We start from the raw sequence: 57671 nt of genomic DNA, 5'->3' as shown, positions 1-57671 counted from the left end.
CAGAAAACCGCGCATGACACCCACGACGCCAGCCCCATCGAGCAAAACGACCTCAACGTTTTGGTGCAAAGCGGGCTGATCGAACGCACCCGCGAGCCCACTCAATTTCAGTTCAGTCACGCCTTGGTCCGCGAAGCGGTCTACAGCCTGTTGCCGTTCAAACACCGTCGCACGCTGCATGCAGCCCTTGGGGCGTGGTACGAGCAGCATGCCAACAATGACGCCGTGATGCTGGCGCGGATCGCCAATCACTGGGCCCAAGCCCATGATCCCGTGCGCGCGCTGCATGCCTTGGAGCAAGCCGGCAACCATGCGCTGCGCTGCGGTGCCTACCGCGAAGCCCAAGAACTCTTTCATCGCCTGATCATGTTGACCCGGCAAGGGTTCGGGGAAGGTTCTGATCACCCCATCGCTGCTGAACCGCAGAGCCTGAGTCGTTGGCACATGCATGTGGGGATGTCCAGCTACAACTTGGGTGAGCTCCAAACAGCCCGCGATGAGCTGGAAACCACCGCTCACCTCTTGGGCTACACCTTGCCCAGCTCGCGGCGCATCGGCATCGTGCTCGGTCTTGAAATGGCGCGAACCTTGTTGCGCTCGTGGTATCCCCACCGTCGGCGACAGGCTCCTAGCGAAGAACTCCAACAAGCACTCCACGCTTCGGCGGTCTTGGGGACCCTCGGACGCATCTACCACCTCATACAAGAGCCGTTCTACACGATGTACACCATCGTGCGTCGCCTCAACGTGCTTGAGTCCTATGCCAACGACACCTCCGAACGGTTGGAGGCTTTGGGCGGGATGATGTACCTCAGCACCGTGATTGGTCACCACAGCTTGGCGGAGCGCTATGCCAACCGCTGTCTAAGTGCTGACGATATTCGCCGGCAACATCCCTTAGCGCATGCCGAGGCGATGGTCCCCCTGTCTTTGGCCTACCTCGTGCAAGCACGCTGGGAACTGTGCGAACGCACCGGCAACGAAGCCGCGCAGACGTTCCAGCAACTCGGTGAGCGCCAATCCCGCATGGTGATGATCTCGATCTTGGCCAACGCCGCCGAGTTGCAGGGCGATTTCGAATGCTCGGCGCAGCTCTATACCCTGGTACGACGCTTGGCCGAGGAAGTGGGTGATCAGCTCGGCCAGTGCTGGAGTGCGGGTGGCTTGGCCATGCTGGCCATCCGCCAAGGCCGCTATGAGGAAGGCATCGAATGGGCCCGTCGAGGCGTGACGCTGGCCCAAGCCAGCGGTGAGGCGGTGTCCTATCTCGCCGATACCGGCCTGCTGGCCATGAGTCTTTTTGAAGCCGGCCAAGTACCCGCCGCTCGCGCCTTGGTCGATGAGGGCATCTCGCTGCTGGCCGCACTGCCGCACACCCCCACGGCCCACCACGTCATGAATGGGCTCGATACCTTTTCCGAACTGATCCTGCGCTTTTGGGAACTTGATGCACCATCACGCGGTAGTCCCTCGTGGCGCCGCTGGGCTCGCCACGCCGCCATGGCCACCACACGCATGAGCGGCTTTGCCAAAGTCTTCACCATCGGCTCACCCATGGCCGTCCAACGCCAAGCCATGCAGCACTGGCTGCACGGCCGCCACGCCAAGGCCATCAAGGCGTGGAAGCACGCCATCACCGAAGGTGAACGCATGCGCATCCCTTTCGAAACCGCCAAAGCGCATTTCGAACTCGCGCGCCATCTCCCCCCCAGCGACCCCGAGCACCACCACCACACCCTCCAAGCTCTCACCCTTTTTCAAAGCATCGGGGCCTACGGCTTGGCAGAACGCGCCCGATCATTGGCCTCGGCATGAACCCTTGCCCTTGATCCAAAGTGCTTGCCCAGCAGCCGAGGTGCGAGACAATCGACGCCGTGAACCAGATCGACATCTTCCCTTGGGACGACCACTTCAACACTGGTTTTTCCGATATCGACCAGCAGCACCGCAAGCTGGTGGATCTGCTCAATCAGCTGGCGAGTCAAATCGCCAACGGGGCCCACGCTGAGACGCTTGAGTCCGTCTTTGACGAACTGGCGGCCTACACGGTGTACCACTTCGATACCGAAGAAGCGCTCTGGCATGCCCATCTGGCCGGCGACCCAGCCGAACTGGCGCATCGCGCCACCCACGAGGCCTTCCGCCGGGATGTGGCGCGACTCAGGGCGGCGCTGAGTCAAACCTCCTCGCATCAAGTGGCCGAAGAAACCTTGGGCTTTTTGGCGCACTGGCTCGCGGCACACATCTTGGAAGCTGATCGCAGCATGGCTTGCATGGTGCGCGGCGTCCAGCAAGGGTTGTCGCTGCCAGCCGCTCGATCGCGCGCGCGCGAAGAAATGGGCGGCACGACCCGCGCGCTGATCGATCTGATCCTGTCGATTTACGGCACGCTCTCGACCAACACCCTGCGACTCATGCGTGAATTGTCGGAGCACCGACAAGCCACCTTGGAGCTGAACCACACCCGCAAGGCCCTGCAACAGCGAGATCGCTACCAGCGCGCCTTGCTCGACAACTTCCCATTCTTGGTCTGGCTCAAGGATGAAAACAGCCGCATCTTGGCCGTCAATCGACCCTTTGCCGAAGCCTGCGGACACAGCGATCCGGATGCGCTGAACGGCCTGAACGATCTGGACATCTGGCCCGCCGATCTGGCCGAACATTACCGCGCCGACGATCTTGAAATCCTGCGCACCGGCCAGCCCAGATCGGTGGAGGAATGGATCGAAATCGACGGCAAACGCCGCTGGTCCGAAACCTACAAATCACCGATCAAACTCGACGGCCAAGTGATCGGAACGGTGGGCTTTGCCCGCGATATCACCAGCCGCAAAGAAACGGAAGCGGCACTGCACCAGCAACTGCAATTCGCCCGGGCCCTCAACCGCATCGCCGACACGCTGGTCGAGCAAGATGACCCCGCCCGAATTCTGGAGGACACCGCCCATGTCATCGGTGAAACGCTTGGCGCCGACCGCACCCTGATCTACGACGTCTGCTTCGACCGCCAAACGGCCGAAGTCCTGTGCGAATGGCTGAGCCCCGATTGCTCGATCAATCCCGCCACGACGAACTACCCGATTGCAGCGTTCCAGCAAGCCGCAGATCACATCCGGCAAACCCATCAGGGGTTCATGAGCCACATGGATGCCGTCCATCCCCTCCTTCAGGCCGACGTCGCTGGTGCGCTGCTGCACCAGCGCCTCATGATTCGCAGCCTGTTGTGGCACCCGTTCTCGTTCAGCGACAACGGCTTTTACCTGTTGGCGCTTAATCAACTCCAGCACCGCCGCGACTGGTCCGCCCAAGACATTGAATTTCTCGAATCCATCAGTCATGAAGTCAGTGTCGCCCTCGAAAAAGTTCATCTGCTGACCGAACGCGACAAGGCTGAAGCCGATCTGCGCATCGCCGCCACAGCCTTTGAAGCGCAAGAAGGCATCGTCATCACCGATGCGCAACAACGCATTGTTCGGGTCAACAGCGCCTACACCCGCATCACCGGCTACACCCAAGAGGAAGTGGTCGGTCGGCGGCCCAGTTTGGTCTCATCGGGTCGCCATGATCGGGCTTTCTTTGAGGCCATGTGGCGCAGCATTCAAGAAAAAAACGCTTGGGAGGGTGAGATCTGGAACCGCCGCAAGGACGGCACCCTCTACCCGGAATTCATGGTCATCACGGCGGTGCATGACCGCCAAGGCCAAGTCACGAACTATGTCGGCACCTTCACCGACATCACCGAGCGCAAGACGCATCAAAAGCAGCTCGAATTCTTGGCGCACTACGACCCGCTGACCGGCCTGCCCAACCGGGTTTTGCTCGATGACCGACTGCGCCAAGCCATGGCCAGCAGTCGCCGCCGCCAACAACTGCTGGCGTTGGCGTTCATCGATCTGGACGACTTCAAAACCATCAACGATCGCCATGGACACGAGGCCGGCGACCACTTGCTGACCCTCTTGGCCGAACGGATGCAGCACTGTCTGCGTGAAAGCGACACCCTGTCGCGCTTGGGCGGGGACGAGTTCGTCGCCGTCTTGGGCGATCTGCCCGATCCGCAGGCCTGTGTGCCGTGGGTGCAGCGCCTGCTCGACGCCGCCGCGCAGCCGGTGGCTTTTCACGACACCACCCTGCAAGTGTCTTGCAGCATCGGCATCGCTTTTCATGCCCCCGCCGACGCCCGCGACGCCGATCAGCTCCTGCGCGAAGCAGACCATGCGATGTACCAAGCCAAACAGGCCGGGCGCAATCGCTATCACGTCTTCGACGCCGATCAAGACCGGGCGGTGCGCAGCCATCACGAAAGCATCGAGCGCATCCGTCAGGCCCTGAGCAACGAGGAGTTGGTGCTGCACTATCAGCCGCAAGTGCATATGCGCAGCGGCAAGGTCTTGGGGGTGGAAGCGCTGATCCGCTGGCAGCATCCACAGCGCGGTCTGCTGCTGCCGGGCCAGTTTCTGCCCGAGATCGAACACGACGCCATCAGCATCACGCTGGGTGAATGGGTGATCGACTCGGCCCTGCGTCAGCAAGCGCAGTGGCACGCAGCCGGGCTCAACCTGTCGGTCAGCGTCAACGTGGCCGCCAACCACCTCCAACAAGAGGACTTTGTCGAACGGCTCAAGGTGCTGCTGGCGCGTTACCCCAGCACCCCGAGCGCCATGCTCAAGCTGGAAGTGCTGGAAACCAGCGCCCTGGAAGACATCGATCACGTCTCGACCGTGATCGCCGACTGCGCCGCCTTGGGCGTGCACTTTGCGCTGGACGATTTCGGCACCGGCTATTCTTCGCTGACCTATCTGAAGCGCCTGCCCGCCAGCGTGCTCAAGATTGACCGCAGTTTTGTGCGCGACATGTTGGTCGATCCCGACGACTTGGCCATCCTCGAAGGCGTGCTCGGCATGGCCACCGCCTTTCGGCGCCGGGCCATCGCGGAAGGGGTCGAGAACGACGACTTGGGCGACATGCTCTTGGCGCTGGGTTGCGAGTGGGGCCAAGGTTTTGGCATCGCCAAACCCATGCCAGCCCACGACATGCCTGCTTGGGTGGCCAGCTGGCGCCCCCCTGTGCGTTGGCGCGAGCGCCTGAGCGTGATACGCGAAGACTTGCCCTTGCTGTACGCCATGGTCGAACTGCGCGCTTGGATCGCCGACCTCGAAGCGCACCTCCAAACCGGCAGCGCCACCCCCTCGCTCGATCCCCACGACTGCCGCTTCGGCCTCTGGCTCGACACCTTGGGCCCGACCCGCTACGGCCAACACATGCACTTCCCACAGCTCCAAGCCCTGCACACCGCCGTCCACGAAACAGGCCGCCTCTTGGTCGAGATGAAAACCCACGGCGCCTCCGACACCGAGCGCCAACCCGTACAAGCCCAGCTGCACGATCTGCGGGACCAGCTGATCAAACTGCTGGACAGTTTGTTGGGGTAAGACCGCTCATCACCCCGATATGATCCGCCTGCCGCATCGCAGCGGTGAAGGGGATGCGCAGATGGCACGCGGGAAGACGGTGGGGGTGATCGGGATGATCGTCCTGTTGCTGGTGGGGCTTTTGGGGCTGTTCGGGTGGTCGCGCTTGGGATGGGCACGGTTTGAAGGGTCGATCAACACGCTGGGGGTGAATGTGCGCGAGCCGCAGGGCTTGATCGTCACGCCGTCGCTGGTCGGGCTGTCGCGCGATCTGGTCAAAGCGCCGGTGCTGCGTGAGCTGCTGAACGAAGAGTTCGTTTTCTATTACGAAGAGCACGACGACCGCATCAGCTTGGTGGGGGCCCTCAAGCGCTTGGCCTTTGAACATGAGTTGCGCCTGGCCGATAACTTGGTCGAGCTGGCCCTTGGCGGCCGCGCCGAGGTGGCGTTTTGGCCCGACGACCGGGGCGCGGCGCGTCACTGGGCGATGGCCATGAGCCGCAGCAGCGTGGCGACTGCGCTGCAAAGCTTGGCCCCCTTGGCCGCCCATGATCGGCAACTGAGTTTGATGGCTGAGGTGCCGCTGGAGGATGGCGGCACCTCAGACACGGTGCGCACGGCGCGCACCGTGCCGGTGCTGGCCCTGCAACTCTCGGCCCGGCGCACCTTGGCCATCGCCAGCGTGGGCGAGCGCGTGGTGGTGTTCTCCGACCCCGGTTTGCTGTTCAAAAGCGACCGCACGGTCGATGGCAACGCCGCCGGGGTGCTGAGCGCCTTGCTCTCTGGCGATGAACGCCGCCAAGGCGTGTGGCGCGAGCCGCTTGGGCTCATGCCATCCAACACGGCGCACCAAGGGGTGCTGCGCGGGCCGATGCTGAGCTTCAACTACCAAGCCTTCTTCCCGGCGCTGCAAGCGCTCAAGGTCGAGGTGACGGCGGGCGGGGCGGCGCTGAACAGTTGGATCAAGCAAAGCCCCACCGCTGCACCCGCCAACACGGCTAACCCGGCCAACGCGGCCATCACTGCTGCCAGCGTGCCGTGGTCCGCCCTGCCCGCCGACCCGGCCGCCTGCGCGGCGTTGCCGGTGGACTGGGCGCGCACCCGCAGCGTGCTGACCGACCCGCGCCGCACCGGCAACGCCGCGCCCAGCTTGGCACGGGTGGTCGGCAGCTTGGACGGCACGGCCGCGATCTGCTGGTACGCGCTTTCACACCTGCACACGCCCTTGCTGATCGCCCACGCCGAAGGACCTGCGCCCGACGCCGCCACGCTCCAAAGCCTGATGCAGTGGTGGTTGCCCAAAGGGGCCGATTGGGATGAGCAAGAAGGCAGCGGCCGCATCCACGCCCCCTATGGGCCGCTGCGCGTCAGCGCCGACCCTGCGCATTACCGCGTCAGCCTGCGCCGCGTGGGCGACTGGTGGCTCTTTTCGCCCGACGCCAGCTTGGTGGCCCGCGCGGCCGACACCTTAGCTCGGCGCTACCCCAGCGTGGCCGACACCCTCAACCGCGACCCGGCCAGCCAGCGCGCCACGCTGGCGGTGGTCACGCCGGTCAACGTGGCGGAGCTGCTGCACCTTGAGGCGCTGAAGGTGATGACGCCGCGCCAAAGCGGTTTCCAGCAAGCGGCCGAGACCCAGCTCTTCCCGCGCTTGAACGCCTTTGGCCGCTTGCCGCCCGTCCAAGCCGTGCTGCACGGTGCCCCTGACGCCCAAGGCTGGACCGCGCTCGACTGGCAGGCCTTGCCCCCGGCCGAGGTGGGGCGATGAAGCGCCGCATCGTGCTGGGATGGCTGGCCGCGCTGCGAACAGCCTCCGCCCAAAACACGGCGCCAAGCACCGCCCCCAACCCACGCCTAGACAGCACCCAAAGCCGGATCGTGCGCGACTGGATCAGCGTGCTGGTGCATGCCCAGCTGGAGCAAGGCCCGAGCCCGCGCTGGACGCACCGCGATTGCGCTGGCTTGGTGCGTTTTGCGGTGGCCGAGAGCCTGCGCGAGCACGACGTGGCGTGGCGCAAGTCGATGGGGCTGCTCAGCCGACCCCTGCCGCCGGAGCCCGATGCGGCCCAAGCCAAGGCCCTGCGTCAACGCTGGCAGCGAGCGGACGGCACGCGCGGCGCTTTTGTCAGCGCGCTGGAGCTGGTGCAGGCCAACACGCGCTTTGTGAGCCGCACCTTCCATCAAGCGCAGGTGGCCGATTTGCTGTTTTTTGATCTGGGCGACGAGCAACACCTGATGCTCTGGCTGGGGCCCTATGTGGCGTATCACAACGGCAGCTCGGACCACAGCGGTCACGGTGATCACGGCGATAACGGTTTGAGGGCGGTACGCGTGGCGCAACTGCGCCAATGGAGCGACACCCGCTGGCGGCCCGAAGACAGTAACCCGAATTTTGTCGGCCTTTTCAGGCTGGCCTTCATGGCGTGATCACGACGATGACTTCCTCCTCGACACCCCACGGCCTCCACGCCCACGTGATGCACCGACGCATGGTCCGACGACTGCTGGCCTTTCTGCGACTGGCTCTTGTGCGGCTCATGCTGCTCAGCGTGCTGGCCCTCATCCCCACCGTTCACGCCAAAGAAGCGCCGCCGCTGGCGCAAAACGACCACCAGGTGCTGGTGGGCGAGCCGTTCTTTTTGCTTTCGGACGCCACCTACGGCAGCGACGAAAGCCCGCGTGTGCGCTTGGAGCTGAACGCGCCGTGGATGCTCGACAACGTGGGCGGGGTCGATATGCGGGTCTACCGCATCCAAGAGCCGCTCGACTTCTTGGGCAAGCAACGCAATTTGCACCGCGTGCAGGTGCCGGCCCGCCCCAGCGTCGAAGGCCTGCCCAACACCCTGACGCATCTGTGGGACAGCTGGGTGGTGAAGTCGCGCATGGCTTGGCGCGGCCTTTTCTCCAGCAACGCCCGCCACACGGTGACGCAGGAAGTGCCGCAGCTCAAAACACCCCCGGCACTCGATCACCCCTCCACCTTTGAAGAGCCCATTGCCTTTCGGCCGATCCCGGGCCTGCCGCTGGTGGAGCGCTTTCGCTACCCCGTGCAATACGCCCAACCGATCGCGCCACCCAAGGGCGTGAAGCTCGAAGGCAGCAGCAGCGACTTCATCCGCCCGAACGAAGGCAACGTCCACATCCCGCTCAAGCGCCTCGACCCCGGCCTTTATCTGGTCGAAGCCAGCACCGGACGGCATCGCGCCACCACCTTGCTGTTCATCAGCGACACGGTGGCGGTGAACAAGATCTCCAGCGCGCAAATGCTGGTCTGGAGCGTGCAGCGCCAAGGCGGCGCAGCCGTGGCCGGCACGCAGGTGGTGTGGAGCGACGGCGTGGGCACCTTGGCCAGCGGACGCACCGACGCCCGGGGCCTGCTGCGCTTGGATCACCGCGCGCCCGAGCAAAGCTACGTCTTCGGCCTCGACCCCAAGGGCGGGGTGTTCATCTCGGAGAACTTCTACGAAGACAGCGAGATCCACGCCACCAAGCTCTACACCGTCACCGACCGGCCGCTCTATCGGCCCGGCGACGAGGTAAAGATCAAGGTGAGTGGGCGCGAATTCAAAAACGCGCGCGACTCGGTGGCGCTGGCCGACGGCGAGATCGCCCTGCAAGCGCTCGACCCGGCGGGCCAAGTGGTGGCGACACGCAAGCTGGCGTTTTTTGGCGGTCCCAACGGCTCAGGGGCTGACGGGGCGTTCCGGCTGCCCGACAACGCCGTGGCGGGCGGCTACGAGCTGCGCCTGACCTTGCGCGACGCGGTCTACGCCGCTGCCTTTCGCGTGGCCGAGTATCAAAAACCGCATTTCGAGATCAGTTGGTTGCCCGACCAAGCCGACCTCGCCACCGGCCAAGCGGTCACCGGCCGCCTGCGGCTCACCTATCCCGACGGCAAGCCAGTGAGCGGCGCGCGCCTCAGCTTGAGTGCCCGCGCTCAAGGCTTGAGCATGATCGAAGGCGAGTTGGGCGACAGCGGCGCGTTCCCGCTCAAGGTGGCCCAAGACGAGCTGCTCACCGACAAGCAAGGCTTTGCACCCTACAGCCTGCCCGCCGCCGAGCAGCCCAGCCGCTACATCCTCTCGGTGCTGGCCACCGACGGCGCGGCCTACCGGGTACGCGGCACGCGCGAGATCTTGATCGAGCGCGGGGCCAACGCTTGGCACCTCGGGGCCGAGCGGCAGTTCTCGAATCCGCGTGAGCGCGTGACGTTCACGTGGCAGCCGAGTCGTCAAGGCGTCGCCCCCGCCAACCCACCCGCGCGCTGGTCATGGGTGCGCCTAGAAGACCGCAACCATGCCGAAGGCAGCCTCGATGACCCCGCCCAACAGGCGCAGCAGCTCGGTTTGCGTTTCGAACAACCCGGCTCGTACAGCGTGACGCTGCGCGATGAGCGCGGCCGCATCGTGGCGGCGGCTTCGCATTGGGTCAGCGGTGACGGGCTCAAAGCGCCCGCAGGTGGGATCTCGATCGTCTTTGATCGCCCGAGCTACCGCGCCGGAGACACCGCTGAGGCGCTGGTGAGCTTTCCAGAGCCCGTCGAGCACGCCTTGCTGAGCCTGGAGCGCGACAAGGTCGAAGCCGCTGCGCTGCTGGCCCAAGGCGGCGAAGGCTTGCGCGCTGAGCAGCTGGGCCCGGCGCAATGGAAGGTGCGCATCAAGGTCAGTGAGGCGATGCAGCCCAACATCACTTTCTCGGTGGCCTATGTGCACCACGGCGAGATGGTGTTCGAGAACCAAGGCCTGCGGGTGCAGCAACCGCACATCGCCATCGACTTCAAGCCCGAACGCCCGCGCTACGCCCCGGGCGAGCTGGTCAACATCGACGTCAGCACCACGCTGGGCGGCCAGCCGGTCTCGGCCGATGTGGCGGTGAGCGTGGTCGATGAAATGATCTACGTCCTCCAGCCCGAGATCGCCCCGAACATCGAGGACTTTTTCAATCACCTGCGGCGCAACAACGTGCGCACCCAAGCCTCGCTGTCCTTCATCGGCTACGACTTGGCCACCCGGGCGCTGGGCCAAGTGCCCAAACGCCGCGCCGTGCAAGAACGCGCCTTGAAAGTGCTGGAGCGCCCGCGCCGCGACGAGGTGGACACCGCCGCTTGGGTGCCACGCCTGCACACCGACGCCAACGGCCGCGCCCGCCTGAGCTTTCGCATGCCCGACGCCCTGACCCGCTGGCGCATCACCGGCCGGGCGATGGCGCCCGGGGGCGACGTCGGCCAGCAAACCGCGTGGGTCCAAAGCCACAAGGACTTCTTCGTCACATGGACCAGCCCCGACTGGCAGCGCGTGGGGGACACGACCCAAGCGAGCGTGGCCCTGTTCAACCAGTTGCCCCAAGAGGCGGAGGTGACGTGGAGCGTCAGTGGTACCAGTGGCATCAGTGGTGTCGAAGGCTTGAGCCGCAGCGCAACGCTCAAGCTCCAGCCCGGCCCAAACTTCGTCACCCTGCCCTTGAGCGCCGACCAAGTCGGCACCCAGCTCCTCACGCTCAGCCTGAAGCGCAACGGCGTGCTGGTGGACAGCCTGCAAAGCAAGCTGCGCCGCCTGCCCGTGGCGCGCATGGCCGCGCGTGAACGCGTCCTTGACCTCAGCAACGGCGGCCCCGGCACGCTCTCGCTGGCCGCCGATCCGCAACGCATCCGCGTCACGCTGGCCAGCGATCCGGCCGCCGCCGCCTTCAACCGCTGGGTCGATGAGCTGGTGGAATTTCCGTATGGCTGCGTCGAACAAACCGCCAGCCGCATGCTGCCGCTCGCGCTGGCGCTCAGCTCACTCAGTCCGGCGCAGATGAACTTGGCACCGATGCTCACCCAGCGGCTCACCACCGCCCGGCTCGCCTTGGCGCAGATGGCCGGGCCTGAGGCGCGTTTTGGCTGGTGGGGCCGGGGCATGCCGGAGGACGCTTTCCTCACCACCTACGCCTACTACGCCGACTGGCGCGCCAGCCAAGCCCTGCACTTGCACCTGCCCGCTGAGCACTGGCAACGCCTGTTGACGGTCTACGCCAAGGGCGGAGCGAGCGCGCCGCCGCTGCAACGCGCGTTGATGCTGCACTGGATGCGGGCCATGGGCTTGCCGGTGAGCTCGCTCTCGGCCGCGCTGCTTGAGGACTTGGCCAAGCGACAAACAGGACAAGCGGCCCAAACAGCCCACGCCAAAGGCGGAGCCACGCCGGCGCCGCTTGGCATCCACAGCTTGGTGTTCAGCGACGAGAGCCCGTCCTCGACCCAAGCCCTTGACATGGCGTGGGTGCTGGCGGTGATGGATACGAGCCAGCGCCCCGGCCAAACACCGGACGCGGCCCTGCGTGCCCAAACCAACGCGGCCATGGCACGCCTCAACGACGTGCCCTCACCGCTGGTCCAAAGCCTGCTGGTGTTGGCCCGCCAAGGCGGCAGCGCCCAAGCCAACGCCCTGCTGGCCAAAGTGCGCGGCGATCAACCCAGCTTTGACCGCGCCCAAGCCCTGATGTGGCTGCACCAAGCCTTGGGCGGCGGCGCAGCCCCCGAGCTGCGTGTAGCACCCAGCGCCTTGAGTGCCCCGTGGGTGCCCACCCAAGGCAGCGTGGGCCAGACGCAGTGGACCTTGCCAGCCGGCACCCCCTTGCCGCTCACCTTGCAACCCAGCCCAAACAGCGGCGCCAAGGTGGCCTACATCAGCTACGAAAGCGCCGAAAGCCCGAGTGCGGCCACGCTGCCGGTGCAGATCGAGCGCCGGCTCTACAAAGTGATCAGCCTGCCCTCGGCCCAGAAAGATCCCCAAGCCCAGCCTGAAAGCCAAGGCCAAGGACGGATGAGCGTGCGCCTTGAGGCCGTGCCCAACGGCGCAGCGCTCGACACCAACACGCTTTATTTGGATGAGTTGCGCGTGCGGCCTGAACGACGCATGCGCTGGGCCTTGTTGGAAGCGGCTCTGCCGCCGGGCGCAGCGGTCGAAGCCAGCACGTGGGGCCTGGATCTGCTCGGCAGCGATGGCAAAACCAGCGCTTTGGAGCGCGCCGTGCATCAAAACACCGCCCAAGGCTACGCCGTGCCGATCGAGCGCCTCCAAGTCGGCAAGCCCTTGGTCTTCAGGCACTTGCTGCGCTTTGCCCAACGCGGCAGCTACGTCCTGCCCCCGGCGCAGCTCTACCGCATGTACGAACCCGAAGCGCGGGCGGTGGAGGGCAGCTATGGCAACGGCACGCGCTGGACACGGGTTGAAGTGCGGTGAAACGCATCCGTACCGGGTTCTTCCTGGCCCCGCTGATGAGCCTGCTGCTGAGCCTCTCGCTCGCCGCCGGGGCGGAACCTGTGCCCACGGCCTTGACCACACCCTTCAGCGCCAGCCAAGGTCCACGGCTGCTCGGGCAAAGTCTGCCCGAAGAAGACGATGCCAAGTTATCCACACCCTTGGGCAGCCTGTGGAAACTTTTTGTCTACAGCTGGCTTCAGACCCGCGACGCAGCCGCTGGGCATGAACCTGTGCATGAGCCGCCCTACCGCTGCGAACCCGGTGCTAGGCAAGCGGACGACGAATACTGCTGCGAACCCGGCGAGAGCGTCGAGCGTGATCAAGCGCTCCAGCGTTCTTGCGGACCGTACTTCGACCCACAGCGCTTGGGCTTGACCGCCCAAGACTGGGCGCGCTTTGGGGCCTCGTTTTGGCCGGACAACGGCGCGGGTCAAAGCGTGCCGTCTTGGCTGAGTCAGCTCGACGCCTTGCGCCCCGAAACCCTTGTGCCCGTCGCCAGCTTGCTTGACGCCTTGCAGCATGTGCCCGACAGCGCCCGCCAAGCCGCGCGCCAAGCCTTGCTGCCCAACACCCTGCGCGACCCCGGCCTGCTGGCCGCCTTGGGCAGCTCGCCGCGCTTCAAAACCTGGTCATGGTTCGATGCCAAGGGCGAGCGCATCGGCGGCGCGGCCGGGTGGTTGGCCGACGGCAGCGCCTTCTGGTTTGGCGCGCCCGGCACCAGCCAGCACGCTTTGCAGCAACACGCCGGCTGGCTGGCACAAGCGTGGCGCCCTTCGGGACGCCTCTATGCCGCAGCCGATGAAGCCAGCCAACACGTTCAGCCCTGCGTGCAGGTGCAGCTCTTTGCCCGCTACCCGCTGCAAGCGATCCAGCCCACGCCGCCCGACGGTCTGCTGCCCACCAGTGCCGCACCTTACACCCTGCACTTCGTCAACGGCCAGCAGTTGAGCGTGCCCGGCGGGGCGGATAACCCGCTGCGGCTCAGTCACCGCCAAGGCCGTCCAGAACTCTCGGCGCAATGGCCGTTGGAGGACTACATCGCCCGGGTGATCGACCGCGAAGGCGATGCGCGCGAAACCGCTGCGGCCCACGCCTTGGCGGTGGTCGCCCGCACATGGCTGCGGCAAAACGCCGAGCAAGACCTCAGCGGTTGCCTGCGGGTGGAAGACAGCAGCCAAGCGCAGCGCGTCAGTCCCCGCCCCCCCAGCGCCGCCGCGCGCCAAGTGGCGGCCTTCACCGCAGAGCTGGTCCTTGAAGGCCACGCCCCTGTGCGCTATCACCGTGATCAAGGCGCACCGGGTGTGCTGAGCTGGTCGGAGGCGGTGGCCGCGCACCGCTCGGGTGAGGGCATGGCGGAGATCCTGCACACAAGTTATCCACAGCTTGTCCTCAGGGGCTGGCACCAAGCAGCATCGTGTCAAGAACTCCCGGAAGCGATGCAGTGGCTGCTGGAGCGTCAAGCCCGCTGGCGCAGCCGTTTGCGCCAAGTCAGCGGTTTTGAAGCGCTGCAAGCGCCGATCAAGGTCTGCCAACTGGAGCGCGGTGTGCCCTTTGCCGAGCCGGATCGGCTGCGCATCCACCTGCGTGAATGGTGGAGCCGCGAAGGGCGGGTCACCCTGATCCACGAATACCTGCATCTGGCGTTCAGGCACCACCCCAACGGCCAAGACGAAGCGCTGATCGAGCGCTTGGCCCAACAACTGGTTGATTCATGAGGTCTCGATGATGTTTGCCGTTTTGATGCTCTTGGGCCTATGCCTTCAAGCCACGGCTCAAGCCGCGCCCCAAACCACTAAAACCACTGAACCTGTCGTGGAGATCACCGCCCCCGTCGGCGGCTGGCGTGACACCCAAGCGACGCCCGGCGAATTCCTCCAGGAGGTGACCTACCCCGCCGCCAGCGTCAACGCTAACCGGGTGGGTGCCAACCCCAGTGCGTTGATCGCCGGGCGCATCACCCACATGGCCAGCATGGCCAAAGCGCCCTCGGTCAAGTCACCCACCCGCCGCGATCCAGCCCGTTTGGTGGTCAACGGCGTCGCCTTGCCGCTGGAGGTGCATGCCGACGGCCAGTTCGCCAGGCCGTGGTCCTTCGGTGCCGGCTCGCAAGGGGTGAGCGTGAGCACGGCCACAGGCGAAGGTCGGCAAGAACAGCGGCAGGTGCAGTTTTTTGAAGCCAATGGCGCGCGCGCGCGCATCCGCTTGCGCGTGGTGCTGAGCTGGGACAGCGACATGACGGATCTGGACTTGCACGTGGTCTCACCCGACGGCCAACATGTGTTCTACGGCAACCGGGTGGCGCCCAACGGCGGGGCTTTGGATGTCGATGTCACCACCGGCTTCGGGCCGGAGATCTTTGCCCACCCCGCCCCGCCCCCCGGGCTGTGGCAGGTCTACGTCAACTACTACGGCGCAGGCGACGGCCGCGACGATCTGACCGTGGCGCAAATCGCCATCATCGACAACGAAGGCACCCTGCGCGAGAAGCAACAGGTGCGGCGTGTACCGATGCGCAAGCCGGGTGAGCTGACGTTGGTGCATACGTTCCAAGTCAACCCTTGATCATTGCTTGATCACTTCAGCACGGTTCAGCCCGTTTTGGGGGGCTTGAATCGGGCACACTGGCAGCGCGAAAAAACGCCTTACGTTGCGCAAACTTCAGGAGATTTCGATGACTCTGCTCTCTCGTCTTCGCACCTTGGGTCTTCCCCTTTTGGCCTCGTTGGCGCTGGTGCAAGGGGCTGCGGCCCAAAACAGCACCGAACTCATCACCGCAGCGGATCCTGAAAAGATCCTCGAAGTCGCCAAAGGCTTTGGCTCCGCCACGCTGGAAACCGACGCCCAAGGCGATCCCAAAATCGTCGGCCGGGTCGAAGGGACCAAATACGGTCTGTATTTCTACGGCTGCAAGGGTGGCAAGCAATGCACCGATATCCAGTTCAATGCGGCGTGGAGTGAGGTGAAGGTGTCTCTCGATCAACTCAATGGTTGGAACAGCACCCGTCGCTACGGCAAGGCTTTTCTCGATCGAGACGGCGACCCGGTGTTGCAAATGTCGGTCAACCTCGATCACGGCGTGAGTCGCAAAAACCTCGAAGACACCTTTGACTGGTGGGCCAAGATCGTGCCGGAATTCCGCCACAAGGTCCTCGAGTAACCCTCTGGATGATCCCAACGATGCGCCGCCCTTGCCGGAGCGCATCGTGGCGTATCAGGCACACTTGCGATCAAAAATCGTCCCAATCCGCGACTCTTAGGAGATTTTGATGGCTCTGCTCTCCCGTCTTGGCACCGTGAGCGTGCCCTTCTTGGCTTGCCTTGCCTTGAGCCAAGGAGTGGCCGCTCAAAGCGACACCGCGCTCATCAGTGCAGCCGACCCCGAAAAGATCTTTGAGATCGCCAAGACCTTCGGCAACGCCTCGCTCGACAAAGATGATTTCGGCAATCCCATGATCATTGGGCGCATGAACGAGACCAAATATGGCCTGTACTTTTATGGTTGCCGGGGAGGACAGAACTGCACCTCCATCGAGTTCAATGCGGCATGGAGCGGTAGCCGCAGAGCCACGCTGGATCGCATCAACGCATGGCACCGCATCAGCCGCTATGGCAAGGCCTTTCTCAACGGCGACACGCCCGTGCTGCAAATGTCGGTCAATCTCGATCGCGGTGTGACGCGCAAAAACCTCGAAGACACCTTTGACTGGTGGGGACACATCATTCCCGAGTTCCGCCGCAACGTGGTCGAGTAATGCTTTTTCAATCCAAGGAAACCACTCCGATGGCTACGCTCTCTCGTTTTGGCACCTTCGGTGTGCCCCTGATCGCCCTTGTGTTGACCCAAAGTGCCGCCGCCGCTCAAGGCAGCCCGTCAGACGTCATCAGTGCCGCCCATCCAGCCCAAATCTTGGCCGTCGCTGCAAGCTTGGGCCGTGCCGCACTCGGCACCAACAGCACGACCGGCGATCCAGAAATCACCGGGCAGATCGGATCCAAGGCATACAGCCTGTATTTCTACGGCTGCAAAAACAACAAAAACTGCACCGATATCCAGTTCAACGCAGCTTGGACCCACACCCAAGCCACCGCAGCCTCGCTCAATCAGTGGCACAAAGACAGCCACCACGGACGGGCCTTCTTGGTGAACAAAGACGGTGATCTGGTGTTGCAGATGCCCGTCAATCTGGCCTATGGCGTGACCCAAGCCAATCTCATCACCACCTTCAACGACTGGATCTTGGCGGTGCAAGACTTTGAAACCAAAGTCGCCCAACAAGCCAAATAAAAGACTCTTGTCGATGCAGGGCGCCTCAACCCCGCCCAACAAACGGCATTTTTGTGGCCATCACGGTCATGAACAGCACGTTCGCTTCCGGGGGAAGGTTCGCCATGTGCAGCACCGCGTTGGCGGCGTGCTGCACGTCCATCACGGGCTCAGATTGGAGGGTTCCGTCCGCTTGACGGATACCCGCACTCATCGCCGTGGTGATTTCAGAAGCCGCGTTGCCGATATCGATTTGCCCCACAGCGATGTTCCAAGCTCGACCATCGAGCGCAGCGGTCTTGGTCAGACCCGTCATGGCGTGCTTGGTGGCGGTGTAAGCCACGGAGCCGGGGCGCGGCGTCTGGGCTGAAATCGAACCGTTGTTGATGATGCGGCCCCCTTGCGGCTGCTGAGTCTTCATCTGGCGAAAGGCCGCCCGGGTGCAAAGGAAAGCCCCGGTGAGATTGGTATCCACCGCCGCCTGCCACGCTGCCAAAGACAGATCCTCCAGCGACACGCCTTGGGTAAAAACGCCGGCGTTGTTGAACAGCAGATCCAGCCGGCCACAGCGCGCCTGAACAAACGCAAACAACGCTTCGACCGAGGTTTCATCCGTCACATCGACTTCGCAGGCCAGCATGCGCTTGGCGACTTCTGGCGCAGCCAGATCCAAGGTAGCCTGCAAGCGTTCCATCCGGCGACCGGCACACACCACCTGCCAGCCAGCCGCCGCCAAAGCCAACGCACAAGCGCGGCCAATGCCGCTGCCCGCGCCGGTGATCAACCCTACACGGTGGTTCACGTCGTCGTCCTCCCCATCCCTCAATAACGCTGCGTCACACCCAGACGCCAGCCGTTGACCGTTTGGGTCGTGGACACACTGGGCACCCACACCCCACCCTCGGAGGTGGTCTTGCTGACCAGCGACCACTCCAAGGTCACACCAAACATCGATTGACCCGGATACCAGTTCATCCCGGCCATCACCCCAGCTTGACCGGCGGTATCGAACAAGGCCGTCGCCCCGCCACCTTCCACCCCGATGTAGGGATGAAGATCGCGCGAGCCAAAGTCGAGTCGTCGCGCCAACCGCAGGGCCGCTGACACGGCGCCCTGGCGGCTGCCATTACGCAGCCCCAGTTCGTGCAAACCAAAGCTCACACCCAAGATGAGTTCGTTGCCAATCGATCGCTGCAAGACGCAATCCCACGCCGTGAGCCGGTCCGATGTCATCGATGCCGGAGCCACCTGCAACTGCAACTCCATGTCCGCAGGCGTGGCCTGTGCCTCCATGACACCCCCCACCAGCCCCAACATCACCCCCATCATCCGCAAGCACGTCAAGATCTTCATCACTTCACCCGAAAACTGATTCGGGGGGCAGCATAACGCGTGGTGCGGCGTCAAAGTGCTGTCTTAATCCCGCGCGTAGATGTCGATGTCCTTGGTTTCACGCAAGAACAAGGTGCCGATCACAAAGGTGACACCCGCAATCACCACGGGGTACCACAGACCGTTGTACATGTTGCCGGTCTGGGCCACGATGGCAAAGGAGGTGGTGGGCAGCAAACCGCCGAACCAGCCGTTGCCGATGTGGTACGGCAAGCTCAGGGATGAGTAGCGGATACGGGTTGGAAACAGCTCGACCAGCATGGCCGCAATCGGACCGTAGACCATGGTGACGTAGAGCACCAAAAGCGTCAGGATGCCGATCATCAGCGGCTTGTTCATTTTGGTGGGATCTGCTTTGGCCGGATAGCCCGCCGCACGCAACGCATCATTCACCGATTTTTTGAAGGCTTGATCGGTGGCGCGAACCTGATCCAAGGTCAGCCCTTGGGTGGCGTAGCTCTGGATCACCACATCGCCAATCGCAATCCAGGCCATTTGCCCCGCCGGGGCGGCAACGTTGTCATAACTCACGGACTGCGCTGCCAACACTTGCTTGGCGATATCGCAGGAGCTGGTGAACTTCACTGTGCCTGTCGGATTGAACTGGAACGAACATTCGGCCGGATTTGCGTTCACCACCACCTTGTTCGTGGCTTGGGCTTGGGCCAGATCAGGGTTGGCCGCTTGGGTCAGCATCTTGAACAGCGGGAAGTAAGTCAACGCCGCCAGCAAACAGCCGATCATGATGATCGGCTTGCGCCCGATGCGGTCGGACCATGTGCCGAACACCACGAAAAAGGGCGTGCCAATCAGCAGAGCCACCGCCAGCAAAATATTGGCCGTGGTGATGTCCACCTTCAACGCTTGGGTGAGGAAGAACAGGGCATAGAACTGCCCGGTGTACCAAACCACCGCTTGACCCGCCGTCAGGCCCAGCAACGCCAAGATGACCACCTTGAGGTTCTTCCAGCGCCCGAAGGATTCAGACAGCGGCGCGCGCGACGTGCGTCCGTGCTCCTTCATGCGCTTGAACGCGGGGGACTCGTTCATCGACAGCCGAATGTAGACCGAGACCGCCAACAAGATGATCGACAGCAGGAACGGGATGCGCCAACCCCAATCGGCAAAGGCCGCTTCACCGACCAAAGTGCGCACCCCCAAGATGATCGAGAGCGACAGAAACAGGCCCATCGTGGCCGTGGTTTGGATCCACGAGGTGTACAGACCACGCTTACCGTGCGGCGCATGCTCAGCCACATAGGTGGCCGCTCCGCCGTACTCACCGCCCAGCGCCAGCCCTTGCATGAGCCGCAGCCCGATCAGGATCACGGGCGCCGCCACACCAATCGATTCATAGCCGGGCAGCACCCCGACAATGAAGGTGGACAAACCCATGATCAGGACTGTCACCAAAAACGTGTACTTGCGACCAATCATGTCGCCCAGCCGGCCAAAGACCAAGGCACCGAAGGGCCGGACGATGAAGCCTGCGGCAAACGCGAGCAAGGCAAAGATAAAAGCCGAGGTGCTGTCCAACCCCGTAAAGAACTGCTTGGCGATGATGGTCGCCAAAGAACCATAGAGGTAGAAGTCGTACCACTCGAACACGGTGCCGAGGGATGAGGCGAGAATCACCTTTCTCTCTTCTGCCGACATCGATTTGTGGGCGCTATTGCGAACGCGGCCAGCGGCACGGACCATGTGTTGTTCTCCTGAACGGTATGAAGAGCGGGGACCCCACGCACTTTTGAATGGGGGTCTGACCAAATCCTGACAGAACCACAAAGCAAGGGAAAGGCCTCAGCGCATATCTCTTCAGATGAAATCTGACTGAACTTCCCCTCAGAATTCTTAGTCGCGACGTCGCTGTAAACCCACTGAGGGCGCCGGATCATCCCAAGGCAACGCCAACGCAGCAGCGTCGCCACGCAGACACGCCGCAAGCAGCGGCAAGCTGTCTTGGCCCCAAAACTGCCGCCCGGCCAGCGGCCCATGACCCAGCACCTCGATCATCGGCACACCAAACAGACCGCGTTCGATCGCAGCTTCGGTTTCACGACGCAGTTGTTGCCGCACCGGATCACCCGCCGGATCGCGGCGCAGCTGCGCCTGCACTTGCTCACGCCAGCGCTGCAAGACGGCCGGATCGTCCGCCGCTTCGCCGCTGGTCCAGATCTGACGCAGGACCGTTTCACAGGCCCAGCGGCTGGGTGTTTCAGCCTCGTCGGCACAGGCCCACAACAAACGGGCCGCACCGAGCGGGTTGAACGGATGCCTGGCCGGGGGCCGAAAAGCCAACCCTTGGCCTTGCGCCAACCAGCGCACTTGGCGCCACAACCAAAGGCGCTTCGGCTCAATCTCGGCCGGTCCAAGCTGGCCCCAGTGGGCCAGCAGCGGCGCCAACAGGATCGGCCGGTACTCCACGCTGTGACTCAACCCGGCCAAGGCTTCCGGCAAGGCTTCGAAAGCCAGCCATGCGTAGGGTGAGAGCGGATCGAAGCAAAAGCGCAGCGGTGTCATGGGGTGGTGGGCGAATGATGTTGGCGCCAGATCACTCGGCGCGCCGGCAAGGTGCGGCAGATCTGCCGCCGGGCAGGTTCATCCAAACTTGACCAAGCAGCGATTTCATCCAAGGTGCGCAGACAACCCTCACACCAGCCCGTGACACCGTCCATGCGGCAAACGTTGACACAGGGACTGGTGATGCGGGCCTTGGCGGCGGGGGCTGAAGCCATGCTCATGCCTCGGCGGCCTTCTTGACCCCTTTTTTGGCAGCAGTCTTGCCCGGGACCTTGGCCGCACGCGGCTCGAACTCGAACACCACCTTGCCCTCTTTCTTGTCGTAAACCAAGAAAGCCTTGAAGGCCCGGCGGGTCTTGTTGGAGACAAAACCTTCCAGCAAATCGGTCTTGCCACTCGTCAGCAACTTGTGGATCTGCTCAGCCGTGATGGGTTGTTGCAGGATCACCGCACCGCTCTTGAAGTCGCAGGTGACGTGCGCGCCCACGGCGTGCTCGCAGACATAGTTGGTGCCGTGGGCGTAGACGTGGCCCTTGCACTTCGGGCAGGCCCCAAGACTTTGCTGGCCGGAGAAATCAATCGCTTCGCCCTCTTCTTCGGCCTTCTTCTCATCTTCTCCGAAGTCGAATTCAAGCTTCCAGTTGGCGATCTCGTCGTCACGCACCAGCTTCAACTCGGCCGTGAACGGCCAGCCGGCTTTGGAGCGAAAGCCTTCCAGCGGCCCGATGCGGTGATCGCGCAAAAAGGCGTCGGCCTCGCTCAGCTCAAAGCTGCGCCCAGCCGGGATCTTGGTGATCGAGAAGCCACAGCCCTCAGCCGCCCCCTCAGCGCCATCAACGCCCGAACAGGCAAAGCGGCGGTAGTTCTCCTTGACCACACCCCCGCAATTCGGGCACGGTGTGGCCAAAGTGGCGTAGTCCCCAGGAATCGTGTCGCGGTCGTACTCCTTGGCCTTGCGCACCACGCGCTCGGCCATCTCGGCAATGCCACGCATGAACTCAACACGACTAAGCTGGCCGCGCTCCATCTGTGCGAGCTGGTTTTCCCACTGGCCGGTCAACTCCGGCTTGGTCAGATCCTGCACATCCAAACCGCGCAGCAGCGTCATGAGCTGGAAAGCCTTGGCGGTGGCCATCAGGTCGCGACCTTCACGCAGCAGGTACTTCTCAGCGATCAAGCCTTCGATGATCGACGCGCGCGTGGCCGGGGTGCCCAAGCCCTTTTCGTGCATCGCCGCTTTGAGTTCTTCGTCGTCGATGAGCTTGCCCGCGCCTTCCATGGCAGAAAGCAGCGTGGCTTCGTTGTACCGTGCTGGGGGCTTGGTGCGCAGCGCCAAGGCTTGGATGTCGTCGTTGATCACCGTTTCACCAGGGCGCACTGCGACCAAGTTGGCGTCATCGCCTTGGGCTTCCTTACCGTAGACCGCCAGCCAGCCGGGCGTGACCAGCACCTTGCCGTTGGTCTGGAAATGCTGCTCTTTGCCAAAACCGGCCACCGCCACCGGCACCTTGGTGATACGGGTCGTGACCATGAATTCGGCCGACGGGTAAAAGACGGCCAAAAAGCGCTTGACCACCAAGTCATAAAGCTTGGCCTCGGGCTCGCTCAGGCTGCCGGGTGCTTGCAAGGTCGGGATGATGGCGAAGTGGTCCGAGATCTTGCTGTTATCAAACACGCGCTTGGTCGGCTTGACATAGCCCGCACTCAAGGCTTTGCGGGCATGCGGTGCCAACTCTTTAAGCAGCCCAGCAGAGCCTTCAGAAGCAATCATCTCGAAGGTCTGCTTGACCACATCGACGTAGTCCTCGGGCAGCGCGCGGGCATCGGTCCGGGGGTACGTCAGCACCTTGTGCTTTTCATACAGGGCCTGCGCCAACCCCAGGGTGTTTTTGGCCGAAAAGCCAAAGCGTGAGTTGGCCTCGCGCTGCAAGGTGGTCAGGTCGTAGAGCAGCGGGCTGGCCTGCGTGCTGGGCTTGGCCTCTTCGCTGACCATCCCGTTTTGGCCACGCACGGCTTCGGCAATCGCTTGGGCCTGCGTGAGATCCCAAAGCCGATCGGCCCGCCGGTCGCTGTCTTCGTCCTTCTTGAAGGTCGGATCCACCCACTTGGCGTCGTAAAGACCCGCGACCGCAGCAAAGCTGGCTTTGATCTCGGCGTAATCACGCGGCACATGCTTGCGAATCTTCTCTTCGCGCTCGACCACGATCGAGAGCGTCGGCGTCTGCACCCGGCCCACGGTGGTGAGGAAAAAGCCGCCGTCACGCGAGTTGAACGCCGTCATGGCACGCGTGCCGTTGATGCCGACCAACCAGTCGGCCTCCGAGCGGCTGCGGGCGGCGTCTGACAAGCCTTGCATCTCGGCATCGGAGCGCAGCTTCTGGAAGCCATCACGGATGGCTTGCGGCGTCATGCTTTGCATCCACAGACGCTGCACCGGTTTGTTCAGCTTGCCCTTGCCGCCGTCGGCGTATTGGACGATCAAGCGAAAAATCAATTCACCTTCACGGCCTGCGTCGCAGGCGTTGATCAGGTGGGTCACGTCCTTGCGCTTGATGAGTTTGACCACCGCCGCCAAGCGCGCCTTGCCCTTGTCGATCGGCTCCAAGTCAAAGTGCGGCGGGATGACCGGCAGGTGGTTGAAGCTCCACTTGCCACGCTTGACATCAAATTCCTCCGGGGCCTTGATCTCGACCAAATGGCCGACCGCCGAGGTCACGATCCACTGATCGTTCTCGAAGTGGTCGGCCAATTTTTCAAACTTGCCCACCACCGGCGTGAGGGCGCGCACGATGTCTTGTGCGACCGATGGTTTTTCGGCGATGACGAGAGACTTGCTCATAGTTTTCTGTTCTTTAGAATTCGAGCCTCGCGCGCGCTTGCGCGCATGCCCACACCCACCAATCTACTCAAAGTTCCAGCCCCTGGCCGAGCATGCCCTCCACATATCGCGCACGTCGCATTCAGGTACGCCGCTCCAAGGTCCATGGCCGGGGGGTTTTTGCCTTGATCAACATCCCTGCGGGTGCGTGGATCATCGAGTACATCGGTGAAGTGATCGACTGGCCCGAGGCGCTGCGTCGTCATCCGCACGATCCTGCGCAGCCAGACCACACCTTCTACTTCCACATTGACGACAGCCGGGTGATCGACGGCGGGGTGCGGGGCAACTCCTCACGCTGGATCAACCACGCCTGCGCGCCCAACTGCGACACCGAGGACGATGGCGGGCGCATCCACATCCGGGCGCTGCGTGACATCGCGGCCGGCGAGGAACTCACCTTCGACTACCGCCTGAGCATCGACGAGCGCTACACCGCCGCACTCAAACAGCGTTACGCCTGCCGCTGCGGCGCCCCAACCTGTCGCGGCACCCTGCTCGCACCCAAAGCCAAGCGAAAGCCCCGACTGTGAATGACGTGAATGGTGTGAACTGGCGGGCCGAAGATCTCTGGCTAGCCTTAGAGCCCCTTTGCCCCGGACTCAGCATCGAGGTGCTGCCTGAAACGGCGTCCACCAACGCCGCACTGCTTGAACGCGCGCGCTTGGGCGACCCAGCGCCCTGCCTGATGGTGGCGGAGCGTCAAACCGCCGGACGGGGCCGCATGGGCCGCTCTTGGTGGTCAGAGCCCGGTGACTCACTGACCTTTTCCTTGGGCTTGCCCTACGCCCCACAAGACTGGTCCGGTCTGTCGCTGGCCGTCGGCGTGGCACTGGCCGACGCTTTAGAGCCCCAACCGGGCACCTCGCCACGCTTGGGGCTGAAATGGCCGAACGATCTGTGGCTACGAAACAACGATCCAAGCGACCTCAGCGCCCATAAATTGGGCGGCATCTTGATCGAGACCCTGATGCTGCCCCACGCTCAGCGCTGGCTGGTCATCGGCGTGGGTCTGAACATCGCCGCCCAACCCACACACCTCCCAGACACCCCCTTCAACACTGGCTACGCCGGCCTGCAAAGCCTAGATACCGCTCTGGATGCCCCCACAGCCTTGCACCGCTTGGCCGCACCCTTGCTCCAAGCACTCCAGAGCTTCGAACATCAGGGCTGGGCGGCCTTTCAGGCACGCTTCGCCGCCCGGGATGTGCTGGCCGGATGCATCGTTCAAGCCGGCCCCTCGATTCAAGGTCGAGCCGCTGGAACCGACCACGAAGGCGCCTTGCTCGTGCATACTGCCAGCGGCATTGAAACCATCCACAGCGGAGAAGTGAGCGTTCGACCATGCTGAGAGGGCTGGTTCTTTTTTTATTGATCGCCAATTTGGCGTTCTTCACCTGGACGCAAGGGCATCTGACCCGCGTCTTGGGCATTGATCCGTTGGGCGACCGTGAACCCGGTCGCGTGCAACAACAGGTCCACCCCGAAGCCGTGCAAATTCAGCCCCAAAGTCCTTCATCGGACCAAGGCGGACCGCTGGCTTGCTTGGAAGCCGGTCCGTTCAGCACCGCTGAACTTGAACAAGCGGTGACGATTCTCAAAACCAGCATCGATTCACACCAGTGGACCGTGCAAACGCGCGACATCCCGGGCCGATGGATCCTCTACATGGGGCGCTATCCCAGTCGAGAGGTGATGCTGCGCAAAGCCGAAGAACTCCGGCGACTCGACGTCACGCAAGTCGACGAAGTTCGCGACATCCCCGAACTGATCTTTGGCTTATCGCTGGGTGATTTCCAGCGTTTAGAAGCGGCTGAGGATGCGTTGATGCACTTCAACACCAACCGCGTTCGCAGCGCACGCATCGTGCAGATTCTGCCGCCCGGCCTCGCCCACACCCTACGCATCACCGCTGCGGATGCCGCCATCCAGACCCGCATCACCGCGCTGCGTATGGCCTTGGGTGCGCGCGCTTTTCAAGCCTGCAAAACCCGCTGAGCTGACAGCCTCAGCGGTCGCCCCGCTGCGACGGCCCCTCCAGCAGCGCCACCGATTTCACCTGCACCCACAACGACTGCCCGAGCGTAAGGCTCAGTGCCGCCGCCGAGCGCCGTGTCAAGCTCGCCAAGATCGGGCTTTGGCCCTGACTGGATGCGCCCTTCGCACCCACCATGAGTCGCACCCGCAGCAAGCCGGGATGCTCATCGTCGGCCAACGCGTCCACGCAAGCGGGCAGCATGTTCAAGATGCTGCTGCCCGGCGAGGCATCGAGCGCCAGACTGACATCGCGCGCCAGCACACGCACACGCACCGCGCGGCCCAACGCCAGCCCGCTATCGCGGGTCCACACCACCCCACCGGCAAAGTCGATGCGCAGCAAATGCCAAGCCGCATCGCGCTCAGCCACCACCCCCGACAACACCACCCCCGCGTCCTCGCCCAGCCGGATCGGCAGATCGAGCCGAGCCAGCGTGGCCGCCAAAGGCCCGGCAGCCTGCACGCGACCCTCGGCCATCACCACCAAGTGATCCGCCAACCGCGCCACCTCGTCAGGCGCGTGGCTGACGTAGATCAGCGGGATCTGCAACTCATCGCGCAGCCGCTCTAGGTAGGGCAGGATGTCTTGCTTGCGGGCCACGTCCAGCGCGGCCAAAGGCTCATCCATCAACAGCAGGCGCGGACTGACCGCCAAAGCGCGCGCGATCGCCACCCGTTGGCGCTCACCGCCTGAGAGGCGCGCAGGATGACGCGCCAGCAGCGGCTCGATGCCGAGCAACTCAATGGCATGATCCAGACTCAGGTCGGACGCACTGTGACGCCGCCGCAGGCCGTAGCGCAGATTGCCCAACACCGAGAGATGCGGGAAAAGACTCGCCTCTTGGAACACATAACCCAGCGCCCGCCGATGGGTCGGCACCCACGTCGTGGTGTCTTGCCAAAGCTCACCCTCAAAACGCAGCCGACCTTGAGGCACGCGCTCCAGCCCAGCCAAACAACGCAACACGCTGGTTTTGCCCGAACCCGAAGGCCCGAAGAGCGCCGTCACGCCCCGACTCGGCAGGGTCAGATCCACGTCGAGGCCGAAACCCGGCCAGTCGATCTTGAAACGGGCCTCGATGCTCATCGGCCCATACCCATCCCTATGCCCGCGCGGGTGCGAGCCCGCGCTTGCCAAGCGTAGAGGCTGAGCAGCACCGCAAACGCAAACACCAACATCACCGCCGCCAGCCGGTGCGCATCGGCATATTCGAGCGCCTCCACGTGGTCGTAAATCTGCACCGACACCACCCTCGTGAGGCCGGGCACATTGCCGCCGATCATCAGCACCACACCAAACTCCCCCACCGTGTGGGCAAAGGTGAGCACGCAGGCGCTGACAAACCCCGGCAGCGCCAAGGGCGCCACCACACTGAAAAAAGCATCCAGCGGTGCAGCACCCAAGGTGGCCGCGACTTCCAGCGGGCGCTCGCCCAGCGCTTCGAAAGCGTTTTGCAGCGGCTGCACCATGAAGGGCAGCGCGTAGACCATCGAGCCCAGCACCAGCCCCCAGAACGTGAACGGCAGCAAACCCCAGCCCAAGGTTTGGCTCAAGCGCCCGACCCAGCCCTCGGGCCCCATGGCGATCAGGAGATAAAAGCCCAGCACCGAAGGCGGCAGGACCAGCGGCAGCGCCACCAGCGCACTCACCGGCCCCTTCCACCACGCACGGCTGCGCGCCAAGCCCCAAGCGATGGGTGTGCCCACGACCAAGAGCAGCAGCGTCACCACCGCCGCCAGCCGCAGCGTCAGCCCAAGGGCTTGAAGATCACCGTCATGCAGCATCGGCTTGTATCCGCTCAGATCGACTCATCGGCCATAGCCATAGGCGCGCAACAGCGTTTGGGTTTTGTCGGTTTTCAAGTACGCCAGCAGCGCCTCAGCCGCGACGTTACCCCGGCCTTTGGCGAGCAACACCGCATCTTGGCGGATGGGGCGGTGCAGCTTGGCCGGCACGATCCAAGCCGAACCACCGGCATTCAAAACACCGTCCTTCATCACTTGCGACAACGCAACAAAGCCCAGCTCAGCGTTGCCGGTGCTGACGAATTGATAGGTCTGGGCGATGTTCTCGCCCTGCACCAGCTTGGGCTGGACCGCCGCCAGCACACCCATGCCGCTCAAAACCTCCATGGCCGCAGCGCCATAGGGGGCCAACTTCGGCGCAGCGATGGCCAACTTTTGAAAGGCCCCCTTGGCCAACACCTCGCCCTTGGCATCCACCAGCCCGGCTTGGGCCGACCACAACACCAAGGTGCCCAAGGCGTAGGTGAACCGACTCCCCGGCACCGTCAGACCGTCTTTTTCCAGCTGCACTGGTTTTTCGTCATCGGCCGAAAGCAGCACCTCAAACGGCGCGCCGTGCTTGATCTGCGCATAGAACTTGCCCGAAGCGCCGAAGGACATCCGCACCGTGTGGCCCGTCTCGCGCTCGAACGCCACCGCCATCGCCTGCATCGGGGCGGTGAAGTTGCTGGCCACCGCGACTTGGACCTCAGCAGCTTGGGCGGGCAAAAGCCCCCCCCCAACCAGCGCCCACCCAAGCCACCTCATGACGATCAGTGTCGATGTTTTCATGGGCCGGGAGTCTATCGGCTTGAGCCGATGACGGCAGAACGGTGGCCTGCGGGTTTATCCGCAATGAAAGTTGTTCGTCACCCGCGCTGAAAATCTTTCGTTTGTCATCCCGGTACGAGACCCGGACCATCGCGCGCATTCACTCTCTCTTCAGGCCCTTAGGAGGCAACCGATGACGTGGCAACAGATCTACGACCCCCTGGGCAACATGGCCCTTTCCACCTTGCTGGCTGCTGTGCCGGTGGTGGTGATGCTGGTGGGACTTGGCTTCCTGCACCTCAAAGCCCACATCGCTGCGGGTGCCGGTTTGGTGGCTGCGCTGGCCATCGCCGTCTTCGTCTACGGCATGCCCATGGGCATGGCGGGCAACGCTGCGCTGCTCGGGGGCTTGACCGGCCTGCTGCCGATCGGCTGGATCGTGCTCAACATCATCTTTTTGCACCAGCTCACGGAACAAAACGGCAGCTTCCAGATCCTGCAAGACTCGATTGCCGGCATCACCGAAGACCGCCGGTTGCAACTGCTGCTGATTGCCTTTGCCTTCGGGGCGTTCTTTGAAGGTGCTGCCGGCTTCGGCACCCCCGTGGCCGTGACCGCCGCGATCCTGATCGGGCTGGGTTTCTCGCCGCTGGCCGCCTCGGGCCTGAGCTTGATCGCCAATACCGCCCCGGTGGCCTACGGTGCGCTGGGCACGCCGGTGATCACGCTGGCCAAGGTGCACGGCTACGACGTGATGGCCCTGTCAGCGATGGTGGGTCGTCAGCTGCCGCTGTTCTCGCTCTTGGTGCCGTTCTGGCTGATCTGGGCCTTTGCGGGGCGCAAGGCGATGTGGGAGATCTGGCCGGCCATTTTGGTCACCGGGCTGAGCTTCGCCATCACCCAGTTCTTGGTGTCGAACTACATCGGGCCGGAACTGGTGGACGTGATCGCCGCCATGGTGTCGATGATCTGTTTGGTGAGTTTCCTGCGCATGTGGCAGCCCAAGACCATCTGGCGCTCGGTCTCGCTCAAAGGCCATGAACAAGACGGCGGCGAAGGCCACGTGGCCCAAGCACCGCGCCGTCACCCGCGCAGCGACGTGATCCGGGCTTGGCTGCCGTGGATCATCCTGACCGTGTTTGTCTTCATCTGGGGCCTGCCCGACGTCAAGAAGTTCTGGAACGGCATCTGGGCACCGGCCTTCCCGATCGACGGCTTGCACAACCTGATCGAAAAGATGCCGCCCGTGGTGCCCTCCCCGCGCAAGGAAGCAGCGGTCTACACCCTCAACTTGCTCTCAGCCACCGGCACCGGCATCTTCTTGGCCGCCTTGGTCGGTGGACTGGTGATGAAGTACAACCCGCTGCAACTGCTGGCCACCTTTGGTCGGACCTTCTGGCTGGTGCGCTACTCGCTGATCACCATCGTGCTGATGCTGGCCTTGGGCACGCTGACGCGCTACTCCGGCACCGACACCACCTTGGGCTTGGCCTTCGCCAACACCGGCGTGCTCTACCCCTTCTTCGGCACCTTGATGGGCTGGATCGGCGTGGCGCTGACGGGCTCGGACACCGCCTCGAACGTGCTCTTTGGTGGCATGCAAAAGGTGGCGGCTGAACAGCTGGGGCTGTCACCCAACTTGATGGGTGCGGCCAACAGTTCCGGCGGGGTGATGGGCAAGATGATCGACGCCCAGTCGATCGTGGTGGCTTCGACCGCCACGCGCTGGTTCGACCATGAAGGCGACATCCTGCGCTACGTGTTCTTCCACTCGATCGCCTTGGCCTGCTTGGTGGGCGTGTACGTCACCCTGCAAGCCTATGTCTGGCCCTTCTCGCTGATGGTGATTCGTTGAGATGACGTCAAGCAAAGGTGGAGCGCAACCAATCGGTGAAGGCGGCCACCTCGGGCCGAGGGGCGAGGTCGCGCTCCACCAACACGTGATAGGTGTTGGTGGAGGGCACCTCCAGATCGGGGAACAAGAGGATCAACTGCCCGTCCCGGATCCAGCGCTCGGCGATGCGCCGCGAACACACCGCCAAGCCCAAACCGCTGGCGGCGGCTTCAAGCAAGGCACCCAAGTCGGTAAAGATCGTGCCACGCTGTGGCTCGGGCCAAGGCAAGCCTGCGGCCCGAAACCACGGCAACCAAGGCACCAAGGGACTGCGCAGCAGCTCCAGCCCGGCCAGCTCGGCGGGCCGCGTCACCGCAGGGTGGCGTTGCACAAAGGCCGGCGAAACCAGCACATCGAGCCGGTCGTCGTACAGCTTGACCGTCAACCGCTCGTCGAACAGGCCGCTGCCGAAGCGAATATCCACATCGTGGCGTTCGGGTCGGTCTTGCATCGGCGCACCAATCGCCAGCTCAATCTCGATGTCCGGCCACAGTCGCTGGAACTCGGGCAGACGCGGGATCAGCAAATTGCGCGCGAAAGTCGGCGGCGTGCCCACGACCAAGCGCACCACGTCATCGTGCGGATTGCTGCGCGACAGGCTGGCAAGCCGGTCGAAGGCTTCCCGCACCCCCACCAAGCAGTGCTGACCAGCGTCGGTCAGCCGAACGCCGCTGGCGGTCCGTTCAAACAACTGTTCACCCAACTGGGCTTCGAGCTGTCGAATGCGATGGCTGATGGCGCTGGGCGTGATGCAAAGCTCGGCCGCTGCCGGGGCAAAACCACCCAAGCGAGCCGCGCTCTCAAACGCCAGCAGCGCATGGATGGGTGGAAGTCGACGCAATCGGGCCATGGTGCTTTGCTCTGTCAGCAAGTGCTGGGCCCGGGATTCTAGGATGCACCCCATGAATGCGCTCCCACTCCAAAACCCGAGACCCCGTCCAACTCGGGTGTACGTTTTTGCCACCTGCGTGGTCGATCTGATGGCGCCGCAAGCCGGCATGGACGCCATCGAGCTGATTCGCAGCGCCGGCATCGAGATCGAATTCCCCCAAGCCCAAAGCTGCTGCGGTCAACCCGCGTGGACCAGCGGCTACACCGAAGAGGCCCGCCGCGTGGCGCGCTCGCAGCTGGATCTGTTCCCCGAACCTTGGCCGATCGTGGTGCCCTCCGGCTCCTGCGCCGGGATGATGGTGCACCACTGGCCCCGGCTCCTCGCCGACGACCCCGAGCTGTTGAAACGCGCGCAAGACATCGGCGCACGGGTGGTCGAGTGGAGTGCTTTTATCCACGACTTGGCTCACGACGGGCTCAGCCCCGCAAGCGCTCAACGCCGCGAGCCGGTCAAGGTGGCGCTACACACCAGCTGCTCGGCGCGGCGCGAGATGGGCAGCCACGTACCCAGTGAAGCGCTGCTGCGCGCCCTGCCCGGCGTGGAGCTGGTGCAGCAAGCGCGCGTGACCGAATGCTGCGGCTTCGGCGGCACCTTCTCGGCACGGCATCCGGCGATCTCGGGCGCGATGGTGTCCGACAAGCTCGAAGCCTTGCGCGACAGCCGTGCCGACGTGGTGGTCAGCGCCGATTGCGGCTGCCTGCTCAACTTGCACCACGCCGCTGAAAAGCGCCGCGAGGCCAGCAAATCGGGTGAGACCCTGCCGCGCTGTGTGCATCTGGCCAGCTTCCTGCGCGAACGCGTGCTCGGCAGCACCGAGGCCGCGCAACAGGTCACCGATTGAGAGCCGCCATGACTGCATCGACGTCCATCCCCGCCCGCAGCGCCATCCTCGGCCGTCTGCGTGCCGCCGCTCCCGAGCAGCCGCTGCCCACACCGGATTTGACGGCCTATCACCAAGGGCCTTTCGGCCAAGGTGCCTCGGGCGATCTGCTGACGGCCTTCGAAACGGCCGCCCAAGGCTGGCGCGCCGAGGTGCTGCACGCTGACCCCACAACGTGGGCCACCACCGTGCGCGAGGCCTTGGACCGCCACGGCTGCCGCCGCGTGGCCATCGGCGCGGGAGGCCCGCAGCACGCCGAGCTTGTTCCGGCGCTGTCTGGACTGGCGCTGCGCCGCTTCGATCAACCGCTGGAGCAGTGGAAAGCCGAGTTGTTCGACACCATCGACGCCGGCATCACCAGCGCCTTGGCTGGCGTGGCCGATACCGGCAGCCTGATCCTGCAACCAGGCCCGGCTGAGCCGCGCACACTCTCGCTCGTACCGCCGCTGCACATCGCCGTGCTACGGTCCTCGACGATCTTCGCCAGTCTGGCCGCCGCGATGGCGACGCTCCACCCCGAAGCCGACATGCCCACCAACCTGCTCTTGGTCAGCGGCCCGAGCAAAACCGCCGACATCCAGCAGGTGCTGGCCTACGGCGCCCACGGCCCCAAGCAGCTGGTGATCGTGCTGATTCATGATCCCAAGGAGGTCCGGCCATGACGTCCACCGCACCGCTCCATTTCGTCGATCCGCGCCAGTTCAAGGCCAACACCCGCGTCGCAGTCGATGACGCGCATTTGCGGCGCAGTTTCCGCAGCGCGATGGATTTCCTGCAAACCAAGCGCGCCGGACACTTTGGCGATGTGGCGACCTTCGAGTCGTTGCGCGGCGTGGGCGAGGCAATCCGCCAGTACAGCCTCTCGAAGCTGCCGGATCTACTCGAACAGCTCGAAGCCAACCTCATCCAGCACGGTGTGCAGGTGCATTGGGCCGAGACGCCGGAGCAGGCCAACGCGATCTTTTTGGCCATCGCCCAGCAGCATCAGGCCAGCGGCATGATCAAGGGCAAGTCGATGGTCAGCGAGGAAATCGAGCTGAATCACCGCATGCAAGCGCATGGCATCGACTGTCTGGAATCGGACATGGGCGAGTACATCGTGCAGCTTGCTGATGAGCGGCCCAGCCACATCATCATGCCGGCGATCCACAAGACCAAGCAGCAGATCGCGCAGCTCTTTGAAGAGAAAATCCCCGACACGCCCTACACCGAAGATGTGGACACGCTCATCGCCACCGGCCGGCGGGTGCTGCGCGGCGCATTTCGTGACGCCAAGATCGGCGTGTCAGGGGTGAACTTCCTCGTGGCCGAAACCGGCTCCTTGGTGCTGGTCGAAAACGAAGGCAATGGCCGCATGTGCACCACCGTGCCAGAGGTGCACATCGCCATCACCGGCATCGAGAAAGTGGTGGAACGCTTCGAGCACGTGCTGCCGCTCTACAGCCTGCTGACCCGCTCGGCCACCGGGCAGGCGGTGACAACCTATCTCAACGTCATCACCGGACCGCGCCGCGAAGGTACCGAATCGCCCGAACTCGACGGGCCTCGGGAAATGCATCTGGTGCTGCTCGACAACGGTCGCAGCCAAGCCTATCGCGATGCCGATTTCCGCCCGACGCTGCAATGCATCCGCTGCGGTGCTTGCATGAACCACTGCCCGGTCTACGCCCGCATCGGCGGGCTGGCCTACGGCACGACCTATCCGGGGCCGATCGGCTCGATCATCTCGCCGCATCTGCTGGGCTTGGATCCCACCCAAGACCTGCCCACCGCCAGCAGCTTGTGCGGTGCTTGCGCCGAGGTCTGCCCCGTGGGCATCCCGATTCCTGATCTGTTGCGCCAGCTGCGTCGGGCTGCCAAGCACGACGCCGACCCCGGCCATGCCCCGCTGGCCGGTCAAGCCAGTGCCAAGGACTGGAAGGAAGCCTTGGCGTGGCGGCTTTGGGCATGGCTCAACACCCACCCTTGGCTGTACCGCACCACCATGGGCTTGGGCCGACGCCTGCGCGCCTTCACCCCCACCCACCAAGCCGGCTGGACCGCCCACCGCACACCCATGCGTTTGGCCAAGCGGGGCCTCCGACAACGGCTGAAGCGCTAAAACCACCCCAGCCAGCCACCGCAGAAATCCACCCACCGACTCTGGCAGACTTGGCAAAAATCAAGGTAGGCCTCATCAAGAAAGGTCATATTGCGGATGGTTTGAAATCGATGGGTGGGTATTTCCGTGAAAAGCAATCGATTGCTACTGATTTTTAGGGGCTGTTGGGTCTTGTTGATGGCCATCAGCATGGCCTCGGCCACCTTGGCCCGACCGGTACAGATGGATGTTCTGGCGTATCGCCATGACTCGGAGATGCCGGATCGATTTGACAGCCTGATCCGCCAGCTGAACCAAGCCTTTCCTGAACATCATTTCCAGCTGCGGTTTTGCACCTATCCCGAACTGGAAGACGATCTCCGCCAAGACAAAGCGGATTTCATCCTCACCAACCCGGGTCATTATTTCGTGGTGTCGGAGCGCTTCGCGCTCAGCGCGCCCTTGGCCACTTGGGTCCATCCTGGCCCGGAGCCGTTGTCGGTTTTTGGCGGCGTCATCGTGGTCCGAGCTGATCGACACGATCTCCAGACCATCAGGGATTTGAAAGAGCACCGGGTCGCGGCCGTGACGCGATCGTCCTTTGGTGGGTTCATGGCCCAAGCCTTTGAGGCTGAACAGGTGGGCCTGAGCTATGACCACGACTTCACCGTCGAGTTTGTCGGCACACCCCATGATGCGGTGATCCGCGAAGTGATGGCTGGCCGGGCAGATGCCGGCTTTGTCCGTACCGGCGTGGTCGAAAGCATGATCCGTGATGGCCAGTTGCAGGCCACGGATCTGCGCATCCTGCCGGCACCCACGATAGAGCCCCAGCCCCCTTCCGGAACACCCTTGCGAAACACCCGTTTCCAACGCTTTCCCCTGCACGTCTCAACACGGCTCTACCCGGAATGGCCGCTGGTGGCGCGCAACCGGATTGAGGAGGATCTCGCGCGACGCCTGACCGCCGTTGTCCTTGGACTGGCCACACCAGCCTCGTCGGGTCAGATGCCCTATTTCACGGTTCCAAGTCGTTATGACCCGACCGAGAACGTGCTGCGAACGCTGCGGCTGCCGCCGTTCGATCACATGCCAGCCTTCACGGTGGTCGATATTTGGTCGCGTTATCCATGGCAAATCGCGGTGACTTCGGGCTTGGTGCTCACAGTGATGCTGTTGTCGATCTGGTTGATCCACACCAATCAAACCCTCACGCTCAAGCGGGCGCGCATCCAGAAAGAAATCGAGCAACGCCAGAATCTGCTGGAAACCATGAATGAAGGGGTTTACGAGCTGGATTCGACGGGCCGATGTGCCGTGATCAATACGGCGGCCCTACAGATGCTGGGGTACGAGCGCAGCGAACTGATCGGGCAGGATATCCACCAGCGGATCCATCACCATCACGAGGATGGAACGGAATATTCGGCACAGGCCTGTCCCGTCCTGAAAACCCGGTTCGATGGCCTATCTCGCAATGTTGAAGACTGGTTTTTTCGTCGCACAGGGCAGGGCTTCCCGGTGGCCTTGCGGGTATCCGCCCATCCCAGTACGACTGGACCGCATGCGGTGGTGGTGGTCTTCCACGACATTTCCGCGCAACGCGAAAAAGAGCAACACATCCACCATCTGGCTTATCACGATGCCTTGACCGGCCTGCCCAACCGTGCCTTGTTCATGGATCGGCTGGAGCAGGGGCTGAACCTGTCACGCCGTGTCGGTGATCGGATGGCGCTGATCTTCATCGATCTGGATCGATTCAAACCCATCAACGACACCCACGGCCATCAGGCTGGCGATCGGTTGCTGGTGCAAGTCGCCAGTCGGCTACAGGCTTGCCTGCGACAGTCCGACACAGCGGCCCGAGTCGGCGGGGATGAATTCATCGCGCTACTGCACGGCGTCAAAGAACCGGAGGATGCCGAGGCCGTGGCGCAAAAGATCCGTTTCAGGCTTCAAGAACCTTTTGACTTGGGCGCCGGCTTGGTGGTCCAGATCTCCGCCAGCATCGGCGTCGCCTTGGACTTGGACGGACTCCTTGATGCCGAGAGCCTGCGCGCGCAGGCTGACCAAGCCATGTATCAATCCAAAGATAGCGGCGGTGATCGGGTCACGTTGTCCTGATCCGCCACACTGCCTCTTCGTGACCGCTGGCGTAGTGGTGGTGGGTGAGTTCGGGGTTGCGATTGATCAGCGCACGGGCGTAGAGCGGGTGGCGCATGCTGCGAACTTCATGTTCTAAGGTGAGCAGCACGCCCCCGCTGTCGAGATCGATCAGATCCTGAAAACGGTACTGGCTGAGGTTGCTTTCCTCGCTGATCAAGCCGCGCGCCACCAAGCGCTGATGCACACCCGAAAAATCGGCCACGGTGATCTGGATGTGGTGACCGTCATAGGCGGGCAAGGGCTGTGTGGTTTCACGCAGCACAAGGCCTTCGCTGATCCCCATAGGAATGTGGACCACCGGCGTATTGCCGTCGTTATCCGTCGCCAATTTGGCCTGATTGCCCAATATTTCGCGGTAAAAGCGGGCCAGTGAGACAGCCGATCCTGGCGGAATATCGATCTCAACATAGGGCATACCGAGCAAGATGCGACCAAAACGCGCCGCGTCAGGTGCATGGATGCGCATTGGATTGCCCCAAGGGCACACCACATCCACCGTCGCGGGGTCCACCGCACTGAAACGGAAGCAAGTCCCAACCAAACGCGGCTGGATGCGCTCCAACCGCGCGAGCAAAGCGCCCAGATCGGGCATCACCAGCCCCACTCGGCCACGCAGCACTTGAGCGGTGCCTGTGGGCAAGTGAAACTGCGTTGCGCCGACATTTATCCACAAGTTATCCACACCCGTATTCAGGTACGGATCACGCGTCAGACCCAAGCCCATGACATAGAAGATGAGCGCCTGCTGCTGATCGGGCACACACACGTTCAGATGTCCAAACTCAACGATGTTGCCAACGTCTTGGCTGCTGCGGTCAAAGAACGTCATGGTTTCAGCCCTCCTAAATGCGGATGTCGGTGTGATACCGGGTCGATTTGGTCAAGGCTTCTTGGGCACGCAGTTCGTCCTTGACCACCGCCAAGGCATCACGCACACGCTGCACCATCACCGAGTCACCATGGGTCGCAAGCAGCAACTCCTCGGTGGCCCGCGTCATCGCCACATACAGCAGCCGTATTTCTTCATCCAGCGCCTCGCTGCGCATCGGCATGACTTGCAAGCCAGCCACCACCACCACGGGGAACTCCAAGCCCTTGGCCGCATTCAAGGTCAACACCTTGATGCTCGACTCGCCCCAATCGATGTGCTGAAAACCCCGCTGCCCCATCGACTGAACTGGCAATCCATGGCGCACCAACGCAGCCTCAATGGGCGGCATCAAAAATTTGGCCCGGCACAACACCGCCAAATCTTGCAGGGGCCGCCCCTCGGCGTGGGCCCGGGCCAAGCGATCGGCAATCAGCATGGCCTCGGTCTCCGCATCCCGAGCCTCAATCAGCTGGGGCATGGCCCCTCGCCGACCGCCGCTGGCTGGGGCAACGCGTTGCATGCTGTCGTCTGTCACCCCGTCCATCCCTCCTGGGGCCACTTCTGAGGGCGGCAGCAAGGACTGGGCCAAACGCATCGATGTGGCCAACACTTCGGCGGTATTGCGATAGTTGGTGCGCAACCAGTAGGTTCGACCCCGCGCCTCAATGCCCACACTGGCAAAGCTAAACAACCGCCGCGCCTTTTGATGCCGCGATTGAGCGTCGTCGTACACCACCAACAAGTGCTGGGTCACAGGATCGACCATCCGAACCACCATCCGGAGCCAAAGATCGTCGAAGTTATGCGCTTCATCGACCAACAGTGCGGTGTAGAGATCTGAAGGCACCACACCTTCCGTCATCGCGCGGTCCACCGTGCGTGGCAAAAGGTCCAAGTAATCCACCGCCCGACGATCCGTCGGCACGGTCAAGGCACAAGAGCGCACCAAGTCTTCGCACCAAGCATGGAAGGTCCGAACTTGCACACGTTCATCGATCCCCCGAGCGCGCAAAACCGCCTCAAGGCGCCCGGCCAACATCCGGCTGTAACAAAGGATCAGCACAGGCCGATCGGGCCAAGCTTGGGTCATCAACTGCTGGGCGCGATAGATCAGGATCATCGTCTTGCCCGACCCCACCGCACCATGGATGACGCGATGCCCATCTCCCAACGTCCGAACCAGTTGCTCTTGCTTCAGGTCAAGCACTTGCATCAGTTCAGGCACGCTCGACGGGGGAGGCACGGTATCAAAGTGATCGGCGACTTGGTGACCCAACAAACGATTGACAGCGACCGGCGGCCCCCCCAGATCCACGTCAAGCACCTCATCGATCACCGTGCATAACGCATCACCCTCCGTCTCGGCAACCATGGCTGCCATGCCAAAACCCGAGGGATAGGCCAAGGCCGAGGTGGCGACATGGTCCATGGACGATGCCGTCAAAAACGGCTGAACCCGCATTTCTGGATAAAGATGCCAGCGGATACGGTCACGTTGCGGCAAAGTCAAGGTACTTGGATAGTGCACCGTACACATGCCCCACAAACGCTGCACGAAGGTCACCGCATCGACATCATCCGCAACGTCTTCATCAATCAGCGTTCTTCTTGCCGGAAAAATGGCTTTCATTTGCGAATTTGTCGCATCGTTCAAATCAGCAGCACGCCAGTTCGGCAAGGCCAAACCCCAGCCATAGGGAAACATCAACTTGCCACTGAAAGAGCCGCCACCACGCACCAAGCTGGGATCAACTTGCATCAAGGCCACCATGGCAAGGGTTTCTTCGCGAACCCGACGCAGTGGTGAGACGGTGGTCGATAGACCTTGTGGCACCACCAGTTGAAGCCGATCTCGATCCATCGCCTGGATTTGCACCCGCGTCCAGTCCCGGATCTCTAAGAGCAGCAACCCCCAACGAGGACTGAGCACCAAGAAATTGGGGGCATAGCCACGGGGACCCATGGGCAAGTTGTGCCACACCAAATAGTCGTCTTCGAGACAACGCCGCAATTGATGCAACACCCGCCGCTCGGCCGGAGTACAACGGCGGTCGATATGGGTAAGTCCCTGAGGAAAGATCGCCATGGGCTGGAAGAAGGTCAGGCCGTAGAAGTCGAGGTCTGCCGAGGGTTCGCGACGCCAAGCTGAGGAAAGAAATGTAGAGGAAGCTGTTCTACCCCCCTCAAAGATGGTGAGCATCCCCCCATCACAGCCCCATAGATCGTGAATAAAAGCACAAATTGCAAGCAATTGTCCAACAACATCCCCCGCCAAAGGCAACAAATTCACCCGGCCCCGGAGCTCTGTGACCAGAACACTTTTGCCACGCCTGTCATAGAATCGCCGCCCCGTGACCCGGCTTTGCCATACCTCTTCACCATGACTTACAGCGTCAAGGAAATCTTCTACACGTTGCAAGGTGAAGGCGCCAATACCGGCCGACCGGCCGTGTTTTGTCGATTCACAGGTTGCAACCTGTGGACAGGTCGAGAGGACGATCGTCCCACAGCCATCTGCGCATTCTGCGATACCGATTTCGTCGGCACAAACGGTGACGGTGGGGGCAAGTTCGATGCGGCCCATGAGCTGGCAGACACCATCACCCTGCACTGGACCCGAACCGCCGGACAAGACCCTGTCAGCACAGCCATGCGCTTGGTGGTGCTGACAGGGGGCGAACCCTTGCTGCAAGTGGACGCAGCGCTGATCGACGCTCTGCACACCAGAGGTTTCCAGATTGCCGTCGAAACCAATGGCAGTCTTGAGGCCCCCTGCGGATTGGATTGGATCTGCGTCAGCCCCAAAGCGGGTGCGCCATGGCGCCAAAAGCAGGGCCATGAACTGAAACTGGTTTATCCACAGGCTGGACTGAACCCTTCCGATCTTGAAGCTCGCATGCTGGCAGGTGAGTTGCACTTCGAGCATTGCTACTTGCAAGCCATGGACGGCATCGACCAGGCCAACAACATCGAAGCAGCCGTGGCTTACTGCATGAAGCATCCACGCTGGCGTTTGAGCCTGCAAACCCACAAAATCTTGTCTATCCGATAGATCTCTGACAGAAAAGGCTCACGCGCGTGCTGACCATCACCAAACGACTGGAATTCGACGCCGGCCATCGCATTCCCGACCACAAGAGCCAATGCCGCAATCTGCACGGTCACCGCTATGTGCTTGAAATCACCCTCCAAGGTGAACCCGTCAACCGGCCAGGTCACAGCGATCACGGCATGTTGATGGACTTCAGTGAAGTCAAGACCATCGCCAAAACGCACTTGGTGGATCGCTGGGACCACGGTTTTCTGGTCTACGAGGGTGACAGCGTGATCATGCCGCTGCTGACCCAGATCCCCGGCCACAAGACCATCGTTTTGCCACGCATTCCCACAGCAGAGAACTTGGTCGCGATCGCCTTCGAGATCTTGCAGCCGCTGTATCGAGACCACTACGGTTCAGGCCTGCAACTGCGGCGTCTACGCCTTTACGAAACACCCACCTGCTGGGCTGATTTCGAGGCCTGAACGGTTTTCTGCGCGTTTTGCTTCTGGCAAAACTGCGCGACACAAGAAGATAGGTTTTTCTTGCCCGACTGCTGGATCGCCCGAAGCAAGTCAGGACAAACCGGCCTTCCCGCCAACTCCGTCGCAAAACGCTGCTCCACGTCACGCACGATGCGCAGAAACAGGTGCGCCGTCACTTCTGCATCGGCCAACGCTCGGTGCGCTCGCCCCGTGTCGGGCAACCCAAAGGATTCAGCCAACGCCCCCAACCGGTGACTGCTGAGCTCGGGATAAAGCCGTCGTGACAGCATCAACGTACAAATGAAGCCTGTCGGCTCATCAAAGAGCGCGGGATGACATGCCGCTAACTTGCGCTCAACACGCCAGAAAACGCGGTCAAAAGAGGCGTTGTGCGCCACCATGACGCAATCAGCGGCAAACACCGAGGCCTCTTGCATCACTTGAGCTGCGGGAGGCGCCTGCCGCACCATGGTGTTGCTGATCCCCGTGAGTTGCTCAATGAAGGGTGACACCCAAGCGTCGGTCTGCATCAGACTTTGATAGCGGTCGAGGATCTGTCCCCGCAACACCCGCACGATGCCAATCTCAGTCGCCCTCGCCCCCTGCGACATCGAGGAGCCAGTGGTCTCGAAATCGAGCACAGCAAAAATGGGCAAACCTTCCGACATGAGAACTCCGATGCACCTCAGAACCAGGGCGCTCATCGTACAAGGAAGACCACCCAAGTTATCCACAGGCCCACCGCTGGATAACCCTGGGGATAACTTTTGAACAACCCCTAAGTTATCCACACCCCATCACGACGCATCCCAAGTTGTTATCAACCTGTCATCCACTTATCCCATGACTAGCCCACAGACTTATGCATTAGATAAGTCATTGTTTTAAAAGGATAAAAATGAGTTATCCACAGAAATGGCTCGCCTTCTATTACTACTACCATTTAAATATTTAAATCAAAAAGAGATGCTTGGAGGATAACTTTTTGCTGTGGGATGCCAAGATGGCGAGATAGGTTGAGCCTATAATGCCAATCCTTTCGAGGAGCGTTGCAAGGTCTGATGAGGCCCCAGGCTCGAAAAATCCTTGTTGCAACCACGCTCACCTGCATGTACCCGCCGTGCGGTGAGTGATCACTCGGGGCCCTCTGGATGGAGGAGCTGTCTCGGCGTTGTGCTTGCAGGTCCTCTCGCCTTTTTGGAGAACGACGTGACCGCAGCTTCCACTTCAACCCATCTTCAGCCAGCTCATCACGACTTTGTGGTCGCTGATATGACCCTCGCCGCTTGGGGGCGCAAGGAAATCCGCATCGCCGAGACTGAAATGCCCGGTTTGATGGCCATCCGCGAAGAATTCGCGGCCAAGTTGCCGTTGAAGGGTGCCCGCATCACGGGTAGCTTGCACATGACGATCCAGACCGCTGTGCTGGTCGAGACTCTGCAAGCTTTGGGTGCTGAGGTGCGTTGGGCCTCGTGCAATATTTTCTCGACCCAAGACCACGCGGCGGCGGCTTTGGTCGAGCGCGGTACACCGGTCTTTGCCTACAAGGGCGAGACGCTGGCCGATTACTGGGACTACACCCACCGTATCTTTGACTTCGGCCCCAAAGGGGCGGCAGGCGAAGGCCCGAACATGATCTTGGATGACGGTGGTGACGCGACGCTGTTGATGCATTTGGGGCAGCGCGCTGAAAAAGATCGATCGGTGCTCGATCACCCGCAAAGTGAAGAAGAAACCTGCCTCTATGCGTCGATCAAGGCCAAACTGCTGGAGGACGCGACTTGGTACACCCGCAAGAGCGCCCAAATCATCGGCGTGACCGAGGAAACCACCACAGGGGTCCATCGTCTGAAGGAAATGAGCGCCAAAGGGACCCTGCTGTTCCGTGCCATCAACGTCAACGACTCGGTCACCAAGAGCAAATTCGACAACCTCTACGGCTGCCGCGAATCGTTGGTGGACGGCATCAAGCGTGCCACCGACGTGATGATCGCCGGCAAGGTCGCGGTGGTCTGCGGCTACGGTGACGTGGGCAAGGGCTCGGCCCAAGCTTTGCGGGCTCTTTCCGCCCAAGTTTGGGTGACAGAAATCGACCCGATCAACGCCCTGCAAGCTGCCATGGAAGGCTACAAGGTCGTGACGATGGCGTGGGCGGCGGACAAGGCGGATATCTTCGTCACCACCACCGGCAACCGTGATGTCATCACCTTTGAGCACATGCAGGCGATGAAGGATCAGGCCATCGTTTGCAACATCGGTCACTTCGACAACGAAATCCAAGTCGCCAAGCTTGAAACCCATTGCCAATGGGAAGAGATCAAGCCGCAGGTTGATCACGTGATCTTCGACGATGGCAAGCGCATCATCTTGTTGGCCAAAGGTCGGCTGGTGAATTTGGGTTGCGGTACCGGCCACCCGAGTTTTGTGATGTCGTCGAGCTTTGCCAACCAGACCATCGCCCAGATGGAGTTGTTCTGCCATCCTGATGGCTACGACGTGGGCAAGGTCTACGTGTTGCCCAAGCATCTTGACGAGAAGGTGGCGCGCCTGCACCTGAAGAAGGTCGGCGCCATGCTGACCGAGCTGAGCGACGAGCAAGCTGCCTACATCGGCGTGCCCAAACAAGGCCCGTACAAGCCCGATACCTACCGCTACTGAGCTGCGATGCGCGCTGACATTTTTTTGGTGGAGTCCGGACGGGCTTCCACCCGCTCACAGGCCCAGCGCCTGATTGCCTCGGGCGTCGAATGGCGCTTGGGCTCCGTGGCTCCTTGGAAAAAGGTGGCCAAGAACGGTGATGACATCCCAGCTTGCGCTGAACTGCGTCTGCTCGACGCGGCCGAGGCGCGCTTTGTCTCGCGTGGCGGACTCAAGCTCGAAGGGGTGATGCAGCGGCTCGGTTTGACCGCACAGGGGCTGCAATGCCTAGATGTCGGCCAATCGACCGGCGGCTTCACCCATTGCCTACTCACTTCGGGTGCCCGGTGTGTGGTGGGGGTGGACGTCGGTCACGATCAGCTGCACCCGCAGCTGCGCGCCGATGATCGCGTCGTCTGCCTCGAAGGGTTGAACGCCCGCGCCCTCACGCCCGCTTCGCTGGCTGATGCTTGGGAGGAGACGCTGAGCGAGCTGGTCGAAGAGCAAGAGGACAACGACACCCAACCGGTGGCGCCCTACGCTTGGATGCGCAACGGCGGTTTGGTGGACGACGCGTATGACGACAGCGACGACGCCAAGGACCACGAGATTGAGGTCTTCAAGACTCAGCGCAGCGAGCGCAACAAGGCCCAAGCGGCCGGCACGCTGCCCCGGCAGCGCCGCCGCAAGGCAGCGTTTGCCGATGCAGTGGTTGACCCGGCGTTTGGTCTCATCGCCGGCGACGTGTCCTTCATCTCGTTGACCTTGGTGCTGCCTGCTTTGGTGCCGCTGTTGGCACCGAACGGCCAGCTGCTGCTGCTGGTCAAGCCGCAGTTCGAGCTGCAACCGGCTGACATTGGCAAGGGTGGGCTGGTGAAGGACGAGGCCTCCTATGGCCGTGTTGAAAAGCGCCTGCGCAAGGCCTGTGCTGAACTGGGTCTGCAAGTGCTGAGCTGGCTGGACAGCCCGATCACTGGCGGCGATGGCAACCGCGAATTCTTCCTGCACGCCCGTCCGATGACGCCAGCACAAGGAGCCTCGACATGACGTCCCCTTCCACCGTCCGCAACGGCTCGACTCACAACGCAGTCAGCCTGCCGATCAGTCTGGAATTCTTCCCGCCCAAGTCCCCCGAAGGCATGGCCAAGCTCGCCACAGCGCGAGGCGAGCTGTACGCGCTTAAGCCGCAGTTTTGCTCGGTCACTTACGGCGCCGGTGGCAGCACGCAAGACGGCACGCTCGCGACCGTGCAAGCCATCCTCGACGAAGGTCAGCAGGGCGCTTCGCATTTCACCTGCATCGGCGCGACCCGCGATTCGGTGCGCGAGCGTTTGAACCAGTTCAAGGCGATGGGCATGCGGCGCATCGTTGCGTTGCGCGGTGATTTGCCCAGCGGCTATGGCGGCAGCTTTGGCGAGTTCCGCTACGCCTCGGACTTGGTGGCCTTCATCCGTGCTGAAACCGGTGATCACTTCCACATCGAAGTGGCGGCTTATCCCGAGATGCATCCGCAGGCCAAGAACCCACACGCCGATCTGCAAGCTTTTGCCGCCAAAGCCCGCGCCGGGGCCAATTCGGCCATCACGCAGTTTTTCTTCAATGCCGACGCCTACTTCCGCTTTGTGGATGAAGCTCACGCCTTGGGTGTGGATATCCCCATCGTGCCGGGCATCATGCCGATCACCAATGCCAGCGGTATCACCCGCTTTGCCGATGCTTGCGGGGCTGAAGTCCCACGCTGGGTGCGCTTGCGCTTGCAAAGCTTCGGTGACGATACGGCTTCGATCCGTGCCTTTGGCTTGGACGTCGTGACCTCACTGTGCGATCAGCTGCGCACCGCTGGGGTGCCCGGACTGCACTTCTACACCATGAACAGCAGCGCAGCGGTGTGGGAGATCATGCGGCGTTTAGGTTGAAGTTGGGTTGAATCCGGCGTCTTCCCGCGACCACGCCAGCCCATCTTCGGTGAGCATGGCGTCGAGCGGTACGTCGTGGGGTTCGCCTTGGAGCCAAGGGATGAAGCCGTGGCTGAAGCCCAGGCCAGCGGTGAACGGCATGGGTTTGAGACTGGCCAAGGTGCGGTCGTAAAAGCCGCCACCGTAGCCAAGCCGCAAGCCGCCGGGACCGTAGCCCACGCAGGGCACCAAGAGCAGCTCGGGATGGAACTCCTCGGTGTCCTTGGGTTTGAGGATGCCGAAAGCATCTTCTTCCATCGGGCATCCTGGATACCAGACGTGAAAGCGCAACTGCTTGGTTTCGCGGTCCACCACCGGCAGGCCGATGCGGCGCTCCGGCTCGGCTTCCGTCCAGCGAAACAAGGCGGGCAGAGCATCGAACTCACCTTTGATGGGCCAATAGGCGCCGATGCTGTTCTCGAAGCGACTCACCAGCCAGACACGCAGCACCTCTTGCAAATGCACCGAGCGTTGATGTCGGTCGTGCAGGGACTGACGCTCCGCCTGCAACTGCTTGCGCAGCGTGGCTTTATCGCGGGGTGGCTCAGGCAGTTTGAAAGGGATGTCCATGGGGTGATTGTGGCGGGGGGATGGTGAGGGTGCAACCTGCCTTTTCCACGTTGAAGCACAAACATCGTTGTTTGCTTATATGATGATTGGATTCAACTCTTGAGATCAACCCATGACTGCTCTGCGTTTTGTTGTGACCGCTGCTTCGGCCCTGTGGATCGGTTTGCTGAGCCCTGCTTTGCAAGCGGCGGAGCCCGAGAAGCTGCGCATTCTTGGTGAAGAGAAGAAATTCACCGTTCAGACCGACAAGGGGCCTGTGGAAATCACCCGGGTGATGACGACATGCGCCAAGAACAAGGGTTGGTTGCAGCCACTGGTACCGGTGCCGGGGGTGGTGCCGGTGACTGAGATCGAAATTTTGCACGCCATGAACGACAAAGATGCGATCTTGGTGGATATGCGTGAGTCGGAAGATCGGGTCAAGGGCACCATTCCGGGCTCGTATCACATCCCCTACACCGAAGTGGCCGGTCGCATGAACGAGCTCGGCTGCAAGAAGATCGACAAGCCGGTTGCGGGTGCCAAGCCGTGGGATTGCGGTGCGGCCAAGAAGGTCTATGCCTTCTGCAACGGCCCGGTGTGCCCGCAGAGTCCGACCGCGATTGCGGCGATGACACGCGATGGTTTCCCGGCCACCAAGATTTATTACTACCGAGGCGGGATGCTCGACTGGGCGGCTTTGGGCTTTCCGGTGGTTGCTGGCGACTTTTAAGGCTCTTTTCATCGCCTTCAGCGCGTTTTGAGGGCGAGATGCGCTACAAAGGGCGGCTCGCCGCAGCCACGGCGTCTGTGCGCACTTCGCGCCCGGTGGCTGCATGCTCGAAACCGCTTTCTCTCGCATGTTCCGTATCGTTGTTTTGCTGTTGGCCTTGGGCAGTGCTGCTTGGGCCACAGCGGCGTCCCATCGGCATCACGTTGGGCATGCCACCAAGCGCCAAGTGCACCACCATGCTCCTCACAGCCGTGTTGTGACGGCCCAGGCGGCTTCTGCCGTGCAGGGGCCTGATGCGTTGGTGCTTGAAGCGCGTGACGCTTTTGCACGCCATGACCGCAAACGCCTGCTCGCTGCGCGTCAAGCTTTGGCCACGCGGCAGCACCCGCTGCTGATTTGGGCCGAGTACTGGGAGCTGAACAATCGGCTCACCGAAGTGTCGGCCGATGACATTGAGGCGTTTTACGCCCGCTGGCCAGACAGTTATCTCGAAGACCGGCTGCGCAACGATTGGCTCCTTGAATTGGGTCATCGGCGTGATTGGGCACGGGTGGCAGCGGATTACCCACGTTTCCGCATGAACGATGACCGTGAGGTGGTTTGCTATGCCCTCTTGGCGCGTTCCCAAACGGGGGAGGATGTGCGTGCTGCCGCGCGGCGTGCTTGGATGGCGCAGCGTGAGCCCGACGAGGGCTGTGCCTTGCTGGCCAAAACGTTCTATGACGCCCGTCTGTTCAGTGATGCTGATGTCTGGCAAAAGGCCCGCAGCGCGCTCGACATGGATCGTCCCCGCGTGATGCAGCAAGCCTTGGCCTTGATGGAGGACATGCCGTCCGCCATACGCAACGAATTGATGGAGGGCCCGCAGCATGTGTTGACCCGTTTGGGCTCGGCTTCCGGGCGTCCAGATTCAGAGTTGGCGTCGGTGGCCATAGCACGCTGGGCCAATCAAGACCCGGAACAAGCCGCCAAGGCGCTGGCGGGCTGGCAGTCTCGCATGGCTCCCGACACCGCCGCTTGGACGTGGGCCGCCGTGGCGCGTCAAGCCGCGCTGCGCCTGATGCCGCAAGCCGATGTGTGGTTCCAACGCTCCACCGAGGTGCCGCATGCGCGCGATCCCGAGTGGAGTGACGAGATGCTGGCTTGGCGGGTGCGTGCCGCGTTGCGCAGCGTGGATGCGGGTCGCTGGCTGCGTATCCGCGAAGCGATTGAGGTCATGAGTCCTCAAGAACAACGTGATCCCGCTTGGATGTATTGGCGTGGCCGGGCTTTGCGCGCTTCTTTGCGCACCGGACCGGAAGGCGATGCCGAGCGGTATCAGGGCCGGCAGCAGTTGGACCGGATCAAGAACCACTTCAGTTTTTATGGGCAGTTGGCGGCCGAGGACTTGAATCAGCCCCAAAGCTTGCCGGAAGCGCCGGCCGCGCTTTTGCCCGAAGAGCGGTCGGCCGCCGAGCAGCATCCGGGCATCAACCGCGCCTTGGCCTTGCTGGCTTTGGGACTGCGCACTGAAGGGGTGAAGGAGTGGAACTTCACGATGCGTGATTTTGATGATCGCCAGCTTCTGGCCGCAGCGCAGCGCGCTTGTGCGCTGGAGATCTGGGACCGTTGCATCAACGCCAGCGACCGCAGTCGCCAAGAGATCGACATGAGCCAGCGCTTTCCCATGCCGTTTCGGGAGGACGTTTTGCGCATCACCAAGGACGTCGGTGTGGACCCAGCCTATGTGTACGGCTTGATCCGCCAAGAGTCGCGTTTTGTCACGGTGGCGCGCTCCAATGTTGGGGCCGCAGGCTTGATGCAAGTGATGCCTGCCACGGCCAAGTGGACCGCCCAAAAAATGGGTTTGGCCTATCACCCCGACAACATCAGCCAGCGGGATATGAACCTGCGTCTGGGCACGGGCTATTTGAAGATGGTGCTTGATAGCTTCCATGGCTCGCAGCCCTTGGCGGCGGCGGCCTACAACGCCGGGCCGAGTCGCTCGCGGCGTTGGCGTGAAGGTCAAACCATGGAGGCCGCTGCGTGGGTTGAAACCATCCCCTTCAACGAGACGCGTGATTACGTCAAGAAGGTGTTGGCCAACACCAGCTACTACAGTGCTTTACTCAACGCCCAGCGGGACGTGAGCCTCAAGACCCGCTTGGGCCCTTTGATCGGCCCCCGGCCCGCAGATACGCCCCCTGAGGGCCCTGATTTGCCTTGATCAGCTGACGTTGGCGGCGGCTTCTGGGGTCGCCTCCACGTCGTCGGTGTCCTCGGCCTCAGGCGGTTCGACGGCCAGATGTCGAATGATCGTGACCGGCACCGAGGTGTGATGCAGCACGGTTTGTGAGACCGAGCCGAGCAGGGCGCTGCGCACGCTGCCCAAGCCGCGTCCGCCCATGACCACCATGTCGCAGGCGTGCAGTTCGATCAAATCGACCAGCGCGTGGGCCGGATCACCCGAGACCACCACGCTCTCGAAGGCCACGTCGGTGGCGCGCACCAGCGCTTCGGCGGGCGCTAGGAGATGGAAGCCCGCCGCCGTGCTGACTTCTTCAAGCACGGTGGCATCGTGGGCGACCACCAATTCATAAAGCGAAGCGGGTTCTTGGATGTTCGCCAAGACCAATTGCACCGGCAAGCCTTCGCGGCTGAGGTGCAGGGTGTGTTCAACCGCCGCTAGGGAAGCGGCTGAGCCATCGACAGCAACCAAAATCTTGACCATGTATGTGCTCCTCAGGGGATGGGTGTGGCTGGATCCACCCCATTTCATCACATCGCTGAGCCTGCGGCGCGGGCGAAAGAGCAGTTGGCGGGCAGAGGCCAAGTGGTGACGGGTTTGCTGGCGCGCACGTCCGCAGGCACGCCCGCGATGGCCACCATCGAGGCACCGATCTGCTGATCGAGTTCATCTAGGCTGACCAGATAGCTGTCCAAGGGTCCCAGGTTGCTTTGGTTGGGGATGACCCAAGCGATGGCGATCGGTTGTTGGGTGAGCGGATCGGTGCTGACGATGGCTTTCCAGAACCAATCCGGCGTGCGGATGCCGTGGCTGGCGAGGAAGACATCGTTGCTCGGATCGGTGTAGACCACCCCGCCATAGACCGTGAGCGGCGCGATATCGCGGTAGCACTCGGCCACGTTCTCGGCGTCCAGCCAGATGCCCCGGTTGAACGTCCCCACCTGCGGCACCACATTGGTCATGTAGTTGGCGCGCAGCAAAAACGTGGCGTTGTCGTCCATGTGGTTCGACATCACCAAGTGGCCCCGGTCCCAACCGTTGACCACGCTGGCATAGGTGGCGGTGCTGGTCTGTTGACCGCAACCGGCCGGCAAGCTCGGGTCGAAGGTGAAATTGGCCGGGCGAGGCAAGTAGCCGGTGTCGAAGCCCAGAGGATATTCGTAGCGCAGCGCCGTGTGCTCGGTGCAGTCATAGAGCAGCTTGAAGCCGCCGTAGTCCTGCGTGATCACCGTGTCGCTGCCGTAGCTCACCGGGCTGGGATGGGTGACCGTGACGGGGGCTGGTGTCACGGCGGCGGGGTTACCTCCGCCACCGCCGCAAGACAGCAGCAGCGGCAGTGAGATCAGGCTGAGCCAACCGATCAGACCGATCAGCACCGATCTGGCGACGTGGGCCCCTTGGCGCATCAGCGGCCTGTCAGGGCTTCGGTCATCTTGGCGTGGTCGAGTTCTTTTTCCCACTTGGACACCACCACGGTGGCGACGCCGTTGCCGATGAAATTGGTCAGTGCGCGTGCTTCGGACATGAAGCGATCGATGCCCAGAATCAGTGCCAAGCCCGCCACGGGAATGTCGGGCACCACCGCCAGCGTGGCGGCCAAGGTGATGAAGCCGGCCCCGGTCACGCCCGAGGCGCCCTTGGACGTCAGCATGGCCACGCCCAAGATCGTCAGCTCTTGCGTGAGGCTGAGGTCGATGTTGAGCGCTTGGGCGACGAACAGCGCGGCCATGGTCAAGTAGATGTTGGTGCCGTCAAGGTTGAAGGAATAGCCCGAAGGCACGACCAACCCGACCACCGACTTGGAGCACCCCATGCGTTCCAATTTGCTCATCAACGGCACCAAAGCCGATTCCGACGACGATGTGCCCAGCACCGTGAGCAGTTCATCCTTGATGTAGGCGATGAAGCGCAGGATGTTGAAGCCCGTTAACGCGGCGATGCTGCCCAGCACGATGAGCACGAACAGCACGCACGTCAGGTAGAAGCTGCCCATCAGCGCGGCCAGCGGTTTGAGGGCTGCGATGCCGTACTTACCGATGGTGAAGGCCATGGCACCCCCCGCACCCAACGGGGCCAGCTTCATCACGGTGGCCATCATGGCGAAGAAGATATGCGAAGCGTCTTCGATGAACGTATGCACCGGCTGACCCACCTTGCCCATGTGCACCATGGCGTAGCCAAACAGCACGGCCAGCAGCAGCACTTGAAGCAAATCACCGGAGCCGGTGAACGCGTCGGTGAAGGTTTTGGGGATGATGTGCAGCACGAAATCGACCGTGCTTTGCTCTGAGGCGGCTTTGGCGTAATTGGCCACCATCTTGCCGTCAAGCGTTTTGGGGTCGATGTTGAAGCCGTCACCCGGGCGCAGCACGTGCATGACGATCAGGCCGATGATCAAGGCGAAGGTCGAGACGACTTCGAAGTAGATCAGGGCCTTGCCGCCGACGCGGCCGACTTTCTTCATGTCACCCGAGCCGGCAATGCCCAGCACCACCGTGCAGAAGATCACCGGGCTGATCAGCATCTTCACCAGCGCGATGAAGCCCTCCCCCAGCGGCTTCAGGCTGGCCCCGGTTTTGGGGTCGAGATAGCCCAAGGTGCCGCCCGCAAGGATGGCAAGGAGGACCCAGAAATAGAGATGACCGGTGAGACGTTTCATGGTGCAGGGTATCCAGTGGTCGATTGACACGTACGGACGCCACCGTAACGACTCTGTTCACAAGCGTCGATTGTGGATGTCCACATTCCCGCCGGAAACGACCCTGTGTCAGAAGCGCATGCCCAGCGCCAAGCGGGTCTGATCATCGGGTGTGAAATTGACCTTCTGCTCTTGAGTCACGCGCACAAAGTAGTCGTGATAGTCGTAACTCACGGTCAGTCCAAGGCCGCTCACGTTGGCGTCGTTTTCAGCGGGACGACCTCGTTTGCTGGAGAGATCCACCGTCCAGCGCTGACCTTCTTGGGGGCTGTAGCGCCAGACGGCGTGGTGCACGACTTGATCGGTATGCAGCCGGTCATCTTTGACCATGAACAGCGAGAGTGTGGATCGCTTGCCGCGCATGCCTGCGCCCAAGGTGTAGGCGTCGTTCGGGTCGAAATTGAGGTTCATGTAGGGTTGAAGATTGCTCCGACCCCAGCCCAGGATGGTGTAAACCTTTTGACCCAGTTGGGCACTGAACGAGCCGCTGGCGTAGCCATGGGTGGCGCCTTGGAGGGATGGCACCACCTGCCAGTCATCGCCTTCCACGGTGTATTCCCACCCCGCTCGACCCTGATCAAAGTTAGGGTCGTGATATGCACCCACCCACAGCGTATGGGCGCCCCGATGGGCGCGCAGATTCAAATCCACCGCTTCCGGTGTGGATGCGCTGTTGTACCAAGACGAGGTCGCCTTGAAGTCCCAAGGCTCGTTTTGAGCCGGTTGAGGTGGTTGAGCGGTTGTTGTGGCCTGCGCCACACCGAGCACCAGCCCGCCCAACGCGCCCGCCAACGCCTGCCAAGCCACTGACGTGAGTCGGGGTAACTGCTTGAAGTCCATCGCTATCCTTGTCCATGAGCGAGCGCGCATTGTGACAGCCATCAAGCATGCTTCCCCCCATGAAAATGAGGTGGTCCAAGGCGGATCAAACTTCAACGTTTGACCTAACACGTTGATTGATAAGTCATTTTTCGAATGTGTTCTTTAGGCCACAAAGTTTGGCGGGCTGTGTTTTCCAGGTCACACCCACGGTGTGTTAGGTGCCGATCATCCCGCCATCCGCCTTGCGAATGACCAACGTGGCCGAGCGAGGTCGGCCGTCGGGTCGCTGGTCGGGCCAGTTGGAGATTTTCCGGGGCGCGTCAGGATCACTGCGTTCGCTGGGACTTTCGCCGGGGTGTTGGATGTTGATGAACATCGTGCAGCCGTCGGGGGTGCCGGTGGCGCCGGTGATTTCGCAGCCGGCAGGGCCGACCAAAAAGCGGCGAATCTCACCGGTGCTGGGGTCCGCAGCCAGCAGGGCGTTGTGGCCCAGCTCGGCCAAATCACCTTGACCCATGTCCTTGGTGGACATATCGGTCTCGATCCACAACACGCCCCGACCGTCGATCCACAGGCCGTCCGGGCAGCCGAAAGCGTTGCCCTTGACGTTGCCGCGTGCGTTGGGCCGGCTGCTAGCAGCGTTGCCGGCCAAGACAAAGTGCTGCCAAGTCAGGCGGATGCCGTCGAAATCACCGTCGTCGAGCCATTCGATGATGTGGCCCATGGTGTTGTTCACCCGGGGGTTGGCGGCGTCCACACCGGGGAACTTATCCGCACCGCGTTGGCTGTTGTTGGTGAGCGTGCAATACACCTTGCGGGTTTTGGGATCGACCGCCGTCCATTCGGGGCGATCCATCTTGGTGCCACCCAGCAAGTCGCTGGCTTGGCGGGTTTTGATCAGCACTTCGCCTTGATCGGCAAAGCCGTTGGCGGGCGTCAAGGGGCCTTGACCGTGAACCAGCGGCAGCCATGCGCCTTGGCCGTCCGTGTCGAAGCGGGCGACGAACAGCGTGCCGTGGTCGAGCAAGGTGGCGTTGGCGCGTGCGCCGCCCGGTTGAATCGGGTCGCGGCTGACGAATTTGTAGATGTACTCGAAGCGGGCATCCTCGCCCATGTAGATCACAGCGTGGTTGTCCCGGGTCACGGCCACCGTGGCCCCTTCGTGGGCGGCACGGCCCAAGGCGGTGCGTTTGATGGGCGTGCTGCTGGGGTTAAAGGGGTCGATTTCGACCACCCAGCCGAAACGATTGGGTTCGTTGGGGTGACGGCTGGCGTCAAAACGTTCGTCAAATTCGTGCCATCGGTACAGGGCGGCATCGACCTTTTTCAGGCCCCAGCGCTTGCCGTGGGCATCGGGCGGGGTGGGGCAGTTGAAGTAATGGCTGAAGTTTTCTTCGCAACTGAGGTACGTGCCCCACGGCGTGAGACCGCTGGCGCAGTTGTTGAGGGTGCCGCGCACCCGCGTGCCGCTCGGGTCGGCGGCGGTCTTCATCAGCGCATGGCCGGCGGCGGGGCCGCTGAGCGTGATGGGCGATTCGGCGGTGATGCGCCGCGCCCACGGTGAGGGCTGCACATGTTGCCAACGCTGATCCAGCCACTCGATCTCGATCACCGAGATGCCGTGCGCGGCTTGCGACTTCTTGACCTTGGCCGCCGTCCACGTCTTCATACCATCGGTGTGCAGCAGACCGTCATCGGTGTACTCGTGGTTCATCACCAAGAGCCCGTGGGTCGAGGAGCCGTCGATGGGAAAGTAGTGGATGCCGTCGTGATGCATGCCCATCTGCGCTTGCTGCTCGGCAGCGCTGTTGCTGGCATCGAAGCGAAACGCCGGCATCTCGCCCGAAAGGCCCACCGGCTCGCCCCAAGCGGCCAGGGCTTGCGTCACATAGCCTGGTGGCACGCTCACCGCGTCCACCGTGGCCACAGGCACGCTTTTGAAGCCCAACAGCGCCCCGCTGCTGCTCCCCATGTCTGCCAGGCTGGCGCAGCCTCCCAGACCCCATCCTGCCGCGCCCATCAAGGCCCCCAAGCCACCCCGCAAGACAACCCGCCGCGTGGGGTCGGAGACCTCATGGATGCTGGTGTTGGCCGATGGATTGCTGTCTTCCATCGTCGAGAAGTCTTTGGACATGGCGCGTTCTCCGTCACAGGTTCGTTTGAGGACCGAACCATCGCAGCCCGGTGTGACGGCGCTGTGACAGGGAACGTGCGCGGATCACGCGTCGATATTGGCCGCCCTGAGCGCGTTGGTTTCGATGAAGTCGCGGCGGGGCTCCACCTCGTCGCCCATGAGCATGGTGAAAACGCGGTCGGCTTCGATGGCGTCTTCGATCTGTACGCGCAGCAAGCGGCGCACCGTGGGGTCCATGGTGGTTTCCCAGAGCTGGCCGGGGTTCATTTCACCCAAACCCTTGTAGCGCTGGCGGCTGACGCTGCTTTCGGCTTGGGCCATCAGCCAAGCCATGGCGGCGCGGAAGTCGCTGACCTTGGTGGATTTTTGCCGCTCGCCTTCGCCGCGCTTGACCACCGCTTCGGCGGTGAGCAAGTCGTTGAAGGTCAGACCGGCCAAGCTCAGGGCTTGGTAGTCGGCGCCGTGCAGGAAGTCTTGGGTGATGACGCTGCTCTTGACGTTGCCGTGGTGCCGGCGGCTGATGCGCAGGATGCGTTTGTCGGTGTGCGCGTCGTGCTCGGCGCTGACTTCGGCGTCGTGCAGGGCGGCTTTCAGCGCGGCGGCGCTGGCGTGGGCTTGTTCAGCGTCGTCAAGCGAGAGGATCAAGCCGTCAGAGATCGCACGCAGTGCTTCCATGTCTATCCAGTTGCCCAAGCGATCGATCACATGGGTGGCTTGGACGTACTGGCGAGCCAGCTCTTCGAGGGCTGGGCCATGGATTGCGGCGCGGCCTTCGCCAGGCTCCACGCTGGCACCGTCCAGGGCGACTTTGAGCAAGTAGATGTCGAGCTCGCCAGCGTCCTTGAGGTACTGCTCGTGCTTACCGTGCTTGACCTTGTAGAGCGGTGGCTGGGCGATGTAGATGTGGCCGCGCTCGACCAGATCGAGCATCTGACGGTAGAAGAAGGTCAGCAGCAGGGTGCGGATGTGCGCGCCGTCCACGTCGGCGTCGGTCATGATGATGATGCGGTGGTAGCGCAGCTTGTCGGGGTTGAAGTCGTCCCCGCCCATGCCCTTGCCGATGCCGGTACCGAGGGCGGTGATCAGCGTCAGGATTTCATTGCTGGTCAGCAGCTTTTCGTAGCGCGCTTTTTCCACGTTCAAGATCTTGCCGCGCAGCGGCAGGATCGCTTGGAACTTGCGGTCCCGGCCTTGCTTGGCTGAGCCCCCGGCGGAGTCCCCTTCGACGAGGTAGATCTCGCACAGCGCGGGGTCTTTTTCTTGGCAGTCGGCCAGCTTGCCCGGCAGCCCCATGCCGTCGAGCACACCTTTGCGGCGTGTCATTTCGCGCGCTTTGCGCGCAGCGTCACGGGCGCGGGCGGCGTCCACGATCTTGCCGCAGATGATCTTGGCGTCGGTCGGGTTTTCCAGCAGCCAGTCGGTCAGCAGGCGGCCAACGATGTCTTCCACCGGCGCGCGCACTTCCGAGGACACCAGCTTGTCCTTGGTTTGGCTGGAAAACTTGGGCTCAGGCACCTTGACGCTGACCACGCAGGCCAAGCCTTCGCGCATGTCGTCACCCGCGATATCGACCTTGGCCTTCTTGGCGATCTCGTTGTCGTCGATGTACTTGTTGATCACCCGCGTCATCGCGGCGCGCAAGCCGGTGAGGTGGGTGCCGCCGTCACGCTGCGGGATGTTGTTGGTGAAGCAGAGCACGTTTTCGTTGTAGCTCTCGTTCCACTGCATCGAGACTTCAACCCCGACGTTGGTGTTGTTGTCGCTCAGCTTGTCGCCCCGGGCGTGGAAGATGTTGCTGTGCAGCACCTTCTTGCCAGTGTTGATGAATTCGACGAAGCCCTTCACGCCGCCAGCGTAGGCGAAGTTGTCTTCCTTGTTGGTGCGTTCATCGACCAAGCGGATCTTGACGCCGTTGTTCAGGAACGAGAGTTCGCGCAGGCGCTTGGCCAGGATCTCGTAGTGAAAGTCGATGTTGCTGAAGATGGTTTCGTCGGGCAGGAAGTGCACTTCGGTGCCGCGCCGGTCGGTGTCACCGCTGATGCGCATCGGGCTGGTTTCGACGCCGTCACGCACTTCGATGAGGCGGTTTTGCGGGATGCCCTGCTTGAATTCCAGCGTGTGCACCTTGCCATCGCGACGCACCGTCAGGCGCAGCCATTTCGACAAGCCGTTGACGCAGCTCACGCCCACGCCGTGCAGACCACCTGACACCTTGTAGCTGTTTTGGTTGAACTTGCCGCCAGCGTGCAATTCGGTCAGGGCGATTTCAGCGGCCGAGCGTTTCGGCTCGTGCTTGTCGTCCATCTTGACGCCGGTCGGGATGCCCCGGCCGTTGTCGGTGACAGAGATGGAGTTGTCGGTGTGGATCGTGACGGTGATGTCGTCGCAATGGCCCGCCAACGATTCGTCGATCGAGTTGTCCACCACCTCAAACACCAAGTGGTGCAGGCCGGTGCCGTCCGAGGTGTCGCCGATGTACATGCCCGGGCGCTTGCGCACCGCTTCCAGGCCTTCGAGGATCTGGATGCTGCTTTCACCGTAGGCGGCCGAAATTTCGGCTGCGGAAGAGGGTTGTTGGTCGTCGCTCATGTCGTCGGGTCGCTCATCGGGTCGGTCATGGATCGGCGCGCTGTGGCGCGCCTCGGCGTCGTGCATCGTGTGCTGCTACTCAGATCCGCATCGGCATCACCACGTATTTGAAGCCGGTTTGTTCAGGCACGGTCAGCAAGGCGGAGCTGTTGGTGTCTTGCAGCGAAATCGTCACCCGGTCTTGGCTGATGTTGCCCAGCACGTCCATCAAGTAAGTGATGTTGAAGCCGATCTCGATGCTGTCACCGGCGTAGTCGATTTCCAGCTCTTCCTTGGCCTCTTCTTGCTCGGCGTTGCTCGCGGCAATGCGCAGCGTGCCGGGCTCAAAGCTGAGTTTCACGCCCTTGAATTTGTCGCTGGTCAGGATGGCGGCGCGTTGCAGGCCCGACAGCAGCGGCACCCGGCCAAGGGTGACGTGGTTTTTGTGATTCTTGGGAATCACACGGTTGAAGTCCGGGAACTTGCCTTCAACCAGCTTGGTGATGAATTCCATGCCGCCGAAGTTGAACTTGGCTTGGTTGCCGGCAAAGCGCATCTCAATCGGCGCGCCTTGGAATTCACCATCACCGGCGTCCTTGGCGGCGCTTTTATCCGACTTGTCGTCCTTGAGCAAGCGTTGCAGCTCCAGCACGGTCTTGCGCGGCAGGATCACTTCTTGGCGTGGCATTTCGATGGCCAAGGTGGCTTGGGCCAAGGCCAAGCGGTGCCCGTCGGTGGCCACCA

46 protein-coding genes and 1 riboswitch (1 of these 47 running past the window's edge) are annotated in these 57671 nt (G+C 62.4%); of the genes, 25 read left to right on the top strand and 21 right to left on the bottom strand.

The annotated features are described in order from the left end of the window. From AB3X39_RS10320 to AB3X39_RS10275, 10 genes are all read left to right on the top strand, one after another. Positions 1–1815: the 3' end of an AAA family ATPase gene (locus AB3X39_RS10320; protein ID WP_369417292.1), read on the top strand. It extends 2364 nt beyond the left edge of the window; 1815 of the gene's 4179 nt are visible here — the last part of the coding sequence; its start codon lies beyond the left edge, outside the window; the stop codon is at positions 1813–1815. Positions 1816–1874: 59 nt separating this feature from the next. Further along, entirely contained in the window at positions 1875–5432 is a 3558-nt protein-coding gene (locus AB3X39_RS10315) for a bacteriohemerythrin (RefSeq protein ID WP_369417291.1), read from the top strand. A gap of 19 nt (positions 5433–5451) precedes the next feature. Further along, complete coding sequence (locus AB3X39_RS10310) at positions 5452–7179, top strand: DUF2138 family protein (protein ID WP_369417290.1); 1728 nt, start codon at positions 5452–5454, stop codon at positions 7177–7179. After that, entirely contained in the window at positions 7176–7838 is a 663-nt protein-coding gene (locus AB3X39_RS10305; protein WP_369417289.1) for a DUF1175 family protein, read from the top strand. The genes AB3X39_RS10310 and AB3X39_RS10305 overlap by 4 nt, the downstream gene beginning before the upstream one ends. 8 nt (positions 7839–7846) lie before the next feature. Further along, entirely contained in the window at positions 7847–12631 is a 4785-nt protein-coding gene (locus tag AB3X39_RS10300; RefSeq protein WP_369417288.1) for an MG2 domain-containing protein, read from the top strand. A 35-nt stretch (positions 12632–12666) separates the two neighbouring features. Further along, positions 12667–14367: a DUF2300 domain-containing protein gene (locus AB3X39_RS10295; protein WP_369417287.1), complete on the top strand. Its 1701-nt coding sequence runs from the start codon at positions 12667–12669 to the stop codon at positions 14365–14367. Positions 14368–14374: 7 nt separating this feature from the next. Then, positions 14375–15214: a YfaP family protein gene (locus AB3X39_RS10290; RefSeq protein ID WP_369417286.1), complete on the top strand. Its 840-nt coding sequence runs from the start codon at positions 14375–14377 to the stop codon at positions 15212–15214. Positions 15215–15323: 109 nt separating this feature from the next. Continuing rightward, positions 15324–15809 (top strand): YbjN domain-containing protein, encoded by a 486-nt coding sequence (locus AB3X39_RS10285; protein ID WP_369417285.1) that lies wholly within the window; start codon positions 15324–15326, stop codon positions 15807–15809. Between the two features lie 109 nt (positions 15810–15918). Then, on the top strand, positions 15919–16404 hold the full coding sequence (locus AB3X39_RS10280) for a YbjN domain-containing protein (RefSeq protein ID WP_369417284.1): 486 nt from the start codon (positions 15919–15921) through the stop codon (positions 16402–16404). Positions 16405–16433: 29 nt separating this feature from the next. Next, the gene (locus AB3X39_RS10275) at positions 16434–16937 is read left to right on the top strand and encodes a YbjN domain-containing protein (protein ID WP_369417283.1); all 504 of its coding nucleotides are present in this window, start codon (positions 16434–16436) and stop codon (positions 16935–16937) included. A 25-nt stretch (positions 16938–16962) separates the two neighbouring features. Here AB3X39_RS10275 and AB3X39_RS10270 read toward each other — a convergent pair whose 3' ends face one another. From AB3X39_RS10270 to AB3X39_RS10245, 6 genes are all read right to left on the bottom strand, one after another. Next, on the bottom strand, positions 16963–17718 hold the full coding sequence (locus tag AB3X39_RS10270) for an SDR family oxidoreductase (protein ID WP_369417282.1): 756 nt from the start codon (positions 17716–17718) through the stop codon (positions 16963–16965). Positions 17719–17738: 20 nt separating this feature from the next. After that, positions 17739–18269, bottom strand: coding sequence for a hypothetical protein (locus tag AB3X39_RS10265; RefSeq protein WP_369417281.1), 531 nt, complete (start codon positions 18267–18269; stop codon positions 17739–17741). A gap of 63 nt (positions 18270–18332) precedes the next feature. Next, positions 18333–20009 carry an MFS transporter gene (locus tag AB3X39_RS10260; RefSeq protein ID WP_369417280.1) on the bottom strand — a complete coding sequence of 559 codons (1677 nt, stop codon included), beginning with the start codon at positions 20007–20009 and terminating at the stop codon, positions 18333–18335. 150 nt (positions 20010–20159) lie between these two features. Continuing rightward, positions 20160–20828 carry a 2-hydroxychromene-2-carboxylate isomerase gene (locus AB3X39_RS10255; RefSeq protein WP_369417279.1) on the bottom strand — a complete coding sequence of 223 codons (669 nt, stop codon included), beginning with the start codon at positions 20826–20828 and terminating at the stop codon, positions 20160–20162. Next, the gene (locus AB3X39_RS10250) at positions 20825–21043 is read right to left on the bottom strand and encodes a DUF1289 domain-containing protein (protein ID WP_369419047.1); all 219 of its coding nucleotides are present in this window, start codon (positions 21041–21043) and stop codon (positions 20825–20827) included. Before AB3X39_RS10250 ends, AB3X39_RS10255 begins: the two co-directional genes overlap by 4 nt. 2 nt (positions 21044–21045) lie before the next feature. Further along, positions 21046–23667, bottom strand: a complete 2622-nt coding sequence (locus AB3X39_RS10245; RefSeq protein WP_369417277.1) for a DNA topoisomerase III — start codon at positions 23665–23667, stop codon at positions 21046–21048. Positions 23668–23759: 92 nt separating this feature from the next. On the opposite strand from AB3X39_RS10245, the gene AB3X39_RS10240 reads away from it, so the two are divergent. Genes AB3X39_RS10240 through AB3X39_RS10230 form a run of 3 tightly spaced genes read left to right on the top strand, consistent with a single transcriptional unit; the run spans position 23760 to position 25704 of the window. Next, positions 23760–24239: an SET domain-containing protein gene (locus tag AB3X39_RS10240; protein ID WP_369417276.1), complete on the top strand. Its 480-nt coding sequence runs from the start codon at positions 23760–23762 to the stop codon at positions 24237–24239. Further along, positions 24236–25057 (top strand): biotin--[acetyl-CoA-carboxylase] ligase, encoded by an 822-nt coding sequence (locus AB3X39_RS10235; protein WP_369417275.1) that lies wholly within the window; start codon positions 24236–24238, stop codon positions 25055–25057. Before AB3X39_RS10240 ends, AB3X39_RS10235 begins: the two co-directional genes overlap by 4 nt. Continuing rightward, positions 25051–25704, top strand: coding sequence for a hypothetical protein (locus tag AB3X39_RS10230; RefSeq protein WP_369417274.1), 654 nt, complete (start codon positions 25051–25053; stop codon positions 25702–25704). The genes AB3X39_RS10235 and AB3X39_RS10230 overlap by 7 nt, the downstream gene beginning before the upstream one ends. Positions 25705–25714: 10 nt before the next feature. Here the strand turns inward: AB3X39_RS10230 and modC are convergent, their stop codons facing one another. From modC to modA, 3 genes are read right to left on the bottom strand one after another with little or no spacing between them, the layout of a single operon-like run. Then, positions 25715–26830, bottom strand: a complete 1116-nt coding sequence (gene modC, locus AB3X39_RS10225) for a molybdenum ABC transporter ATP-binding protein (protein ID WP_369417273.1) — start codon at positions 26828–26830, stop codon at positions 25715–25717. Continuing rightward, a complete protein-coding gene (modB, locus tag AB3X39_RS10220) occupies positions 26827–27528 on the bottom strand; it encodes a molybdate ABC transporter permease subunit (RefSeq protein WP_369417272.1) in 702 nt (233 codons plus the stop codon). The genes modC and modB overlap by 4 nt, the downstream gene beginning before the upstream one ends. Positions 27529–27552: 24 nt before the next feature. After that, entirely contained in the window at positions 27553–28296 is a 744-nt protein-coding gene (gene modA / locus AB3X39_RS10215; protein WP_369417353.1) for a molybdate ABC transporter substrate-binding protein, read from the bottom strand. A 196-nt stretch (positions 28297–28492) separates the two neighbouring features. Here modA and AB3X39_RS10210 point away from each other — a divergent pair, with 196 nt between their 5' ends. Continuing rightward, positions 28493–30154: an L-lactate permease gene (locus tag AB3X39_RS10210; protein WP_369417271.1), complete on the top strand. Its 1662-nt coding sequence runs from the start codon at positions 28493–28495 to the stop codon at positions 30152–30154. 7 nt (positions 30155–30161) lie between these two features. Here the strand turns inward: AB3X39_RS10210 and AB3X39_RS10205 are convergent, their stop codons facing one another. Next, positions 30162–31043: a LysR substrate-binding domain-containing protein gene (locus AB3X39_RS10205; protein ID WP_369417270.1), complete on the bottom strand. Its 882-nt coding sequence runs from the start codon at positions 31041–31043 to the stop codon at positions 30162–30164. A 52-nt stretch (positions 31044–31095) separates the two neighbouring features. Between AB3X39_RS10205 and AB3X39_RS10200 the strand changes: the two genes are divergently transcribed. From AB3X39_RS10200 to AB3X39_RS10185, 4 genes are all read left to right on the top strand, one after another. After that, positions 31096–31926 carry a (Fe-S)-binding protein gene (locus AB3X39_RS10200; RefSeq protein WP_369417269.1) on the top strand — a complete coding sequence of 277 codons (831 nt, stop codon included), beginning with the start codon at positions 31096–31098 and terminating at the stop codon, positions 31924–31926. An 8-nt stretch (positions 31927–31934) separates the two neighbouring features. After that, positions 31935–32627 (top strand): LutC/YkgG family protein, encoded by a 693-nt coding sequence (locus tag AB3X39_RS10195; RefSeq protein WP_369417268.1) that lies wholly within the window; start codon positions 31935–31937, stop codon positions 32625–32627. Next, positions 32624–34066 carry a LutB/LldF family L-lactate oxidation iron-sulfur protein gene (locus AB3X39_RS10190; protein WP_369417267.1) on the top strand — a complete coding sequence of 481 codons (1443 nt, stop codon included), beginning with the start codon at positions 32624–32626 and terminating at the stop codon, positions 34064–34066. The genes AB3X39_RS10195 and AB3X39_RS10190 overlap by 4 nt, the downstream gene beginning before the upstream one ends. 177 nt (positions 34067–34243) lie before the next feature. Further along, on the top strand, positions 34244–36169 hold the full coding sequence (locus AB3X39_RS10185) for a diguanylate cyclase domain-containing protein (protein WP_369417266.1): 1926 nt from the start codon (positions 34244–34246) through the stop codon (positions 36167–36169). Here the strand turns inward: AB3X39_RS10185 and AB3X39_RS10180 are convergent. Then, complete coding sequence (locus AB3X39_RS10180; protein WP_369417265.1) at positions 36156–37040, bottom strand: hypothetical protein; 885 nt, start codon at positions 37038–37040, stop codon at positions 36156–36158. The two genes, AB3X39_RS10185 and AB3X39_RS10180, sit on opposite strands and share 14 nt — an antisense overlap. A gap of 13 nt (positions 37041–37053) precedes the next feature. Further along, on the bottom strand, positions 37054–39168 hold the full coding sequence (locus AB3X39_RS10175) for a 3'-5' exonuclease (RefSeq protein WP_369417264.1): 2115 nt from the start codon (positions 39166–39168) through the stop codon (positions 37054–37056). A 294-nt stretch (positions 39169–39462) separates the two neighbouring features. Here AB3X39_RS10175 and queE point away from each other — a divergent pair, with 294 nt between their 5' ends. Together queE and queD are read left to right on the top strand one after the other, a co-directional pair. Continuing rightward, a complete protein-coding gene (gene queE / locus AB3X39_RS10170) occupies positions 39463–40134 on the top strand; it encodes a 7-carboxy-7-deazaguanine synthase (protein WP_369417263.1) in 672 nt (223 codons plus the stop codon). A 26-nt stretch (positions 40135–40160) separates the two neighbouring features. After that, entirely contained in the window at positions 40161–40604 is a 444-nt protein-coding gene (gene queD / locus AB3X39_RS10165) for a 6-carboxytetrahydropterin synthase QueD (protein ID WP_369417262.1), read from the top strand. Here queD and AB3X39_RS10160 read toward each other — a convergent pair. Next, a complete protein-coding gene (locus AB3X39_RS10160) occupies positions 40565–41272 on the bottom strand; it encodes a 3'-5' exonuclease (RefSeq protein ID WP_369417261.1) in 708 nt (235 codons plus the stop codon). The two genes, queD and AB3X39_RS10160, sit on opposite strands and share 40 nt — an antisense overlap. 367 nt (positions 41273–41639) lie before the next feature. After that, a riboswitch (S-adenosyl-L-homocysteine riboswitch) is annotated at positions 41640–41714 on the top strand. 150 nt (positions 41715–41864) lie between these two features. Here AB3X39_RS10160 and ahcY point away from each other — a divergent pair. The 3 genes from ahcY to metF are packed head-to-tail and all read left to right on the top strand — an operon-like array spanning position 41865 to position 45157. Next, on the top strand, positions 41865–43262 hold the full coding sequence (gene ahcY / locus AB3X39_RS10155; RefSeq protein ID WP_369417352.1) for an adenosylhomocysteinase: 1398 nt from the start codon (positions 41865–41867) through the stop codon (positions 43260–43262). Between the two features lie 6 nt (positions 43263–43268). Beyond that, the gene (locus AB3X39_RS10150) at positions 43269–44288 is read left to right on the top strand and encodes a TlyA family RNA methyltransferase (RefSeq protein WP_369417260.1); all 1020 of its coding nucleotides are present in this window, start codon (positions 43269–43271) and stop codon (positions 44286–44288) included. Continuing rightward, complete coding sequence (gene metF / locus AB3X39_RS10145; RefSeq protein ID WP_369417259.1) at positions 44285–45157, top strand: methylenetetrahydrofolate reductase [NAD(P)H]; 873 nt, start codon at positions 44285–44287, stop codon at positions 45155–45157. Before AB3X39_RS10150 ends, metF begins: the two co-directional genes overlap by 4 nt. On the opposite strand, the gene AB3X39_RS10140 is transcribed toward metF, so the two are convergent. Beyond that, complete coding sequence (locus tag AB3X39_RS10140; RefSeq protein WP_369417258.1) at positions 45149–45766, bottom strand: 5-formyltetrahydrofolate cyclo-ligase; 618 nt, start codon at positions 45764–45766, stop codon at positions 45149–45151. The genes metF and AB3X39_RS10140 overlap by 9 nt on opposite strands. A gap of 112 nt (positions 45767–45878) precedes the next feature. On the opposite strand from AB3X39_RS10140, the gene AB3X39_RS10135 reads away from it, so the two are divergent. Together AB3X39_RS10135 and AB3X39_RS10130 are read left to right on the top strand one after the other, a co-directional pair. Next, a complete protein-coding gene (locus AB3X39_RS10135) occupies positions 45879–46478 on the top strand; it encodes a rhodanese-like domain-containing protein (protein ID WP_369417257.1) in 600 nt (199 codons plus the stop codon). A gap of 127 nt (positions 46479–46605) precedes the next feature. Further along, complete coding sequence (locus AB3X39_RS10130) at positions 46606–48684, top strand: lytic transglycosylase domain-containing protein (RefSeq protein WP_369417256.1); 2079 nt, start codon at positions 46606–46608, stop codon at positions 48682–48684. Here AB3X39_RS10130 and AB3X39_RS10125 read toward each other — a convergent pair whose 3' ends face one another. The 7 genes from AB3X39_RS10125 to dnaN form a co-directional block, all read right to left on the bottom strand. Further along, positions 48685–49188 carry a universal stress protein gene (locus tag AB3X39_RS10125; RefSeq protein WP_369417255.1) on the bottom strand — a complete coding sequence of 168 codons (504 nt, stop codon included), beginning with the start codon at positions 49186–49188 and terminating at the stop codon, positions 48685–48687. It lies immediately after the preceding gene. 47 nt (positions 49189–49235) lie between these two features. Further along, positions 49236–50111, bottom strand: a complete 876-nt coding sequence (locus tag AB3X39_RS10120; RefSeq protein WP_369417254.1) for a DNA/RNA non-specific endonuclease — start codon at positions 50109–50111, stop codon at positions 49236–49238. Next, complete coding sequence (locus AB3X39_RS10115; RefSeq protein ID WP_369417253.1) at positions 50111–51364, bottom strand: dicarboxylate/amino acid:cation symporter; 1254 nt, start codon at positions 51362–51364, stop codon at positions 50111–50113. The genes AB3X39_RS10120 and AB3X39_RS10115 overlap by 1 nt, the downstream gene beginning before the upstream one ends. A gap of 108 nt (positions 51365–51472) precedes the next feature. Continuing rightward, positions 51473–52243, bottom strand: coding sequence for a hypothetical protein (locus tag AB3X39_RS10110; RefSeq protein ID WP_369417252.1), 771 nt, complete (start codon positions 52241–52243; stop codon positions 51473–51475). A gap of 196 nt (positions 52244–52439) precedes the next feature. Beyond that, positions 52440–54359: a PhoX family protein gene (locus AB3X39_RS10105; RefSeq protein ID WP_369417251.1), complete on the bottom strand. Its 1920-nt coding sequence runs from the start codon at positions 54357–54359 to the stop codon at positions 52440–52442. An 84-nt stretch (positions 54360–54443) separates the two neighbouring features. After that, the gene (gyrB, locus tag AB3X39_RS10100) at positions 54444–56948 is read right to left on the bottom strand and encodes a DNA topoisomerase (ATP-hydrolyzing) subunit B (RefSeq protein ID WP_369417351.1); all 2505 of its coding nucleotides are present in this window, start codon (positions 56946–56948) and stop codon (positions 54444–54446) included. Positions 56949–57027: 79 nt separating this feature from the next. Next, a partial coding sequence (gene dnaN, locus AB3X39_RS10095) for a DNA polymerase III subunit beta (RefSeq protein WP_369417250.1) occupies positions 57028–57671 on the bottom strand: 644 nt, incomplete at its 5' end.

It is taken from the genome of Leptothrix ochracea (assembly GCF_041083635.1).
Lineage (GTDB): Bacteria > Pseudomonadota > Gammaproteobacteria > Burkholderiales > Burkholderiaceae_C > Sphaerotilus > Sphaerotilus ochraceus.
The sequence above is the reverse complement of the archived record's forward strand: the minus strand, read 5'-3'. Positions and strand labels throughout refer to the sequence as shown.

Excerpts from the sequence above, each read along its gene's own strand:
- AB3X39_RS10310 (WP_369417290.1), top strand. The coding sequence starts at position 5,452 with ATGATCCGCCTGCCGCATCGCAGCGGTGAAGGGGATGCGCAGATGGCA.
- AB3X39_RS10305 (WP_369417289.1), top strand. The coding sequence starts at position 7,176 with ATGAAGCGCCGCATCGTGCTGGGATGGCTGGCCGCGCTGCGAACAGCC.
- AB3X39_RS10300 (WP_369417288.1), top strand. The coding sequence starts at position 7,847 with ATGACTTCCTCCTCGACACCCCACGGCCTCCACGCCCACGTGATGCAC.
- AB3X39_RS10295 (WP_369417287.1), top strand. The coding sequence starts at position 12,667 with ATGAGCCTGCTGCTGAGCCTCTCGCTCGCCGCCGGGGCGGAACCTGTG.
- AB3X39_RS10290 (WP_369417286.1), top strand. The coding sequence starts at position 14,375 with ATGATGTTTGCCGTTTTGATGCTCTTGGGCCTATGCCTTCAAGCCACG.
- AB3X39_RS10285 (WP_369417285.1), top strand. The coding sequence starts at position 15,324 with ATGACTCTGCTCTCTCGTCTTCGCACCTTGGGTCTTCCCCTTTTGGCC.
- AB3X39_RS10280 (WP_369417284.1), top strand. The coding sequence starts at position 15,919 with ATGGCTCTGCTCTCCCGTCTTGGCACCGTGAGCGTGCCCTTCTTGGCT.
- AB3X39_RS10275 (WP_369417283.1), top strand. The coding sequence starts at position 16,434 with ATGGCTACGCTCTCTCGTTTTGGCACCTTCGGTGTGCCCCTGATCGCC.
- AB3X39_RS10265 (WP_369417281.1), bottom strand. The coding sequence starts at position 18,269 with ATGAAGATCTTGACGTGCTTGCGGATGATGGGGGTGATGTTGGGGCTG.
- AB3X39_RS10260 (WP_369417280.1), bottom strand. The coding sequence starts at position 20,009 with ATGGTCCGTGCCGCTGGCCGCGTTCGCAATAGCGCCCACAAATCGATG.
- AB3X39_RS10255 (WP_369417279.1), bottom strand. The coding sequence starts at position 20,828 with ATGACACCGCTGCGCTTTTGCTTCGATCCGCTCTCACCCTACGCATGG.
- AB3X39_RS10250 (WP_369419047.1), bottom strand. The coding sequence starts at position 21,043 with ATGGCTTCAGCCCCCGCCGCCAAGGCCCGCATCACCAGTCCCTGTGTC.
- AB3X39_RS10245 (WP_369417277.1), bottom strand. The coding sequence starts at position 23,667 with ATGAGCAAGTCTCTCGTCATCGCCGAAAAACCATCGGTCGCACAAGAC.
- AB3X39_RS10240 (WP_369417276.1), top strand. The coding sequence starts at position 23,760 with ATGCCCTCCACATATCGCGCACGTCGCATTCAGGTACGCCGCTCCAAG.
- AB3X39_RS10230 (WP_369417274.1), top strand. The coding sequence starts at position 25,051 with ATGCTGAGAGGGCTGGTTCTTTTTTTATTGATCGCCAATTTGGCGTTC.
- modC (WP_369417273.1), bottom strand. The coding sequence starts at position 26,830 with ATGAGCATCGAGGCCCGTTTCAAGATCGACTGGCCGGGTTTCGGCCTC.
- modB (WP_369417272.1), bottom strand. The coding sequence starts at position 27,528 with ATGCTGCATGACGGTGATCTTCAAGCCCTTGGGCTGACGCTGCGGCTG.
- modA (WP_369417353.1), bottom strand. The coding sequence starts at position 28,296 with ATGAGGTGGCTTGGGTGGGCGCTGGTTGGGGGGGGGCTTTTGCCCGCC.
- AB3X39_RS10210 (WP_369417271.1), top strand. The coding sequence starts at position 28,493 with ATGACGTGGCAACAGATCTACGACCCCCTGGGCAACATGGCCCTTTCC.
- AB3X39_RS10205 (WP_369417270.1), bottom strand. The coding sequence starts at position 31,043 with ATGGCCCGATTGCGTCGACTTCCACCCATCCATGCGCTGCTGGCGTTT.
- AB3X39_RS10200 (WP_369417269.1), top strand. The coding sequence starts at position 31,096 with ATGAATGCGCTCCCACTCCAAAACCCGAGACCCCGTCCAACTCGGGTG.
- AB3X39_RS10195 (WP_369417268.1), top strand. The coding sequence starts at position 31,935 with ATGACTGCATCGACGTCCATCCCCGCCCGCAGCGCCATCCTCGGCCGT.
- AB3X39_RS10190 (WP_369417267.1), top strand. The coding sequence starts at position 32,624 with ATGACGTCCACCGCACCGCTCCATTTCGTCGATCCGCGCCAGTTCAAG.
- AB3X39_RS10185 (WP_369417266.1), top strand. The coding sequence starts at position 34,244 with ATGGCCATCAGCATGGCCTCGGCCACCTTGGCCCGACCGGTACAGATG.
- AB3X39_RS10180 (WP_369417265.1), bottom strand. The coding sequence starts at position 37,040 with ATGACGTTCTTTGACCGCAGCAGCCAAGACGTTGGCAACATCGTTGAG.
- AB3X39_RS10175 (WP_369417264.1), bottom strand. The coding sequence starts at position 39,168 with ATGGCGATCTTTCCTCAGGGACTTACCCATATCGACCGCCGTTGTACT.
- queE (WP_369417263.1), top strand. The coding sequence starts at position 39,463 with ATGACTTACAGCGTCAAGGAAATCTTCTACACGTTGCAAGGTGAAGGC.
- AB3X39_RS10160 (WP_369417261.1), bottom strand. The coding sequence starts at position 41,272 with ATGTCGGAAGGTTTGCCCATTTTTGCTGTGCTCGATTTCGAGACCACT.
- AB3X39_RS10150 (WP_369417260.1), top strand. The coding sequence starts at position 43,269 with ATGCGCGCTGACATTTTTTTGGTGGAGTCCGGACGGGCTTCCACCCGC.
- metF (WP_369417259.1), top strand. The coding sequence starts at position 44,285 with ATGACGTCCCCTTCCACCGTCCGCAACGGCTCGACTCACAACGCAGTC.
- AB3X39_RS10140 (WP_369417258.1), bottom strand. The coding sequence starts at position 45,766 with ATGGACATCCCTTTCAAACTGCCTGAGCCACCCCGCGATAAAGCCACG.
- AB3X39_RS10135 (WP_369417257.1), top strand. The coding sequence starts at position 45,879 with ATGACTGCTCTGCGTTTTGTTGTGACCGCTGCTTCGGCCCTGTGGATC.
- AB3X39_RS10130 (WP_369417256.1), top strand. The coding sequence starts at position 46,606 with ATGTTCCGTATCGTTGTTTTGCTGTTGGCCTTGGGCAGTGCTGCTTGG.
- AB3X39_RS10125 (WP_369417255.1), bottom strand. The coding sequence starts at position 49,188 with ATGGTCAAGATTTTGGTTGCTGTCGATGGCTCAGCCGCTTCCCTAGCG.
- AB3X39_RS10120 (WP_369417254.1), bottom strand. The coding sequence starts at position 50,111 with ATGCGCCAAGGGGCCCACGTCGCCAGATCGGTGCTGATCGGTCTGATC.
- AB3X39_RS10115 (WP_369417253.1), bottom strand. The coding sequence starts at position 51,364 with ATGAAACGTCTCACCGGTCATCTCTATTTCTGGGTCCTCCTTGCCATC.
- AB3X39_RS10110 (WP_369417252.1), bottom strand. The coding sequence starts at position 52,243 with ATGGACTTCAAGCAGTTACCCCGACTCACGTCAGTGGCTTGGCAGGCG.
- AB3X39_RS10105 (WP_369417251.1), bottom strand. The coding sequence starts at position 54,359 with ATGTCCAAAGACTTCTCGACGATGGAAGACAGCAATCCATCGGCCAAC.
- gyrB (WP_369417351.1), bottom strand. The coding sequence starts at position 56,948 with ATGAGCGACGACCAACAACCCTCTTCCGCAGCCGAAATTTCGGCCGCC.